Below are 54619 nucleotides of genomic sequence, written 5' to 3' on the forward strand. Positions count from 1 at the left end.
AGTCGACGTCACCATGCGGTCCGAGGAGCTGTCGTCGCTGAACGAGCCGGTGCTCGACTGGCCCGTGCCGTGCGACCTGGCCGACCTCGACGAGCGGTATCAGCGGCTCTACGTGCGGATCGCCGAGTCCGATCCCGCCCTGCTGGCGGCGACGCTCCACGACGTCGCCGCGCAGTGCCGCTCGGGTGATCCGGCGACCATCCGGGTCTACGCGGCCGGGCTGCTGGCCGCCGACCGCCCGCATCAGGCGGTGAGCGTGTTGCACCGGCTGACCGAGACGCACCCGGACGACGTGCCGGCCCGGGTCGATCTCGCCCGGGCCGACATCGCCGTCGGGTTCCTGGACGACGCGGCCGCCCAGTTGACGACGGCGGCCGGGCTGGCCGGGGAGCTGCCCGGCGCCCGGCACGAGATCCGGCGCCGGATCGACGGCCTGGCCGCCTGGCGCCGGTGGATGACGCTGCACCTGCGATTCCACGAACTGCGGGTGGCCGCGTTCCGGGAGCGGGCCGAGGCCGGCTCGGCCGGCGCCGACCCGCAGGCCGCCCGGGCGTACTCGTTGCTGCTGCTGGAAAGGAACGACGAGGCGACGGCGGTCCTCGAGACGGCCCGGCGGGCCGCGCCGCGGCACGAGCGCACCCTGGAACTGCTCACCATGGCCTATCTGCACGCCGGGCGGACCGAGGACTGGCACCGGGCGCTGCGCGAGCTCGAGCAGGTGGCGCCGCACTCGCAGGTGGTGGAACTGCTCGGCGACCAGCGCGACCGGGACGTCGAGGTCTTCGACCGGGACCAGAACGACCTGCTGCAGGTGCTCACCCAGCGGGCCCTGAGCGGCGACGCCGAGGCCATCGAGACGCTGCGCGGCCAGTGCCGCCGCAACCCGGGCGACCGGACGCGCGCCAACCTGCTCATGTTCGCCGAGATGGCGCACGGCGACCTGGACGCGGCCGTCCGCCTGGCCGATCAGCTCGCCGCGCTCGACGATCCGGGCCACTCCCTGCACTACAACATGGCCCAGGTGTACTGGCGGGCCGGGCGGCTGGCCGACGCCCGGCGCCAGCTCGACCTCGCCGACCGGACCGCGGCCGACGAGCGGGACCGCGTGGAAGCGGCGCGGCTGCGCGCCTCGCTCGAGGAGAAGGGCTGCGGGGCGTGAGCGCCACCGAGGAGCTGATCGAGCGGCTCCTGCTCGTCGACCGGATCACCGAGTTGCCGGCCGTGCTCCGGCAGGAGCTGACCGTCGGCGGCGACGAGCTGCGGGCCACTGTGGAGCGGCTGGCGGCCGAGCGGGCGGCCGCCGGCCGGACCGCGGAGGCCGAGTTCCTGCGTTTCCTCGCCCCGCTGCTCGACGAGGCGCTGCCGGAATGGGCCCGGCACCGGTCCGGCGATCCGGTCGCCGCGGCGCTCGATCTCGACGACCCGCTGGCGCTGTTGCGGCTGTACCGGGCCGAGGAGGCCCTGCGGACGCCGGAGGCGCTGAACCGGGCCCGGGAGCTCGTCGCGGCGTCCCGGCTCCCCAGCCGGCAGCGGGAACGGTCGGCGCTGCTCTACGCGGTTCTCGGGCTCCACTGCGACCGGCGGGAGGTGCGGGTCCAGAGCCGGGCCACCTGGGCGGCCACCCTGCGCCGGCGCGGCGACCTGCCGCGCGCCCTGTTCCACAGCCGGCGCGCCGAGCGGGAGGCGGACGACCAGCAGCGTGTCCTGCTGCAGGGCCTGACGGCCGGCATCCAGGGCCTGGCCGGCGACCTGACGGGCCGGATCGCGACGCTCACCGACGCGCTCGACGGCGCCGAGGGCCTGACCCGCGAGCCGCTGCACCGGGGGCTCGCCGAGGACCTGCGCGAGCTGGGCCGGACCCGGGAGGCGCTGGATCACGTGAACGCCGCGCTGGCGCTGCTCGGTGACGACCCGATGCTCGACGAGTTCCGCTTCGGCCTGGTCAACCTGCGCGGCCTGCTGCATGAGGACGTCGGCGAGTACGAGTACGGCAGCGCCGCGTACGAGGAGGCGATCGCGATCGCGGTGCGGATGGGCGATCGCGGTCACGAGTTCGACGCCCGTACCAACGCGGCGGCGTCGCTTCTCAAGGCCGGCCGCGTCCGCGCCGGCCGGCGCGCCTTCGAGCGCGTCCACCAGCTGGTGACGCGCTGGGGAGTGCCGAACCTGATCCCCGCCGCGTCGAACAACCTGGCCGAGGCCGACATGCAGGCCGGCGACCTGGACGCGGCGGCCGGACACTTCGGGGCGGTGCTGGCGATGCGGCCGGCCGACGAGGCCAGCCGGGGAGTGGCGCACAGCCTGTTCGGCCTCGGTGACGTGCTGCGCCGGCGCGGCGACCTCGCAAGCGCGGCCACCATGTACCGGATGGCCCTTGTCACGGGGATACGGGCGGGGGACGCGGAGCAGACGGCCATGTTGTTCGCCGGGCGGATCGCCGACGTCGACGACCCGGAGACGGAGGGCGTCCTGCGGGAGCTGGCGGAGAACCACCGCGGCAGCTCGCGGTGGCGGGTCCGCCACGCCACGGCCTCGGCGCTCGCCGACTACCTCGCCCGGCACGACCGGGTCGAGGCGGCCGTCGAGGCGACCCGTGAGCTCCTGGCCGAGGCGCAGCGGCTCGGGGACGCCCGGGCGGTCGCCGAGGTGAGGCAGTCGCTGGCGCGGCTCCTGGCGCGGGATCCGCGAGGGCGGGCGGAGGCGTTCCGGTTGCTCTGGTCGGTACGGGCCGACGTGCTGTCGTGGGTGGACGCCGCCGGCGACCCGGCCCGGCGGGCCGAGATCGTGAGCGAGTTCATCAGCCTGTACGAACAGCTGCTCGACCTGCTGCTCGACGGCGGTACCGGACTGCCGCTGCCGGACCGGCGCCCGGCCGCCGAACTCGCCTTCGACCTGCACGAGGAGGCGAAGTCCCGGACGTTGCTGGCCGAGCTCGCCGAGCTGCCCACGCCCGTACCCGCAAGCGTGCCCTCCGATCTCTCGGAGCGGGAGGCGGATCTCCGCGCTCGGCGGCGCACCCTGCTCACGTCCCTCCCGCTGCTGACCGGCGACGGGCGCCGGCGGCGGCTCGACGAACTGGCCGAGCTGACCGGCCGGCTGGACGGCGTCTACCGCGAGGTCGCCGCGTATGCGCCGGACTACGCCCGCCACCGGCAGGGCCGGCCGGTGACCCTGGCGGTGGTGCGGGACCTGCTCGACCGGCACGCGCCGGCCGAGGGGATGCTGCTCGTGTCGTACTTCTGCGGGCGTGAGACCACCACCTACTTCGCGGTCGAACCCGGCGGCGCGCTGCACAGCTTCCGCGTACCCCTGGGCGCCGAAGCCGTCACCGCCGTCGTCGACCGGCTGCGGGCGACGTTCAACGGGAACGCGCGCGCGTTCCCGCCCGTGGCGCCGATCCACCCGCGCCGCCCGCACCGGCGCGAGCTCGACTTCCTCGCCGCGCTCGGCGAACCGTTGCTGCGGTTCACCGGCCTGCTGGCCGGCCGGCCGCTGCTCTGCGCGGTGCCGCACGGCCCGCTGCACCTGACCCCGTTGCACGCGCTGCCCGACAGCTCCGGCGCCCCGCTGGCCGCGCGGGTGGCGGTGACGTACGCGCCCAGCCTGAGCCTGCTGGCCCACACGCTCAGCCGCCCGGTGATCCACCCGGAGAGCGTGCTGGTGGCCGCGGTGGCCGCCCGGGAGGATCCCGACCCGCTGGTGTTCGAGGAGGACGCCGGCATCCTGCGGGCCGCCGGCTGGCCGGTCACGGTGCTCGCCGGTCCGGCCGCGACGCCCAAGGCCACCCTGGCCGCGCTCGGCCGCCACGAGATCGCCCACGTCACCTGCCACGGGTACGTCGACGACGCCAGCCCGGGCGAGTCGGGCCTGGTCCTGTCCGACGGCGACCGGCCGACGAAGTACGTCGGGCGACTGTCGATCTCGCAGCGGCGGGCCACCGTGTTACGCGCCGAGGACCTGGCCGTGGCCCTGACCTCGGTCCGGCTGCTGACCCTGCGGGCCTGCTCCAGCGCCTGGCAGTCCGGCGACCACCGGGGCGACGAGTTCACCGGCCTGAACCGGGCCCTGCTGCGCGGCGGCGCGGCGGCGACCCTGGCCTCCCTGTGGAACGTCGACCAGCACAGCTCGGCCGAATTCCTCGGATGGGTGTACGCGGGCTGGCGCGCCGGGGAGCCACTGTGGCGCGCGCTGGGGGAGGCCCAGCGGCGGGCCCTGGCCGACCCCCGGACCTGGATGCGCCACCCGTACCACTGGGCGCCCCTGGCTCTCACCGGTGATTGGAGATGACAGTGGATCAATCCGCCGTCGACCGTCTCAGCGACCGCTCGGTCCTGCTGTCGTTGCAGGAGCTCGCCGAGACGGTGGGACACGACGTGGGCGAGATCGCCCCGGACGAGCAGGAGGCGGCCGACCTGCTGGCGGCGCTGCTCGCGAGCACCGGCCTGCCGCCCGCGCCGGCGACCGCGCTGCGCGAGGAGGGCGCCGCGGTGGAGGCCGGCCGCAGACTCCTGGGGCAGGCGCTGCGCGACCCCGACACCGGGGCCCCGGCGGCGGAGATCCTGGCCGACCCGCCCGGCGACGACCAGATGAGCGTGGAACTGGCGGTGGCGGCCGCGGTCGTGCTCGGGGCGCTGGTCGCCTGGCTGCAGACGAAAATCGACATCAAGGTCAGCCGCAAGGACGGCAAGACCGAGTTCGAGTTCCGCGCCACCAAGGCGGCCACTCAGCCCGCCCTGCTCCGCCAACTGGCCGAGACGGTGGCCACCATCCTGAACCCCCCACCCGGCCCCTGACGCCGACGTGCCCGGTCAACGGCTTCATCCGATTGGCCTACAGTCCGAACGGATGCAACTGAACGTCTTTGCGAGATACGTGGATCTGCACCCAGCTGGCATCCGCCTCGGCCGGCGGAGGCTCAACGAAGTCCAGCAGAATCATCGACCCGTCCAGATCCAGGACGCCGGCGCCATCGGGAGTCAATGCCAAGCGCCCGCGCAAGACCACGCCATGGCCACCCGCCGAGATCGCCGGTCCAGGATCGGCGGCAAGCTTGGCGTCCAGGCCCCAGCTGATCTTCATGTCGATCGTCCACTCGACGTCATACCGCCCCGGGACGGCATCCGGTGCACCACACCACGGCACCACCGTCCGGCCCACCGGAGTTCGGACCTGCACTATCGGGAAGGGACTCCAGTCGAACCGGAGCACCTTCTCAACCTCGACCAGCACTCTCAGATCATGCCCGCTGCCGATCGCACGCGGTGAGTCCAGAGCATCAGATGGCCTCTTAGCGGGGCAGACTGACGCGCAGAGTGGTTCCGCGACGGTGGTCGGGGTTCGGGCCGGCGGTAATGGTGCCGTGGTGGCGTTCAGTGATCAGTTGGGCGATGGTCAAGCCCAGTCCGGTGCCGGGGATGGCCAGCTCGGTGGCGATGGCCCCGCGGAAGAAGCGTTCGAACACGTGCGGGAGCTCGTGGTCCGGTATGCCGTAGCCGGTGTCGGCGACGGTGAGATCAACCGTGGCCTCGGTGCAGGTCAGCGTGACGGCGACCGTGCCGCCGTCGGGGGTGTAGGCGAGCGCGTTGTCCAGCAGAACGGTGACCAGTTGCCGCATGCGGGCCCGGTCGGCATGCTGCGGCACGCCGTCCGGCGTGTGGCAGGTGAGGGTGATGTTCTTGGCGGCGGCCTGCGCGGTGGCTCCACGGACGGTGTCGGTCACCTCGGCGCTGAGGTCGATGTCGGCCATGCGCAGCGGGCTGCGCCCGGCGTCGAGGGCGGACAGGTCGAGGAGCTGGTCGACCAGGCGGCGCAGGCGATCGCTGCTCCGCCGAGCGCCGCTGATCATGGGCTGTAGTTCCGCGGCCGGGGTGCGCGGGTCGGCACCGTGCAGCTCGTCCAGGTACAAGCCGATGATCGACAGCGGGGTGCGCAGTTCATGCCCGACGAGGTTGAGGTAGTCGTCCTTCGTACGGTTGAGCAGTTGTTGCAGCCGGTCGGCGTGGTGTGCGGCGGTGATGTCGTGGAAGACGGCGACCGCGCCGAGGGGCTGCCCATGCTCGCTGGTGATCGGGTGGCCGTTGACCCGGAACAGGCGGCGCTGCCCGTGCACGTGCAGCAGGCGCTCCGCGCCGCGCACCGACTCGCCGTGCAGGGCCCGCAGGAGCGACGACTCCGCCGCGCGGACCGGGGTGCCTTCCGGGTCGGTGATGGGCAGCCGGGCCGCCCAGTCGTCGGCGGTACCGTCCACGGTGCCGGTGCCGAGGATCGTTCGCAGCGACCGGTTCACCAGCACCATCCGCCCGTCGGCGTCGCAGGCGGCCACACCGGTGTCGAGGCTGTCGAGCAGCGTGTCCAGAAACATCCGCTGCTGGTGTTCGCGATCCCGGGCCAGGTGTTCGGCGGCGAACGCGGTGCAGGCTTGCGCGGCGTCGTCGACACCGGCCAGCTCTTCCGGCGACCAGTCGCGGCACTCGGTGTCCGCGACGGCGCACACACCGACGATGAGCCCGTCCGGGTCGCGTATCGGGAACCCGGCGTAGCAGCGCAGACCGGTGGCTCTCACCGGCGCGTCCATCGGCACCCGGATGTCGGTCCGCGTGTCGCCGATGACGACCGGGAACCCGCTGTGCAGCACCAGCCCGGCCAGCGTCGACGTCACCGGTGCGGACCGCCGGTGCGCGAACCCCGCCGGCACTCCGTGACCGCCGAGGAGGCGCACATGCTGCCCGTCGAAGACATGGATCATCGCGCACCGGACGCGAGCGGCCCGCGCGAGAACCGCGGCCATCCGGTCGGCGGCGTTCTGCGTCGACCCGGCCGGTGACAGCTCCAAGGCGGCCGTGCCCGGCCCGGAGCTCACCGCACCGACCGCCGCCCGGCTCGATCCACCACCCCGGCCCACCACGTCATCATCCCCCGGACGCCGACGCCGGCGGGCCGATTCGCCCGAGCCCACACGGCCGGTCCTTCCCGAGCGCCGATCGGGCGGCTCCGCCGACTCAGGTCGTAGCCCAGTTCCCGCCGGCGTCCTCACGGTCCCCTTCCGCGACGGCAGCCTCGCCGCTGTCATCCCGCTGGGTCTCGCCGAGCGCGCGGTCGTCGCCGTTGACATCGCGATGATCGCAGCCGCGACCGCGTGGTCATGCTCGGCCCGGAGGGCAGCGGACCGAGGTTCCGGCCGGGCGGCGGCGTAGCACGGTGACGGCGGCGACCGCCACCAACCCGGCGGCCGCGGTCGCGGCCAGCAGCGGCAGATCGGCCATGGCGGCGCTGACGGTGACACCGAGCAGAGCCCAAGCCGTGGTCAGGGCGTACGGGATCTGCCCCCGGAACGTGTAGACGCCGACGCCGGCCGCGCCGGCCGCCGCGAGAACGAACGCGCCCTGCCGGATGACTCCCGTGTCACCGGCCAGTGCCTGGTCCGGGAGCAGTGTGGCGGTGTTGATTCAGATGGCCGCGGTGGACCAGCCGGCGTACACCCCCAGCACGACACCGAGCAGCTTCCGGCTGACGCGCTCGCCGGCCGGCAGCGGGGCCAGCACTCGCCGAAGGCACCAGACCAGACCGGTCAGCATGCCCGCGAAAATCGGAACCGTGAGCCATTTCAGCTCGGACCCCGCGGCGATCAGCCAGGCGACGAAGCCGATGTGCACGAGCGAAAGGGGAACCTGGATCTGACGGTACGGCGCCACGCCGGCCCGTCGGCGCGGTGAGTGGTCATACTCGCTGTTTCGACCAGACGGCGGCGCCAGATGCGATGTCGCGTCGATTTCTCGCCAGGCGATGTCCGCCGGCCCGGCCCAGAACGTGGTGGCGCTTCGGTGCTTGACGGCGGAAGTGGCTCCGCGGTGCGCACTCGTTGCATTTGGGGTTCCTGGGGGCCGACCGCTTCACTCCGCTGCCGGCGCGACGAAGAACCGGTCGCAGCCGGAAAGTCTGAAAGCTGTCATGTCGGGGAGGGGAACGCATGGAGTCGTCGATGCCGTTGGAGACGCCGGAGCGGCGCGGTGGGCTGATCGGCTGGTTGAACGATCGCCGGGTCAGCACGAAGATCCTCGGGGGTGTGCTGGTCGTGGCCACGATCGGGACCGGCGTCTCGTCGTTCGCGGTGGCCGAGATGGCGCAGATCAACCGCAGCACCATCGACGTCTACAACGGCAGCCTTCAGCTCGAGACGATCGCCGAGGTCCGCAACGCCTTCAACCGCGTGCGCATCGACTCCCTCAATCACTTCCTCACCGACGACGCGACGGTGCGGGCCGACGCGGAGAAGTCACTCGCCGTCGACCTCAAGACGCTGGCCGACGCGGAGGACCGCTACAAGAGCTTCGAGTTGGGCCCGGTCCGGGTGGCGGCGCTGGCTGACTTCGACGCCGCCTGGTCGAAGTACGTGTCCGTGCTCAACGGCAAGCTTCTGCCGTTGAGCCGGGCCGGCCAGGACGACCAGGTCGCCTCGGTCCGTCAGGCCGAGATCGACCCGCTGGTGGCGCGGGCCCGTAAGGCCATGGACGCCTTGTCCGCGCAGACCGTCAAGGTGGCGAACGAGGACCAGGCGGCCGCCGCGGCAGCCTACTCGACCGCCAGCAAGCTGGTGATCGCCTTGATCGTGGCGGGTCTGCTGATCGGTGTGCTCGCGGCTCTGGGCATCGCCCGGCTGATCACCAAACCGCTGGCGCGTTGTGTGGCGGTGCTGAAGTCGATCCGCGACGGTGACCTGACCGCCCGTACCAACCTGGTCGCCAAGGACGAGGTCGGTCAGCTCGCCGAGGCCCTTGACGCCTCGACCGCCGCGACGGCCACCATGGTGCGCCAGGTCGCCGACAACGCGCATCACGTCGCCGCCGCCTCGGCGGAACTCTCCAGCGTCTCGGTACAGATGTCGTCGGCCGCCGAGGAGACCTCAGCGCAAGCCGGCACCGTCTCGGATGCCGCCGGCATGGTGTCGGCCAATGTGTCCACGGTGGCCGCCGGCGCCGACGAGATGGGTGTCGCGATCCGCGAGATCGCCACCAGCGCCACCGAGGCCGCCTCGGTCGCCTCGCAGGCCGCGCAGACGGCCGCGCGTACCAACGAGATCGTCGCGAAGCTCGGCGACTCCTCGGCCGAGATCGGCAACGTCATCAAGACGATCACCGCCATCGCCGAGCAGACCAACCTGCTCGCCCTGAACGCGACGATCGAGGCGGCCCGCGCCGGTGAGATGGGCAAAGGCTTCGCCGTGGTCGCCTCCGAGGTCAAGGATCTCGCACAGGAGACCGCCCGGGCCACCGACGACATCTCCCGCCGGATCGGCGCGATCCAGTCGGAGACCCAGGAGGCGGTCCTCGCCATCGGCGAGATCGCCGAGGTCACCGTTCGGATCAACGACCACGCCGCCACCATCGCCGCCGCGGTCGAGGAGCAGACCGCCACCACCAACGAGATGGCCCGCAGCGTCGCCGAAGCGTCGGCCAGCGCCGACAACATCGCCGGGAACATCGCCGGCGTGGCCGAGGCCGCGGGCGCCACCGCGACCGGCGCGACCGAGACCCAGACGACGGCCCAGGAGCTGGCCGGCATGGCCGCCGAGATGAAGCGCGCCATCGCCGTCTACAAGGTCTGACGGGCCACCGTCGACGGCATTGACCGCCACCAGCTCGAGCGCTTGTTCGAGCTGGTGGCGCCTTCATGTTGCCGTCGTACAGAGGGCCGGCACTCCGTCGGCGAGGCTCCCCGGCTCAATGGGGGTCCGGCCCCCGCATGTGAGACGTCAAGTATTCGTCGATGAGGGCCGAGACAGCGCCCGGCTCTTGATCGGCCAGCGCGTCGACCGCATAGTTCCAGTGGCCGAGCGCCAAGGTTTCGGCGAGCAGGCGGCGGGTGTTGGTCAGTCCGGTCACCTCGGCGAGAGCGACGAGCATCTGCGCCCGATAGGTGGGACTGCTCGTTACTGAGGCTATCTGATGAATCCGCTCCGATAGGCGTTCGGCCCGCCTGAGGTCGCCGGCTGCGGCGGCGACCTTCACGATCTCGATCAGCGCTGTGCCCTGGTAGGCGGGGCTGTCGATGAGATCGGTCAACACCTCGGCTCGTCGCAGTTGCCCGGCCGAAGCGGTGGCCCCGACCAGTTCGGTGAGAGCCGGCAAGCGTTCGTCCGCGGAAAGAAGAGAACGGGCATGGGCCTCGATCGCGTCGATGAGGGTAGCCGCATGGCGTTGGTCGCCGCGGCTGACTGCGTTTCGCAGGAAAGCGGTCAGCGTCTGGGTGCGTTCTGCCGGGTCGGCAATTGAATCCGCGGCGACCTCACCCTTGTGCGGCAAGAGCCGAGGCCTGTTCTGGATTTCCTAGCTCGGCGGCCAATCTCGACAGTCTGGCGAATGCTCCCGCCCGCATGGAGGGGTCGGTCATGGATGTGGCGGCCAATTCGGCGTGCCGCGCCACGGTGAGGGCACGGTCGCGGTTACCTCCGGCGTCGGCGATCAGCGATTCGCAGAGCAGGATCTGCACCTTCCTGATGCTCGGGCCGAACTTCGCGGTCGCCTCGGCTTTGGCAAGTGCGTCGTTCGCCCTTTCGGTGTCCCCGGCGTCGAGGGCGAACCCGCCAGGTTGATCAGTGCGGGGAATCGGCGATGTTCATCGGTGATGGATTCGATCACCGCATAGGCACGGTCGAGGCCACCGATCATCATCACGGCTTCGGCCAGTTCAGCGAAGGCTGCGGCCCGCTCTTCCCGGTCGGTGATCGCATCCGCGGCCACCTGCGCCGCGTCAACAAGACCGTTGATCCGGTCGTGCGGACCGGATGCCGCGACCGTGGTGAGCAACTTGGTCCAGGCATACGCTAGGGACCCCGGGCCGGTGACCTGATTGATCAGCGTTTCGGCCTGGCCGGCGAGAGCAGCCGCGCGCTCGTGTTGACGGATTTTGAAGGCGGCTGCGATCAGTTCGCTGATCCGGTGGGCTTCCCGGCTCGGATCATGCCGGGACCGAACGATTTGCTCGACCAGCAGCGCCAGTTCCCGCGCCCGATCCGAATCTCCACTCTCGGCCGCGGAATAGGCTACGGCGGTGAGCGCCGCGGCCCGCTCGCCGGCGAGGGTCATCGAGTCGGCGATCTGTACGGCGCGATGGTGGTCCCCTTGGGCCGCGGCAGATTCCGCGACGGCGAGCAAGGCGTGATTCCGGGAAAACTCGGAATTGATCGAGTGGGCCACCGCTATGGCCTTCTCGTGATCTCGGGCCGCCCAAACGGTCGCGACAGTTCGCTCAAGTGCGTAATCACGGGCGAAGGGGTCGAGAGAGTCAGCAGCGGCCTCGGCCCGTTCCGGGTATCCAGCCTCGGCGATCATTCGCAAGTGTTCCAGCATGGTGCCGGTGTCGGACAGAGTGCCGGCGTCATCCACGACGGTCTCGATGAGGGCCGCGGCGCGGTCCTCTCGGCCGAGTGCGGCCATCGCTTGCGCCACCGAGACCAGCGCCGTCGCTCGCTCCCCGGGATCGGCGCTCGCTCGCGCCACAGCTTCGGCTCGATCCAGCATGGCAGCCGTACGGTCTCGGCCGGCCACACCGGCGAGACCGGCGATTTCACACAGTGCCCACGCTTGTAGACCGTTCTCGGGGACGGACGTCGCCAAGTCCACCGCGTCGCTCACGCCTTTGGTCAGGGCCATCCGCGTCACCAGGCCCGCCATCGCGACAGCCTTGCGATCCGGTTCGGGAATCGACCGGGCGGCCTCCACGGCGTTCTCGACAGCACGTGACGCCGGGCCGACCTGGTCGGCGTCGATCAATGCGTCGGCGACGTACGCCCATGCCGTCGCCTGCCAGCCCGGCTCCGTGATGGCGTACGCGGCCGACTCGGCACGGTCGAAGTTCTTGTGGCCGGCGGCCGCTTCCGCCTGTGCGGCCAGAGCCGGCGGCAGCCATCCGGGATCGGTGATGGTCGCGGTGATCGCCTCGGCGCGTGCCAGGTCGCCAGATCTCGCGGCCTCGGCAGCGCAGGACGACAACGCCTGCTGTCGGCGGACCTCGTCGGCGATGGATCGGAGGACGGCCGACGCGAACTCATGTTCCCGTCCGCTGGTCGCGGAGACGGCCAGTCGGGCCAGCACATCGTCTCGTTCATCCGCCTCGGGGAGGGACCGGGCACATCGGTGTGCTTGATCGGTGTCTCCGTTGTCGGCGAAGGCATATGCCAGCGAGGCGAGGACCCGAGCCCGCCGAGTGGGGTCGACGGAACGAGCGAGCGCTTCGGCGCGGTGGGGTTGCCCGATTCTCGCCCACACTGCCGGCAACGACTCGGGAAGATCGAAGTTGCGCTCGGTGAGCCGCTCCAGATGCCAGGACAACCGGGCGGCGGCCACCAGGTCGGGTGTGTCGCGGGCCAGCAACTGCGAGAAGGCGGCGGCGATGTCGGCCAGCCCGATGGCGTCGCCGCCGGTCATATCCAGTAGACGCTTCTGGCGTGCGGTGTCGGTGGCAAGCGCCACCAGCCGGTCCAGATTCCCCGTCTCGGCGAGCATGTTCGCGTAGCCTCGGAGCAGGTAGGGCGGCGTGTCCTGTGGCCATCCCCGGCGACGGTAGGTCTCCGCCCAGGAGTGGATCCGGGTTCGGAAGCCGGCGAGCGTATCCGGGCCGAGCCGTCCCATGGCTTCCGCGAGCAGCGTCTCGTGGGTGAAGGCGACGATCCGGTCTCCGCTGTACGCATCTGCCCGGCCCGCGATCGTCCGGCCGAAAACTCCGGACAACAGGTGGTCGATCTCGAACGCCGGACGACCGGTCAACTGTTGAAGGTCGCGGTGGCCCAGTCCGCCGCCGCCGGCCGTGGTCAAGGCCAGCACCTCGTAGCCCAGCCGGTCGCGGAAGGCCAGCGCCTCATCAAGCTCGCGTTGTGCCTGAGCCGTAATCAGTGCCGCGTGTGGCGACGGGTCAAGGCGCCGGATGCGGCACGTACGCAGAGGATGATCGGGATCGACATCGGGTGGGATCGGCGGGTCGGGGCGAGCAGCCACCACGACCCGTAACCCGGCGGGCAGGTGCTTCGGCAGGCACGACGCGATGCTGGGCAGACCGGTACCGGGCGCCGCTCCCCGATCTTCGTCCAAGCCGTCGACCAGAAGAACCAATTGACAGCCTGCTTGAGACGCGCGTTGCGCCGCCGCTGTCAGCAGCTGACGCCGCAGGCGATCGCGGGCCGGCGGGGAAGCAAGCACGGGCAGCTGCTCGCCGGTCATCACACTCAACTGGTCGAGCAACTCGCTGGTGAAAGCCGTATTGTCGGCGTGCCCGGCGTATCGACCGGTAACGAAGAACGAGATGATCCACGTCCGGCCGGGTGGCCGCAGGGCGAACCAGGCCATCAGCGCCGACTTGCCCGCCCGCGCCTCGGCCTGCCACCACACATACCGATCATCGCCGTCGGTGCACCAGCGGGTCAGCTCCGCCAGCTCCGGCTCCCTGTCATACAGCTCCAGCGGGGCCATGTCGCGCAACTGCGCCACATAGCCGGAGCTGCGCCACCATTCCGGCGCCTCCGGAACGGCATGCGCCCGCGCGAGTGTGTACAGGCGCAACCCGCGATCTTGCTCCGATCCGGCCGCACCGAGCGCCTCGAGAAGCGCCCGGGCCTGGATCTCATCGGCCGGCCAGGCCTCACCCCGCAGGATCGCACCCACCCGGCCCGGCTGGCTCAGGTGCATGGCGGTCGCCATCGCCCGCTGACTGGGCATGCCATTGGCGCGATGCAGCCGATCGCAGTAACTCAACCAATCGAACCGCGGACCGGAACTGGGCCAACGTTCGCGATTGATCGGTTTGCCGCGTCCTTTCCGACTCTGCGCCATCACCGCCCCCGGCAACGAACAAGTGTGTGCTCAGTGTGTTCTTACGCCGACCCTCCGAGCAGCTCAGAGCCACTCCACCAGCACAGCACACAGGAGCACACACCGTCCACGCTCGGCGGCCGTCCATCCTCGATCCCACAAGGTCATAGCTACAGCAAAGGACGGGCTCCAGGATGCGAACCACTGCCGACATAGCGACCGTGGTCGCTGCGCTCCTCTCGCTCTCCACCGCGGCGATCAATCTTTTCTCGGCCCTCTCGGCCCGGCAGCGCTCAACGAGACATTCCGTGCCAGATGAAACGCCTCCCGGCCTGGTCACCGGCCGCCCAAGGCGACTCCGGGGGTCCGGCCGTAGGCCTCGAAGAACTTGTTGCGGAACTCGTCCATCCGCCATACCGGGGTGGTGTCGGTGGGGTGCAGGCCGTCGGCCCACCGCCAGGCGGCTATGCGGTCGAGGACCGTCTTGTCCTTGGCGATGATGGTCACCGGGATGTCGCGGCTGGCGTTGGGGCCGGTGATGACGGACATGGGCTGGTGGTCGCCGAACATGACCAGGACCAGGTTGTCGTCGCCGTATTTGGTCGCCCACGTGATGAGGCTGTCCACCGAGTAGGCGACCGACTTGGCGTACTCGGCCTGGGTCTTCGTCTTGTCGCTCCAGAGGGTGGTCCGCTCCTGGGCGGTGCCCTCCATCGACTTGAAGATCGAGCCGTCGCCGAGGGCGTTCTCGTCGACCATGGACGGGACGTGGGTCCACGGCTCGTGGCTGGAGGTCAGGGTGACCTCGGCCATCAGCGGGCCCTGGGCCTTGGCGTAGACCTCGCGCTGGAAGGCGGCCATCGTGTACTGGTCGGGCATGCGGGACCAGCCGAACTTCGGGCCCTTGTATCCCATGTTCCGGGAGTCCAGGACCTTGTCGTAGCCGTAGAAGCCGGCCTCGTGCCAGTCCTCGGTGTTGCCGGGCTCGACGCCGGCGGTCTCCCAGCCGGCGTCGTGGAAGGCGCGGGTCAGGGTGAGCCGGTTGCCGCTGACCATCTCGTCGTAGCGGCTCTGGCTGGTCACCCACAGGCCGGACTGGAACGATCCGTGCGCGAGCCAGCTGCCGCCGCCGTACGTGGAGGAGGTCAGCCATCCGGTACGGGCGTGGAAGCCGCGCGTCGCCAGCTGGCCCTCCGCCTTGGTCAGGGCCGGGGTCAGCACCGCGTTCATGCCGGGATCGGTGAGGGCGCTGTGGCCGTAGCTCTCGATCACCCCGATGACCACGTCCTTGCCTTTCAGGCCCGAGACGAGGTCGGTCGCGGGGACGCCCGCGTACGGGTCGTGGCCCACCGCGGCCGCGAACTGGCGCTCGTCGCGGATGGTTGCCGGCACCTGCCTGGCCAGGGTCTTGACCATGGCGGCGGCCGAGTCGGAGGCGACCGGGTTGTTCGGGTACAGGGTGAGGCCGCTCAGCGCGAGCGCCAGCCACGCCGCGCTCAGGCCGACCAGCGTACGGCGTACCGGCAATTGATGCCTTCCGGTGACCGAGGCGAGCCGGACCGCCGACAGGACCATCACCGCCGGAATCAGCACGGCCAGCAGGATGGCCCCGGCCACGGCCAGGTTGGCCGTCGTCCGGCCGTCGGTCTCGGTCAGCGCGTTGTAGCCGTCGTGCAGCAGCGGCGGGTCGAGCACCGGGTCGAACTTGCGGCCCAGCACGGTCCGGAAGCCCGCGTTGGCGATCTTGAGGATGACCAGGACGCCGATGCCCAGGCCGGTCAGCGCCGCCACCGGCCGGCGCCATCGCGGGGACACCGCCAGCACCACCGCGCCCGCGACGATCAGCTCCATCGGCAGGCGCAGGAACGCCCCGGGGATGAAGGCGCCGTCGGCCGGCCGGGCGATCGTGTCGGGCACCACGAGCGCCACCACGATCAGGACGGCCGCGAGGATGGTGACCAGGGGGCCGAGCGTACGGCGGATCTTCGTCAAGAGCACGACCAGCAGTACGGGGACGGGACGCTCAAGGTTCAGCACGGAAAGCGGCGGCTTGGTGCCGATCGTGTTCGAATACCCGGAACACCGTTCGAAGGAGTGCCGGTGAACCCCTCCACGTCGCAGTCGCTCGAACGCGGACTGCGGATCCTGACCGAGTTCGCCGAGAACGGCCCGGTGCTCGGCATCGCCGACCTGGCCCGGGAGGTCGGCCTCAACCGCAGCACCACCCACCGGTACGTGGCGACCCTGGCCGGGCTGGGCTTCCTGCAGCAGGACCCGGACACGCGCAAGTACACGCTCGGCCCGCGGGTGGCCGACCTGGGCTTCGCCGCGATCAGCTCGATGGAGATCACCGGGGTGGCCGCGAGCTACCTGCAGGACCTGTCCGACGAGACCGGGTACGCGGCCAGCATGGCGGTGCTCGACGGCGCCGACATCGTCTACGTCGAGCGGCGCCGGAGCCGGCGGCAGACGGGTGTGCACGTCGACCTGAACCTGCACGTGGGTTCGCGGCTACCGGCGTACTGCACCGCAATGGGAAAGGTCCTGCTGGCCTACCGGGAGCCGGCGGCGCTGAAGCCCCTGCTCGACCGGATGGACCTGGTACGTCGCGGCCCCAAGACCATCACGGTGCGGGAGCAACTGGCCGGCGCGCTGGCCGCCGTACGCCGGGGCGGCCTCGCGGTCAACGACGAGGAGCTCGCGCCCGGGCTGCGCTCGATCGCCGCGCCCCTGCGGGACCGCTCGGGCCAGGTGGTGGCCGCGATCAACATCGCCGTTCACCTGACCACCTGGACCGCGTCGGTGGAGTCGGTCATCGCGCGCCTGTCCGGCCCGCTCCTGCGGACGGCGGCCGACATCTCCCACCAACTCGGATACCGGGCCGATTCGAATATGTGAAACACCGTGTTGATTGCCCGGAAACACTCGGCCTAGGGTCGCCCGCATGGTGCTTTTGAGCGAGGACCGCTGGCATGACCTGCTCCACATCGACGGCGGCTGGCGGGCCGGCGGCGGCGCGTCGATGGACGTGCTGGAACCCGCCACCGGAGGCACCCTGGCCCGGATCAACTTGGCCACCCCGGACGACGTGCGCGCCGCGGCCCGGGCGGCCGCCGCGGCCCAGGTGGCGTGGGCGGCGGCCCCGCACACCGAGCGGGCCGCCGTGCTGCGCCGGGCGGCCGCCCTGTGGGCCGAGCACGCCGAGGAGATCTCCTGGTGGAACGTGCGCGAGGTCGGCGCCGTCCCCGGGATGGCCGGCTTCGCCGTGCACACGGCCGAACAGGAGTGCTGGGAGGCCGCGTCCCTGCCCGGCCGCCCGTACGGCGAGCTGATCCCCACCGGCGAGCCGCGCCTGTCGATGACCCGCCGCTACCCGGTCGGGGTGGTCAGCGTCATCTCGCCGTTCAACGTGCCGATCATCCTGGGCATCCGGTCGGTCGCGCCGGCGCTGGCGCTGGGCAACGCCGTACTCCTCAAGCCCGATCCCCGGACGGCCGTGACCGGAGGCCTGGTCCTGGCCCGGATCTTCCAGGAGGCCGGGCTGCCCGACGGCCTGCTGCAGGTCCTGCCGGGCGGCCGCGACGTCGGCGAGGCGGTGGTGACCGCGCCCGAGGTCTCGGTCATCTCCTTCACCGGCTCGACCTCGGCCGGCCGCCAGGTCGGCGCCCTGGCCGGTCAGCACCTGAAGCGGGCCCACCTGGAGCTGGGCGGCAACTCGGCGCTGATCGTCCTCGAGGACGCGGACGTCGACGCCGCGGTCAATCTGGCCGCCTGGGGAAGCTACTTCCATCAGGGCCAGATCTGCATGACGACCGGACGGCACCTGGTGCACGAACGGCTTTACGACGACTTCGTCGAGCGCCTGGCCGACAAGGCGGCCAAACTGCCGGTCGGCGACCCGGCCCGCGAGCAGGTCGCCCTGGGCCCGGTCATCGACGCCGGCCAGCGCGACAAGATCCACGCGCTGGTCACGGCCAGCACCGGCGACGGCGCCCGGGTGGCGGCCGGCGGCGAGTACGACCGGTTGTTCTACCGTCCGACGGTCATCGCGGGGGTGACCCCGTCCACGCCCGCCTTCGCCGAGGAGATCTTCGGGCCGGTCGCCCCGGTGGCCCGCTTCGGCAGCCTCGACGAGGCGGTGGCCCTGGCCACGACCTCGGAGTACGGCCTGTCGCTGGGCATCGTCACCCGCGACGCGATGCGCGGGGTGGAACTGGCCGACCGGATCCCCACCGGCATAGCCCACATCAACGATCAGACGGTGAACGACGAGGCCAACGCCCCGTTCGGCGGCACCGGGGCCTCGGGCACGGGCTCCCGCTTCGGCGGCGCGGCGGCCAACATCGAGGCCTTCACCGACACGCGCTGGGTCACGGTCCGGAGCCAGCCGGCCAGCTTCCCGTTCTGACGGCTACCGGGCGCGGAGGGCGCGGACGAAGTTGGTGGCGGCGCCGACATCGAGAAGAGCGAGAACCATGGCGATCCTCGACCCGTCGGCGAAGCCGACCTCGACCCGCCCCCACTGCAACAAGATCTTGCTTCGCCGCCGTACGGCGTGGATCGCCGCCCGGGGCACCTGGAACAGGACGGTGAAGGTCGCCGGATTGCCGTGGTCGCTGTCGAGCAGAAGCAGCCGCCGGTCGGTGACGGCCCATTCGGTGGTGCCTTTGACGGCGCGCGCCTTGAGGGCCTGCCAGGTGCGGTCGCCCCAGGAGCCGGCGAACCCGGACCCCGACGAGCCACCGAGGAACCGGTTCACGCGGTCCTGGCTGTACTGAACCCCGGTCCAGTCGACCCCGTCGACCAGCCCCGCCGGGCGACCCGGCTCGCCACCCTCGGACGCCAGCTCGCTGGTGTCGCCGCTCAGGTGCGCGTGCACGAGCCCCATGGCGAGCAGCCGTTCACCGTCCTCCAGCACCGCAGCGACATCCCGCCCGTAGATCTTTGACCGCATCGAAGAGTGGCACCCGGGCACGGTACTGGTAGGCCATCAGGCGATGAACGCGGCGTTCTGCTCGTGCCGGCACACCACCGTCACGATGCCGCTGTCGACGAGAGCGTCGTACAACGCGTCGATCTTCGCGCCGGGAACCCCGAAAACTCGTTCCACACCCTGCGCTTCCAGGACCTCCACCAGGCGATGGGCAGCAGTCGTCATCATGTTCCACCCCGTGACTTGCTTGCCCCAAGACTCGATCGGCGCGCGGGCGGCGTCATCGGTCAACCGACTGACCGAAGATCCCATCGCCGGAGAGCACGAACCAGTAGTTCACCGTCGGTCCCTGGGTGGCCAGGCCAGTGCGGCGTGGAGGTCGGCGGCGGCGGCCCGGCGGATCATTTGCCGTTGCTCAGGACGCGGCCCAGGGTGAAGGTGAGGGCGCCGGCCAGGACGACGCTCAGCAGGCCCACCCGCAGGCTGGTCTGGTCGGCGATCAGGCCGACCAGCGGCGGTGACAGCAGGAAGCCGCCGCGCAGGAGCCAGCTCACGATGGTCAGGCCGGTGCCGGCGGCCAGGCCGGGGATCTCGTCGGCGGTCTGCATGGTCGCCGGCACCAGGGTGGCCACGCCCAGGCCGGCCAGGCCGAAGCCGGCCAGCGCGGTCGGCACCGACGGCAGCAGCAGGGCCGCGCCCATGCCCAGGGCGGCCAGGGCGCCGCCGGCGCGGACCACCGTGCGCTGGCCGAAGCGGTCGACGACCCGGTCGCCGGTGAGGCGGCCCAGGGTCATCGCGACCTGCAGGGCGACGAAGGCCAGGCCGGCCGTGGCGGCGCTGGTGTGCAGGTCGCCGCTCAGGTAGAGGGCGCCCCACGACGAGCCGGCGTCCTCGACCAGGGCGCCGCAGGCGGCCAGGATGCCCAGGATCGCCAGCATGCGGACGGCCGTGCCGGTGACCGCGCGTCTCGGCGAGACGGTATCGGACGGGGTAACGGATCGCTCCGCGTCCTCACCGCCTGGGAGCATGAAGCGGAACGCGGCCAGCGCGACCGCGCTGAACAGGACCGCCGAGAAGCCGAGGTGGACGGTGAGGGACAACCCCAGGCCGGCCGCCGCCGAGCCCATGAGGCCGCCCAGGACGGCGCCGATGCTCCAGACGCCGTGGAACGAGTTGACGATCGAGCGGCCGTACAGTCGCTGCACGCGCAGGCCGTGGGCGTTCTGGGCGACGTCGACGATCGCGTCGAGGGCGCCGACGAGGAACAGGGCGCCGGCGAACGCGTACCACGTCGGGGCGAAAGGCAGGAGAAAAGTCGCGGCGGCGAGCAGGACGATGCCGGGGGCGGCGACCCGGGCCGAGCCGAGGCGGCGGATCGCCGAGGCGGCCAGCAGACCGGCCAGCAGCGCACCGAGCGGCATGGCCGCGATGGCCGTGCCGAGGACGGCGTTGGTGACGCCGAGATCCGCCTTGATCTGGGGATAGCGGGGCACGACGTTGGCGAACAGAGCACCGTTGGTGAGGAACACCGCGGCCACGGCGAGGCGGGCCCGGCGGGCCTGGAGGGAGGGCGCGGCCGGCGCGAGGAGCGTCATACGTACGAGCGTACATACGATGTGTACGTCTGTACATATGAAAATTCACCTCCCGGTACGCCTTTTCCGGCGGCATCCATGTGATCATCTTCTGCGAATTCCAGGATGGGGAGGAAACCGGGTGGGGATGACCTCGCTGGTGTCGGCGGTGCGGTCCCAGGTGTTCGGGCTGCTCGCACGCAGGTTCGCGGGCGGCAACGGCCCCTACGCGGGGCTGGCCATGCTGCCCGACAAGCTGCTGTGGCCGCTGCACCGCGACGGGCTCGACCCGGTGGCCGAGATGGCCCGCCGCCGCGACCGCGAGCCGGTCAGCCGGCTTCCGCTCCCGCTCGGCATGCGCGGCTGGCTGATCACCGGGTTCGAGCCGGTGCGCGAGGTGCTGGGCAGCCTCGACGGCTACAGCAACGACTTCGGCAAGTTCGCGGGGCGCGTGGGCATCAACGTGACCCAGGATCCCGGTGGGCTCGGCTTCGCCGACCCGCCGGTGCACACCCGGCTGCGCAAGGCGCTGACCCCGGAGTTCACCATGCGGCGCCTGACCCGCCTGCAGCCGCGGATCGAGGCGATCGTCCAGGGCCGGCTCGACGAGATGGTCGGCAAGACGGACGTGGACCTGTGGAACGACTACGCGCTGCCGGTGCCGGCGCTGACGATCTGCGAGCTGCTCGGTGTGCCGTACGAGGACCGGGAGTACTTCCAGAAGCTGAGCACGGCCCGGTTCGACCTGGCGGACGGGGCCGGCGCGTCGCTGGACGCGGTGGGGGAGTCGCTGACGTACCTCGGCGGGCTGATCGAGCGGCAGCGCCGGGAGCCCGGTGACGGCCTGCTGGGCTCGCTCATCCGTACCCATGGCAACGACATCGACGACCGGGAACTGGCCGGTCTGGCCGACGGGGTCCTGACCGGGGGCCTCGAGACGTCGGCCAGCATGATCGCGCTCGGCGCGCTGGCGCTGATGACCGACGACGGGCTGCGGGCGCGGCTCGCGGACAACCTCGACGACACCGTCGAGGAGCTGCTGCGCTACATGACGGTGGTGCAGGTGGCGTTCCCGCGCGTGGCGATCCGCGACCACAAGGTGGGCGGCTGCGACATCCGGGCCGGCGACATCGTGATCTGCTCGCTGAGCGGCGCCGACCGCGATCCGTCGGCGGCCGGCGCGGAGCCGGACCGGCTCGACCCGGCGCGGCCGATGAAGAGGTCACATCTGGCTTTCGGGTACGGGATTCACCGGTGCATCGGCGCGGAACTGGCCCGCATGGAGCTGCGCATCGCGTACCCGAGGCTGTTCGAGCGTTTCCCGGACATGCGGCTGGCCGTGCCGGCCCGGGAGCTGACATACCGCAGGGCGTCCATCGTCTTCGGATTGGACGCCCTGCCGGTGACGATCAACGAAGGCGCAGGGCCACGCTGAACTTCGGCGACTTGGCCAGCTTGCGGAACGCCGCCAGCGAGGCCGGCGAGCTGTCGATGCTGATGTCGCGGTCGCCGAACAGGTCCTTCTTCGTGTCGAAGTAGACGATCGCCTTCACCTTGGGGCGCTTGGCCAGCTCCGGCAGCACCGAGTTGAACTGCTTGGACTTGTCGACGACCTGGCCCACGCGGTGGTAGGCACCCCACTCGGCCACCATGATCGGCTTGGTGGGGTGGTTCTTGGCGGCCCAGTCGTACCAGCCCTGACCGCCCTTGGCCTTGCGGTCGAGCAGGTCGGCGAAGACGCCGGCGTGGTAGTAGTTGGCCTCCGAGGAGACGTACGAGTCCAGGCCCACCCAGTCGACGACGTCGTCACCCGGGTAGAGGTCCTTCCACCAGGACTGCGCCATCCACTTCTCGTTGCCCATGTAGGCGACGACGTTGACCATGTTGTCCAGGCCCTTGGACTTCAGGCGCTTGATCACGTGACGGTACGAGGCGGCGAAGTCCTTCGCGGTCATGCCGAGCTTGGCGTCGGTACGGACGTCGTCCTCCGGCTCGTGGTTGAGCACGAGGAAGAACTTCTCCGGCATGGTCGCCTTGATCCGGGCCGCGAACGCGTCGATGCGCGCGTCGAGCTTGCCGGCGGCGACGTTGGCCCAGGTCGAGCCGTACTCGACCCGCCAGTTCATCAGCAGCACGCGGGGCTTGGCCTTGTCGCGCACCATGGCGATCTCGGACGCGGTGGGGAACTTCTCGTCACCCTTGTGGTAGACGTGGAAGATCGAGGAGGTACGGCCCGACTTCTGCTCCCAGGTCTTGAGCTCCTGGTCGCGCGGCAGGGTGCTGAACCCGCCGGCCGCCGCGCCCCACAGCACGCCGCAGGTCGGCACGAGCTTGGCGTCGGTCACGCACTTGCTCGCCGGCGCGGCCGCCGGCGTCGTCGCGCCCTGCGCGGCCATCGGCCCGGCGAGCGCCGCACCGAGGCCCGCGACGAGCGCGGCCAGCGAGTACATGGACTTCCGCAGCATCTAATCTCCCCCTGTTGTCCGGCCGTTGTCGGCCGGGCATGAGAAGAGATTCCAGGGCGTCCGGTGCGTGACCGGTGCCCGTGACGGTGCGGCCCGGTTGCGCTCGTCCGGACCCTCGGTCGTGCCCCTGAGATCGGTTGAGCCGCGCCTTGCTTGAGAAGATTTACAGCCAGGCGCGTACGCCGGCGAACACGTCGCCGTCGTAGTCCTCGACCACCTGGGCCGCGAGGTCGGCGATGGTGACCGCGCGCAGGGCGGCCCGCCAGGCCTGGTCGGCGGCGCTCATCGCCCGGGAGATCGCGCACGGTTTCTCGCACGCCTCGGCGGGGGTGGCCAGCGGGCCGCGCTGCCGGATCTCCGTACAGAGGAAAGCCGGTTGGGGTCCGTCGACCGCCTCGACCACGTCGAGGACCGTGATCCGGGCCGCCGGGCGGGCCAGCTCGTAGCCGCCGGCGTGGCCCTGAACGGACCGGATGATCTCGGCGCGGGACAGCGCCTGGAGCTGTTTGGCCAGGTAGCTGGCGGAAACGTCGTGCAGCTCGGCCAGCCGGCCGGCGGGCACGGGGCGCTCGGCCGCGCTCAGCACGACGGTGCAGTGCAGCGCCCACTCGACACCGCCGGACATCTTCATGGTCACATCCTACTTGACTCGGACACATCTTGTCCGAGTAGAGTCAGCCCGGACAAGAGATATCCGAGTTAGGGGACGGTAATGAAGATCGTGGTCATCGGCGGCACCGGGCTCATCGGCAAGAAGCTCATCCCGCTGCTCACCGAGGCGGGGCACACCGCCGTCGCCGCGTCACCCTCCACGGGCGTGAACTCGGTGACCGGCGAGGGCCTGGCCGACGCGCTGAAGGGCGCGGACACCGTGGTCGACCTGACCAACGCGCCGTCCTGGGGCGACGACGAGGTGCTCGAGTTCTTTCGGACCTCGGCCGCCAATCTGGGCGCGGCCGAGAAGGCGGCCGGTGTGACCCACCACCTGGCCGTCTCGATCGTCAACTGCGACCAGATCCCCGACAGCGGCTACATGCGGGCCAAGGTCGCCCAGGAGCGCGAGATCCGCGGGGCCGGGGTGCCGTTCACGATCCTGCGGGCCACCCAGTTCTTCGAGTTCCTGGCCGGCATCGCCGACTTCTCGACCAAGGACGGCGTGGTGCACGCCTCCACGGCCCGCTTCCAGCCGGTGGCCGCCGACGACGTGGCGGCGACGCTGGCCGGCCTCGTGGAGCAGCCGGCCACCAACGGCGTGGTCGAGCTGGCCGGCCCCGAGGCGGGAACGCTGGCGTCGTTCGTCCGCTGCTACCTCGAGGCCAAGGGCGACGCCCGGACGGTCCTCGACGACCCGGCCGCCGGCTACTTCGGCGCCCAGGTCGAGTCGCTGGCCCCCGCCCCCGGCAACGGGGCGCGCGTCGGCGCCGTCAGCTTCGCCACGTGGCTGGGCTAAGCTCCTGAGCTCGTGACCCTGATCGACCTGCACCGCCACCTGGAAGGCTCCCTGCGAGTCGCCACCGTCCTCGAACTGGCTCACCGCGACGGGCACCCCCTGGCCGTCGCGGCCGACCCCGAGGACCTGCTCGTGGCCCGCGGCCCTCTGGGCGGCCTCGTCCCCTTCCTCGACAAGGTCGACGCCGCGCCGTCCGCTCTCCCGCGCCCCCAGGACTGGGAGCGGGCGGCCGCCGAGGTGGTGCGGGACGCCGCCGATGACGGCCTCGGCTACCTGGAGCTGCGGTTCAGTCCCTGGTTCATCCGCCAGGAGACCGGCCTGGCTCCGGAGGCCGTCATCGACGCGGTCTCCTCGGGCGTCCGAACGGCGTCGAAGGAGACCGGACTGCCGGTGGCCCTGATCGGCATCCTGCTGCGCGACCTCGGCCCGGCGCGGGGCGCCGCCCAGGTGGACACCCTGCTGTCGCGCCGGGACACCTTCTGCGCGGCCGACCTGGCCGGCAACGAGGCCGGGGTGCCCGCGGCCGAGTTCGCGCCCGCGTTCGCCAAGGCCCGCGACGCCGGCCTGCGCGTCACGGTCCACGCCGGGGAGGCCGCCGGCCCGCAGAGCGTCTGGGACGCGATCAACCACCTGGGCGCCGAGCGCATCGGGCACGGCATCCGCTCGGTCGAGGACCCGGCCCTGCTGGAGCACCTGGCCGCGCGCGGGATCACCCTCGAGGTGGCCCTGACCAGCAACCTGCACACGAGCGTCGCCCCGAGCTACCGCGAACACCCCCTGCGCCGCCTGCTCGCCGCCGGCGTACCGGTCGCTTTGGCCACCGACGACCCACGAGCCTCAGCGATCACCCTCTCCGGCGAATACGCCGTCGCGCGGACCGAGATCGGCCTGTCGGCCTCCGAGATCAAGACCCTTGAGGGGTACGCCCGTACGGCCGCCTTCGCCCATCCCTGACGCGCGTCAGCCCAGCCCGGTGGAATGCGTGATCGCCGCGACCGCCACGCCCAGGGCGAGCTCCTTCGCCACGGACAAGGTGTGGCGCGAGAGGCGGCGCAGCTTGCCCTCGGCGGAGCCGGTCCGGCCTTCCTGAAGGTCCTGGGCGGCGTCGGCGACCACCGCGGCGTCGGCGTCGTCCACGTCCCGCCGGCGCAGCAGATCGCTCAACGTGGTGAGCTCACGTACCAGCGCCGAGTGATCGACTGTCGTGCCGTTCACGTTGACGACGCCCTGGGCGTGGCGGCCGGCCGCTCCGACCGGCCCGTTGAACGTGTAGTTGTCCGACATGAAGACGAACTTAGCGCCGGAGCGCTCCGGCGCGGAAGAAGCCAACAGCGAGGACAGGCGTTCCACGGCGAGGCGGCGCATCGCTCCGGCCTTGACGCCGTGCCGGCTGATCGACATCTGCCAGATACGGCGTTGCCGGTCGGCGGGAAAGCCGTACGGCGCCGGCCGGGACAGGAAGTCGAGGGCGCCTCGGGCGCGGCTCTCCATCCAGGCGGGACTGTCGGCCGGCTGGGCGGCGAGGCGCCCGGCGAGGTGGTTGGCGATGTCCACCTCGGCCAGCGTCCGCAACACGTAGGTGCGAAGTCTCCGGCGAGCGGCGGCCGTTCCCCGCGCCTCGGTGAGTGCGATGAACGGTCTGCCGCGAACCTCCGGCGGTTTGTCGAGGACGACTTCCGGAGTGCGCTCGCCGAAACCGAACCAGTCGATCCGCGCGCTGAGGAACATGGCGTTCCCGGCCGGCGAGATGCGCTCGCCGGGCCGGGGCTTCGCCGTGCCCCGCGTCGCCTGGCCCACATGGGTTCCGACGGCGGCGCCGAGCTCATGCAGGTGATGCGTCTGGCCGGTCGGGTTCAGCGTGATCTTCAGCCCGGCCGCCCACCGCCCGTACGCCTGCATGACCCACGGTGGCTCATTCGTGGGGGAGAAGGCGAGCCACGGGTCGGCGTGGAGGCGGAAAGCGACGGTCAGGGCGAAGGTGCGATTGTCGGCATCCAGTGGATGGAGGCGCTTCACGACCTGCGCCGGGCGTCCCTTCAGCGGACTCTCCCGATTTCGGGGCGCCACCGACAGCATATTGGCGAGATCCGCGTACACGACGTCGCTGGAGAGGTAGTCACGGCCGCGCGAAGCGCGCAGGCGTACCGGGCCGCAGCGATGAAGGTAGTCGCGGCCGGCCACCCAGGCGGGTGGCCAGCGCAGCCCCCGGCGGTCGGCGCGCTCGTCGATCAGCACGGACTGCCAGAAGAGCATCACTTCGGCCACTATGCCGCACCGGCGTTCGCAGTCCAATCCCCATGAAGGTCGATCGGACGCCAGCGCTGACCGTCAGAATCTCCCGGCGGGGCCGGGAGACCGGCTGCCACGGAGCGGTTCCCCTCGTGGGCAACCGCCGTAGACATATCGCTGAACGGAACCGGTGGAGACCAGCACGGTTCCTCAGTGGAATTTAGCAGAAGTCAGGTGGCACGCGCTCCGAGACCGCGCGGATCAGTTGGCCGGGCGAGAGCTCGCCGAGCGGGATGCGGTGGGGCTGCAGCTCCCAGATCGAGCCGGACCGGCCGTCGCCCTCGACCACCAGGACCCGCAGCCGCGGATGGTCGCGGAGAAGCCGGGCCAGACCCGGCGGCACGACGGCCGGGTCCGGCTCGTTCTCGAACACGGTGATCACCATCTGGGGGCGGCTCCGGGCGACGGCTGCCTCGAGCGCGACGCCCTCCGGCACCACCCGCACGGCCGGATCACCGTATTTCTCGCGCAGCAGCGTGGCTACGACGTCGCCGAGGACGCCGCGGAGATCGAGAAGAACGGTGACGTGCCGCACGCCGGTCCTGTTCTGCCGAAGGTGTCCTCGCAGTGTCCGCGACGCCGGAAGCGGCGCGCCATGAAGCGGTGGATCCAGATCGGGACCTAGACGCTGCTGCGCTGCCGCCGGGCCCAGGCGGCCACCTCGGCCCGGCGGCGGATGCCCAGCTTCTCGAAGATGTTGTGGATGTGGTTCTTGACCGTGGAGAGCGCCATGTCCAGGTGGTCCGCGATCTCCTTGTTGGTGAGCCCGTTCTCGATCAGCCGGATCACCTGCAGTTCGCGGCTCGTCAGTTGCTCGCCGCCCCCGGCGGTGAAGGCGCCGCCGGCCAGCTCGGAGACCCGGCGCAGGAGCTCGGTCAGGATGGGTGGCGGGCAGACGGCTTCGCCGCGGCCGGCCCGCTCCAACGTTCGCACCAGGTCGTCGAGTGAGCCCTCGCGCGGCACGTACCCGACCGCGCCGGCCTCGACGCAGGCCAGAATCTCGTCTCCGCTCTCCCGCACGCCCAGGGCCACGGCGCGGGCCAGCGGCGCCGCGGCCCGCAGCGCGAGCAGGATGTCGGTGCCGCCGGGAGTGGCGGTGTCGACCAGGACCACGTCGGGGCGATGGCGCAGCACGCAGTCGACGCCGGCCGGCCCACTGTCCGCGGTGCCGGCCACGGCGAACGAGCCGATGTCGTGCAGGACGTCCGCGAGTCCTTCACGATAGAGACGTACCGCGGCGATGATCACTATTCTCATGACCGTCGCCTCTCCAACGGCGCCCGACGGGACCTTTCTCATAGTGCCGTCCCGTCCCGGACGAGGACATACGCGGTGTGACGTAGCACGACTTGTGTCAAGCACCCATCAGTCGGTGGATTCCCCTCGGCCGCCGGACGAGGATGGAGTGATGGCTGTGGCGACGGCGGCCGCGCTCGACGGCCGCGTGCTGGACCTGGTGATGGCGGCGATGTCCGACCTGGAGGAGGGCCATCAGGTCTGGCCGCGCCTGTTCGCCGAACTGACCTCTCAGCTCGGTGTCACTCTGGGCGGCGTCGTCGACGTGCACGGGCAGGGGCTGGACGTGCGGGCCGTCGCCGTGTGGCCGGACTGGGCCGCGGAGATCGAGGTGACCGAGGAGGAGAACCGGGCGTACCCGCTGATCCGGCACTACGTCCGCCGCAGCGACGCGGCCCCTCGCACCCTGGACGACGTTCTCGACGACTATCGGTGGCGTACGGCGGCACGCTTCGACCGCATGCGCCGTCAATTCGGCGGGGCCAGCCGGCATCTCATGCTTCCGCTGCATCGAACCGCCCGATCCGTCCGGCTCTTCGGCATCGCCCGCCCGGGCGGCAACTTCACCGCCACCGAGCTGCAGTACGCGGGCCGGCTCCAGCGGATCCTCACCGCGCTCGACCGGCACCAGCAGGTCATCCTCGCCTGGCGCGCGGGGTGCGCGACCGACCTGCCGCAGGCCGGCGAGCGGGTCGCCGGGCACGGTCTCACGCCGCGCGAGCTGGCCGTGCTCAGCCTGCTCGCCGAGGGTCTGACCGTGGCCGCGGCCGGGCGCCGGCTCGGTATCTCGCCGCGGACGGTCGCCAAGCACCAGGAGAACCTGCAGCGCAAGCTGGCGACGACCGACCGGCTCAACACGGTGTTGCGGGCTCAGCGTCTCGGCCTGGTCAGACCGGACCGGGAGGGTACAGATCTGGATCCGGTGGCCCATGGTGGCCACCGCCGGGCGGGGGAGACACTCCGGGGATGCGGGTAGCCCTCCTCGGCCGCGTCCGTGTCTATCGCGAGTCGATCGGCGAGGCACTTCGCCGGCGGCCGGAGGTCACCGTGCTGGGCGACGCCTGCCCGGACGCCGCCGGTGTCAGCCGGATCCGCCACCTTCGGCCGGACGTCGTGCTGGTGGACGTGACCCAGGCCGGTTCGCTGCGTGACCTGACCACCGGCTTGCCGGGCATGATCGTTGTGGCGATCGGGGTGCTCGAGTCGGACGACGACATCCTGGCCTGCCTGGAGGCCGGCATGGCGGCGTACGTGCCGCGCGACGACGATCTGACCCGGCTGCTCGACACGCTCCGGCAGGTCGTCCACGGCGGCGTGGTCTGCCCTCCGGCGGTCATCGGCGGCCTGTTCCGCCGGCTCGCCGTGCTGGCCGAGGAGCGCCGCGGCGTCACCCCGGCCGAGCCGCTGACGCCGCGCGAGCGGCAGATCGCCGGCCTGCTGGCCGAGGGACTGGGCAACCGGGAGATCAGCCGGCGGCTGTTCATCGAGGTCTCGACCGTGAAGAACCACGTGCACAACATCCTGGAGAAGCTGCATCTGGCCAGCCGCGCCGACGCCGCTTCCTGGTTCTGCCGTACCCAGGTCTGAATCCCGTCTGGATCCGTCGGTCCATGGGCGGGGCCGGGTGGTGCCGCCGATAGTTCTCGCATCCGAATGAGCCGGAAGCGGGAACCATGCAGACGATCTCACCGACGGCACCGCACGGCGCCGATGCGGTCGCGCTCGCGCCGCTGACCGAATGGCTGAACCTCAGCCTCGGTCGCTGCCTGCTGCGCCGGATCGGCCCGGGCGTCCCGGCCGGCGTGCCGGGATGGTCCGTCGCGCCCAGCGAGGCCCTGCACCTGCTGGGGTTCGGCGCCGGCGGGGCCGGCACCGAGGCGGCCGGCGTGCGTCAGCGCCTGAGCGCGGCCGACGAGGCGCTGGCCGAATCCCGCACGACGCTGCCGCGGCCGCTCGCCCGGCTCGCTGAGCAGTTCAGTCTGACCGGCCTCGAGCTGCGCCTGCTCTGCCTGGTCCTGGCGCCCGAGCTGGACGGCCGGTACGGCCTGGCCGTCGGGGTGTTGCAGGACGACCTGACCCGGCGGCGCCCCGGCCTCACCCTGCTGGCCGAGCTGATGTCGCACACGGAGGTCAGTGCCTGGGACCTGCGGCGTACGGTCCACGCCGCCGGCTCGGTGGCGTCGGCGGGACTGGTGCGGGTGGCCGAGCCGGATGCCCCGCCGGTCGACGCGGGCTACGCGCCCACCGGCTCGGTCGTCGCCCACCTGGTGGCCGCCTCGATCGAGCAGGCGGTCGCCGCGACGGGGGCCGTGCTGTGCCGGCCGAGGCCGGCGGACGAACCCCCGCTCTCGGCGGCGGAGACCGAGCTGGCGGGACGGCTCCGGCGCCCCGCGATGCTGCATCTGACCGGCGGTGACTCCGGGCAGGGCTGGTTTCGGCGGCTGGCCTCGGCGTCCGGGGTGCCCCTGGTGATCGGCGACCTCGAGCAGGTGGACGCCGGCCCGGCCCGGGTCGCGGCGGCCGCCGACTGGGCCGTGCTCAGCCGGCTGGCCGGCAGCGGGCTGCTCGTCCTCGGACTCGACGGGCTCGGCGCGGTCGAGCGGCGGCAGGTGACGGCGGGGCTGGTACGGGCGGCCCGGCACCTGCGGCTGGTGGCGACCGATGCGGCGTGGCCGGGTTCCGGCGTTCTGCTGCGGGCCCCGGCCGTCACGGTCGCCCAGCGTGCGGCCTGGTGGAGCAGCGCGGCCGCTCGCACCGGCGTCGCCCTCACCGACGAGGACATCCGGCGTCTGGCCGCCACCGCGCCGATCGAGCCGGAACACATGACCCGGAGCCTGGCCGCCGGTGGCGCCGATGTGGCGCTGGTCCAGCAGGCGGCCCGCGATGTCGCACCGGTCGCGCTGCCGCCCGGCGTGCGGCGGATCGTGCCGGCCTACGGGTGGGACGACATCGTGCTGGCCGAGTCCCGTAAGGATCTGCTGCGAGCCATTCCGCTGCACGTTCTGCACGCCGGACGGGTCCTGCAGGAGTGGGGCTTCGCCGGCCGGATGCCGTACGGACAGGGCGTCGCCGCACTGTTCAGCGGCCCGAGCGGCACCGGCAAGACGATGGCGGCCCAGATCGTCGCCGGCGACCTCGGCGTCGAGCTCCTGCAGGTGGACCTGTCGAAGACGGTCTCGAAATACATCGGCGAGACCGAGAAGAACCTCGAGCGGACGTTCGAGGCCGCCGAGCGGTCCGGCGCCGTGCTGCTCTTCGACGAGGCCGACGCGATCTTCGGCAAGCGCACCGAGATCAAGGACGCCCACGACCGGCACGCCAACGTCGAGGTGGCCTACCTGCTCCAGCGCATGGAGTCCTTCCGCGGCCTGGCCGTGCTGACCACCAACGTGAAGCAGAACATCGACGATGCTTTCGTCCGGCGGTTGCGCTTCGTCGTCACCTTCGCGCTGCCGGACGCCGCCGAGCGTGAGCGCATCTGGCGGCGGGCGTTCCCCGCCGGCGCGCCGCTGGCGGCGGACGCCACGATCGCCGGTCTGGCCGCGCGCCTGCAGATTCCCGGCGGCAGCATCCAGAACATCGCCCTGCACGCCGCCTTCCTCGCCGCCGCCGAGGGCGGCCGGATCGAGGCCGGGCACGTGCTGACCGCGGCCCGGCGCGAACTCACCAAGGTCGGCATGCTGGCCGCCGAACGCGGGCTGGCCGACGACGAGCTGGTGGCATCGTGACCGCGGAAGCCATCTTCGACGTGACCGCCGTCCTGGGGGCGCGGCTGGCGGCCGCCGTCGGCGGGCCGGTCTACGTCGGGCCGCCCAACGCCGAGGACGTCGGCGAGCGGACGCTGTGCCTGTTCCTGTTCCACATCGTCGTCAACCAGGCGATGCGCAACGACCGGCACTACGTGGCCCGCTCCGCCGATCCCGGCGAGCCGCTGGCCGAGGCGGACGCTCTTCCGCTGGACCTGCGGTTCCTGCTCAGCGTGTTCCGCTCGGCCGGCGCGGGGAACGGCGGCGTGGCCGACCCGGACGAACTGCTCACGCTGGGCCGGGCCGTCCGGGCCCTGCACGAGCGGCCCTTCGTCGAGCTGCCCGGCCAGTACGCCCGGGTGACCCCCGAGCCGTACCCGATGGAGGAGATGAGCCGCGTGTGGGGCCTGTTCCCGCAGACCTCGTACCGGACCTCCATGGTCTACCTGGTGAGCCCGGTCGCCGTGACGGCGGTCCCGGTCACCGCCGGTGCGCCGGTCGTGCACCGCACCGACCGGCCGGGCCGTCTCCTCGACGCGCCGGTGGAGTCGTGATGCGGCCGCCCATCGCCTTCGAGCCCGACCGGACCGACGCGGTCAGCGCCGTGCTGATCCCGATGGACGGCATCACGCGCCGGATCGTGCGGAGCGGGGTCGACGCCCAGCTCTGGGACCGGGAGTGGGACAGAGCCCGGCCGAACCGTCTGATCCGCAACCTCAGCGGCCACCTCGTGCTGGTCAACGTGCCGCCCGGCCCGGACCTGACGTTCCGGATCACCGCCGACCGGGCCGGTTACCGGGGGCCGGTGTTCGTCACCTACAACCCGGCGGGAGACGGCCTCCGCCGGGTGGTGCCGCTGGAGCGGCGGCCCGACGCCTCGTACGGCGACGTCGCGACCCTGGTCCGGGGGACGGTGGGCCGCCCGGACGCGCGGGCGCCGGTGCCGGGCCTCACGGTGAGCGCGCGCCTTCCGTCCCCGCGTGCCGGTCATCAGTTCCCGGCCACCACCGACGCGAACGGCGACTTCGCCCTGGCCGTCGGCATCCGGACGATCGGCATCCCCGAGCCCGGCCCGGTCACCGCGACGCTGCGCTTCGCCAAGGCCGGGCTGCCGGCGCGCGAGCTGAACGTGAACCTCGAGCACGGCCGGGTGCACGTGTTCTCGGCGGTCATCGATCTGGACGGCGCCGACCGTCCCCCGTTCGTCCACGAAACGCCCTGAGGAGAGGAGCACGCGGCCGTGAGCGATTCCGAAGTGTCCGCCGGCGGCGGCACCGGATCACCGGCGGGAGCAGCACCGCCCCCCGAGCCGGATCCGATCGACAAGGAGATCGACAAGTACGCGCGGGAGACCGCGGAGGCGCGGGCGGCCAAGGAGCTCGCCGACAGCAAGTTCGCCGACAAACAGAACCGGCTGACCGCCCTGCGAGGGGCGAAGAACGACCTGGACGCGAACCAGAAGGCGTACGAGGACGCGCACGACAAGCTCGAGCGCGAGCAGGAGGACTACGAGGAGTTCTACCAGTCCGAGAAGGCGAGCCTGGAGAAGCTGCTCGGCCCGCTGGCCGGCAGGGTGAAGACGGAGTCCGAGGCCTTCAAAGCCAAGCAGGCCGAGCTCGACACGGGCGCCGAGGAAGCGGAGACCGCCCTGCGGAAGGCCGAGAAGACCCGCGACGACGCGAAAGCCGACGTCAAGGACAAGACCGCGCGCGTCACCGAGTACAAGAAGCTGGCCGCGACGATCACCGCCCGGATGGGCGTCCTCAAGACCCGGTACGACGAGATCACCAAGGAGCGCGACGCGGGCAAGTACGCGGTCGCGTACTGGCTGTTGGCCCATCGCGGGGACTACCTCGCGGCCCTGCGGGCCGAACCGAAGATCATCGACCCCGGCGAGTTGCCGCGCGCGCTGGTCACGGCGCTCGACGCGCAGGCGACGGCGGAGAAGACCCTGGCCGACGACGAGGCGAAGGTCGTCGAACTGCGGGCCGCCCTGGCCCAGGCCGTCAAGGACCGCGACGAGCACCGGGCCAAGGGCGAGGCCGCGCTGCGCAAGAAGCTGGAGACGCTGCCACCGGCCGGTGACGCGACACGAGGAGCGGTGAGCCATGCCTGAGTACCTGGCGCCCGGCGTCTACATCGAGGAGATCGAGCGCGGCCCGAAGCCCATCGAGGGGGTGGCCACGAGCACGGCGGCCTTCCTCGGTGAGACCGAGCGTGGTCCGCTGCTGCCGCGCCTGGTGACGAGCTACGGCGAATACCTGCGGCTCTACGGCGACATCTTCGCCGCCGACCGCTACATGCCGTACGCCGTGAAGACGTTCTTCGACAACGGCGGCATCCGCTGCTACGTCACCCGGATCGTCGGCGAGGGCGCGCAGCCGCCGGCCGTCGAACTGTCCGGACTGACGATCACCGCGCTCGGCCCCGGCGCCGCGTACCGCCAGGTCTGGGCCCGGATCCTCCCGGGCAGCACGCGCGGCGCGAACGGCGAGCCGGTCGGATTCCGGCTGCGACTCGACTACTGGGCCAACCCGGCGCACGTGCCGGACGACGCGGCCGGCATCGACACCGCGCAGCCGCTGCCCACGTGGTCGGAGGACTTCGACGACCTGAGCGTCGATCCGGCCTCACCCGCCTACTTCGGGAAGCGGATCAACAACTTCAACTCGGTGCTGGTCGAGGTGACCGGCGACGAGGGCATCCCGCTGCCCGCCGAGGGCGCCGCGCGGCTCGACGGCACCGAGGACGGCGGCGCGGTCACCTCCGCCAGCTATGAGGGAAGCCCCGACCTGCGCCGGCCGACCGGTCTGGCCGCACTCGATCTCGACCAGTTCCGGTCGGTGGCGATCGTCTACGCGCCCGGATGCGACTACACGACCGCTCAGGCCGTCGTCCGGCACTGCGAACGCAACCGCTACCGCTTCGCGGTCGTCGACTCCGAGCCGAACCAGGCCAACGCGGCCGGCATCTCGCCCCGCGACATCGTCACCGACACCAAGTACGGCGCCTTCTACTACCCGTGGATCTATGTCAGCGACCCGCGCAGCGGCACCCGCAAGAAGATCCCGCCGGGCGGCGCGGTCTGCGGCATCTACGCGCTGACCGACACCAACCGCGGCGTCTTCAAGGCGCCGGCCAACGAGGTCGTCGCCGGCGCCATCGACCTCGAGTACGAGATCAACCAGGCGACTCAGGGCGTGCTCAACCCGAACGGCGTCAACGCCCTGCGGCGGTTCCCCGGCCGCGGCATCCGGGTCTGGGGAGCGCGGACCATGTCGAGCGACCCGCTGTGGAAGTACGTCAGCGTCCGGCGGCTGTTCATCTTCCTCGAGGCGTCGATCTACAACTCCACCCAGTGGGTCGTCTTCGAACCCAACGACACGAGGCTGTGGGCCCGCGTCAAGCAGACCGTCACCCTGTTCCTCCGGACGCAGTGGCGCGAGGGCGCCCTGTTCGGCGTCAAGGAGGAAGAGGCGTTCTCGGTGGCCGTCGGCCCGGAGACGATGACCGAGGACGACCGGCGCAGCGGCCGGCTGATCATCGAGATCGGCGTGGCTCCGGTGCATCCCGCGGAGTTCGTCGTGTTCCGGATCTTCCAGAAGACGCAGGAGGCGAAGTCGTGACCCGCCCGGACCCGCTCCGCAACTTCCGATTCCGCCTGGAGATCGACAACATCGACCAGGCCGGGTTCGCCGAGGCCACAGTCGGCGAATCGACCACCGAGCCGATCGAGTACCGGGAGGGCGACGAGATCCCGACCGTCCGCAAGCTCAGCAGCCTGACCAAGTACGGCAACGTCACGCTCAAGTGGGGCATCACGGAGTCGATGGCCCTGTCCGAGTGGTACCGGGAGGTCACCGAGGGCGCCACGCTCCTCGAACAGATCCGCAAGAACGTCGTCGTCCGGGTGCAGGACGAGGCCGGACAGGACAGGGCGACGTGGGAGATCACCCGGGCCTGGCCGTCCAAGTACACCCCGAGCCCCTTGAACGGCACCGGCAACGAGGTCGCCATCGACACCCTCGAGCTGTCCAACGAGGGCATCCGGCGGACCCAGTAGGAGGAGCCACAGATGTTCGCCACCGAAGTGAATTTCACGCTGCCGAAGGGCTACCTCGACCAGGACGGCGTCCTGCACACCGAGGGCGTGATGCGGCTGGCCACCGCCGCCGACGAGATCCTGCCGCTGCGCGACCCGCGGGTGCAGCAGAACCCCGCCTACCTGACGGTCATCGTGCTGGCCCGGGTCATCACCCGGCTCGGCTCGCTGCCGGACGTCAACACCAAGGTGGTCGAGGGCCTGTTCGCGGGGGACCTGAACCACCTTCAGAAGCTCTACGAACGGCTCAACGCCGAGGAGGACGCGCTGGTGGGGGAACCGGCATGAGGGCCTATCCGGTGGACCAGCTCTACCAGGAGATGGCCTTCATCGCCTACCACTTCCACTGGTCGCGCGACGAGCTGATGGCGCTGGAGCACCGCGAGCGGCGGCGCTGGTGCGAGGAGATCTCGCAGATCAACCGGGAGCTCGACGGGGCGCCCGGCAACCCGTTCGAGATCGCCTGAGGGAGGTGACCGATGACCCGTACCGATCCGTTCCGGGTCTTCCGCTTCGTCGTCGAGTTCGACGGCACGGTGGCCGGCGGGTTCCAGTCGGTGGCGGGCCTCGAACGGCGGACCGAGGTCGAGCCGTTCCGGGAGGGCGGCGTCAACGACTTCGAGCATCAGCTCGTGGTGAAGACGACCTACCCGGCGCTGGTGCTGAAGCGGGGCCTGACCGACACCCGGTTGTGGGACTGGCATCAGCAGGTGATCGCCGGGAACATCCGGCGCCGGGTCGTGTCGGTGCTCCTGATCGACACCGCCGGGCAGGAGGCGTGGCGCTGGATCTGCGTCGGCGCCTACCCGGCCAAGTGGACCGGCGCCGAGCTGGACGCCACCGCGGACGCCGTGGCGACCGAGACCGTCGAGCTCGTTCATCACGGGATCACCCGGCAATGAGACTCGGCCGCCTGCCGTCGCGCCCGGCGCCCATGGGGGGCCGCCGGGACGAGGCGTCGCCGCGCCGCTCGCCGATGGCCCATCGGCCGCTGGCGCTGGTGTTCCGGCGGCCGCCGGGGCCGGTGGGCCGGCCGTCGTTGCGCTCGGCCACTGGTACGCCGGTGAAGCTGACGTTGCGCCTGGCCCTGCGGCTGGAGTTTGCCGTCCGGCTGACCTCGGTGGTCCGGCGTGCGCGTGGCGCGCCTGTCCATCACCACACCCTCGTGCGGCCGGACGCGGCCGCCCGAACCGCGGCGCGCCTCCTGGCGGGACACGTGACCGCCTTTCCCGTGCCGGCACGGCTATCGGCATCGGCGCGGCCGCTCGCGTCAGTGCGGCCACCGGCGCCCCTCCTGTCCTCGGTCCCCTCGCCGGCGTCGATGCCCTCACCCGTGTTGATGCTCTCGTCGGCGTCGGTTCCCTTACCCGCGTCGGTGCGCTCCGCGGCGTTCGCGCGACCGTCGGCGTTGCTGCGGCTGGCATCAGCGCCCGCATCGGCATCAGCACCCCAGTCGGCGTCAGCGCCGCTATGGGCATCAGCACCCCCATCGGCGTCAGCGCCGCAGTGGGCATCAGCACCCCCATCGGCGTCAGCGCCGCTATGGGCATCAGCACCCCCATCGGCATCAGCGCCGCTGTGGGCATCAGCGCCCCTACCAGCATCAGCGCCTCTACCGGCCCCGACGCCGCCGACCGCGTCACCCGTATTCATGCGGCGGCCGGCATCAGCGCCGCCACCGGCGCCAACGGGGCCACCCACCGCGACGCCGGCCTTCGCGGCGACGGCGCCCGCGCCGGAACGGCGGGCGACGCCGTGGAGGAGTGCGGTTCCGGTGCCGCCACGGGCGAACCGCCGTGCGGAGACGGCCGGCCGCCGCCCGGATCGGATAGGACACCCCTACGTCTCCGGCGCCCGGCGAGATCACGGCCTCCGCTACGCCGTCGTACCGGCGCGTGTGCCGCGGCCCCGGCCGGCATCCCCGGCCGCGCCGGTCTTCCGTACCGGCTCCGCCGCTCTCCGGCCGGACGCCGTCCGGGCCCCGGTCCCGCTCGTCCTGGCCGGCGCCGCGACCCCGCGCCCGGCCGAGGCGGCACCCGGACCGGCGCGCCGCCCCGTCGATCGCGTGCACCGTCGAACGACCGAGCCCGCGGCGGGGCGTGACCCCGTACGGCAAGCGAACCCGCACCGGACGACGACAGCGTCACCACCGCCCTCGCCGCCCCTCGACCTCGACGGGCTCGGGCGTGACCTGTGGCGGCGCTTCGAGAGGCAGATCCGGATCGAGCGGGAACGCAGCGGGCGGGGGTGACGGCGATGGCACAGGAACTGGCGAAGGCGACCGTGACCCCGCTCGACGGCCGGGGCGCCGGAACGGCCATCGACGTGCTGTTCAACCCGGCCGAGTACAACGTCGAATACTCGGCCAGCTTCCAGGAGACGGCGCCGCCCGGTCTCTCCAGCCCGATCCTCCAGTTCGTCAACGGCAACGCCCAGGTGCTGACCATGGACCTGCTGTTCGACACCTACACCGACGGTGGCGGCCGGAACGTGGCCGAGCTGACCTCGTCGTTCACCGACCTGGTGGCGATCGACGGCTCGCTGCACGCGCCCCGCCGGGTGGAGTTCCGCTGGGCTTGGTTCCACTTCGTCGCGGTCGTCGAGAAGATCTCGCAGCGGTTCACCATGTTCCGCTCCGACGGTACGCCGGTGCGGGCCACGCTCTCGGTCACCTTCCGGCAGTACCAGACCATCGCGGAACAGCTCGAGAACCCGCGGCGCAACTCGGCCGACAAGACCAAACGGCGGGTCCTGGAATCGCACGACAGCGTCTGGCTGATGGCCGCCCGGGAGTACGGCGAGCCCCGGTACTGGCGGCTGATCGCCCAGGCCAACGACATCGAGGACCCGCGGCGCATCGAACCGGGCCGGGTGCTGGTGCTCCCGCCGATCCCGGCCGGCGAGCGAGGGGAGGCCGGCGATGGACCTCGTCGCCCTTGAGGAGCGGCACGGCGGCTTCTACGTGCCCACCTTCACCGTGAAGGTGGGCGGCGAGGACATGCTGCGTGACCTGTTCCTGGCGGTCTCGTCGGTCAGCGTGGACCTGAAGGAGCGCAAGGCCGGCCACTTCGCCTTCACCGTCGTCAACGCCTTCGACTGGAGCACCGGCCAGTTCGCCGCCACCCGCCGGCGCGAGCGCGTCGACCTGCTCGAGCTGTTCGCGTTCGGCAGCACCGTCGAGATCGCGCTCGGCTACGGCGATCCGTCGAAGCTGACGCCGATGCTGACCGGGGTGATCACCGAGATCACCACCGACTTCGGCGCCGGCGCCGCGCCGGAACTGTCGATCAGCGGGTACGACGACCTTTACCCGCTCACCGTCGGCAAACGGTCCCAGCACTGGGAGAACGAGCCGGACAGTACGGCCGTGCGCGACATCGTGGCCGCGTTGCCGGGCGTCGACGCCGATGTCCGGGTGACCAGTCCGGTCAAGGCCCGCGTCGATCAGAACAACGAGACCGATCTGGCCTTCATCGACAAGCTCGCCGAACGCAACCCCTCGGTCACCTTCTACGAGCGGGACCGGACCCTCTATTTCGGTCCCCGGCGCCACGACACCACGCAGGGCGTCGAACTGGCCTGGGGCCGGGGGCTGCTGAGCTTCCGGCCCGCGGTGAACCTGGCCCGGCAGATCTCCGAGGTCCGGGTGCACGGCTGGTCGGTCGCCGACGGCCGGGTGATCACCGGGCGGGCCCGGCGAGGGGACGAGTCGGGGCGGGACACCCGGGGCCGCAGCGGCGCCGACCGGGTGTTCACCGCCCTGGCCGCCGACAAGGTGCTCAACGTGCGGGCGGCCGTCCGTGACCAGGCCGAGGCCGATGCCCGGGCCCGGGCGATCCTCGACGAGCGGGCGCGGCAGTTCGTCGAGGGCGAGGGCGAGTCGATCGGGCTGCCCGAGCTTCGGCCGGACACCAACGTCACGATCACCGGGCTCGGTCCGGCCTTCAGCAAGCCCTACTACGTCTCGGAAGCGACCCATCGCATCGACGGTGGCGGATACCGGACGTCGTTCACGATCGAGGAGCCGACGCTCTGATGGACAGCAGCCTGTGGCAGCGGACCGGCGACGAGTCCGGTGGTGTCCTCACCGGCCTGGCGGTCGGCGAGGTGACCGACAACAAGGACCCGCAGAACCTGGCCCGCGTACGGGTGCGGCTGCCCTGGCACGAAGCCGGCGACAACAGCTTCTGGGCTCGCCTCGCCATGCCGATGGCGGGCGGCGGCCGGGGCCTCTACTTCCTGCCCGAGGTCGGCGACGAGGTGCTGGTGGCGGCCGAGAGCAGCGACCCCGGGCACCTGTACGTCCTGGGGGTCCTGTGGAACGGCCGGCAGGCGCCGCCGGCCGACAACAGCGACGGGGCCAACAACACGCGGTTGCTGAAGAGCCGGTCGGGCCACACGGTCCGCTTCAACGACGACAGCGCGGCGCCGGAGATCGAGGTGAGGCTGGCCGACGGCAAGCGGGTGATGCTCGACAAGGACGGCATCACGATCGACGACGCGAACAAGAACGTCGTCAAGCTGACCGGCTCGGGCGGGGCGATCGAGATCAGCGCCACCCAGCAGATCACGGTCAAGGCGCCGACGGTCTCGATCGAGGCGAGCGGCTCCCTGAGCGTGAAGTCCTCCGGGACCTTGACGCTCAAAGGCTCGATAGTCCAGATCAACTGAAGGGTCGGCGAACATGGGACAGCCAGCCGCGCGGGTGGCCGACACGACCAGCCACGGCACACCGCTCAGCCCCGGACCGGGCTGCCCGACCGTCCTGATCGGCGGGAAGCCGGCCTGGCGGATCGGTTCCGACACCCACACCTGCCCGCTCTCGGACGGCCCGAAGCCGCACGTCGGCGGGGTGGTGGCGAGGGGCAGCACCACCGTGCTGATCGGCGGGCTGCCCGCGGCCCGGCAGGGCGACCAGGTGATCGAGATCGGGCCGCCGAACGCGATCGCCCTGGGCGACCCGACCGTGCTGATCGGCTGACGCGATGGCACGCGACGACGCGGGACTGGGCCGGGAGTTCCTCGGCACCGGCTGGGCGACGCCGGTGACCATCGCGCCGGACACCGGCCTGATCGCGCTCGTGTCGTACGAGAAGGACATCCAGCAGTCGATCCGGATCGTCCTGAGCACCGCCAAGGGCGAGCGGGTGATGCGGCCCGGCTTCGGTTGCGGCATCCACGACATGCCGTTCGCCGTCGTCACGGCCCGGCTCATCGGCGAGATCGAGACGTCGGTGCGCGACGCCTTGCGTACCTACGAGGCCCGCATCGAGGTGCGCCGGGTCAGCGTCGACAGCACCCGGGTGAGCCTGGGGCGTCTCGACATCAGCGTCGACTACGAGATCCGGGCCACCAACCAGCCGGACAACTACGTGTACCCCTTCTACTTCCAGGAATCGGCGAGCCGGTGAACGCGAACTTCAACCTTCAGGCCGGCGCCCACCCGGGCACGGACGCCCGCCGGGCGGCGGCCCTGCGCGCGTACCTGCGCCGGCTGGCACCGGCGCTGACCCCGGACTGGGCGCCCAGCGGCGGCGGCGATGACGTCGGGTCGGCCCTGCTGGAGATCGCAGCCCGGCTGGGCGAGGAGACGACCCGGCGGCTCGACCACACGGCGCGGCGCGACGCCATGGCCTTCTTCGAGTTCCTGGGCCTGCCGCCGGCCCCGCCCCGGGCCGCCGAAGGCGTGCTCGCCCTGACTCTCGCCGAGGATGCCGCCGCGGCCGTGGTCGCGCCGGCCCGCACCCGGGCGGTGGCGGGCGAGGTCACCTTCGAGACCCGCGACGCTCTGCGCGTGGTGCCGGGCCGGATCGCCGACCTGATCGCCGTGGATCCGTCCCGGGACCGGATCGAGGTGGCGCCGGCCCAGGCCCGATCGCTGGAGCCGCCGACCGGGCCGCTCGCTCACCGGGTGGTCACCTTCGCCGGTCCGGGCAGCCGGACCCTGCAGGTCAGCCCGGTCGCCGGCCTGGCCGCGGGTGACCTGCTGCGGATCGGGACGGCGGCCCACCGGATCGCCGCGGCCGGTCCGGACGGCCTCGTCACGCTGCTCGATCCGCTGGAGGACGCGGTGGCCGCGGACGCCGTGGTCACCCGGATCGGGTCGTTCGAGGCGTTCGGCCTGCGGGACCTTCAGAACCACGCGTTCCTGGTCGGGCACAAGGACCTGTTCAAGCTGGAGCAGCGGGCCGAGATCGCGCTGTCTCTCGCCCCGGCCGGCCTGGCCCGCCAGCTCAGCCGGCTGGACATCGACTATGCGCTGTTCGGCACGCGCGGCGGTGTGCGGGGCTGGCACGATCTGGACCCGCTCGGCGTGCACGGCGACGAGATCCGCCTGGCCAAGTCCTGGGCCGGCGCGGCCGACGAGGTGGAGGTCGGCGGCCGGAAGAACCGCTGGGTCCGGGCCCGGTTGCGCTCGCCGATCGCGGGCCGGGCCGGACTCACCTCCCGGGCGTCACAGGTCCGCCTCGGTGTCGCCTCGCTGCCCGGCGACGCGCCACCCGGCCAGCCGCCGACGATCGTCCGCGCCGCGCACAACGGCACCCCGCTCTCCACCGCCGGACGGTTCTTCCCGTTCGGTCCCGAGCCGTTGCGCTTCGACACCTTCGCGCTCGCGGCCCCGGAGGCGCTCTCCAAGAAGGACGCCGACGTGACGATCGAGGTCTCCCTCTCCGACGCGTCGCTGGCCTGTTTCGACATCGCCGCCACCACCGACGCCGCGACTCTCGGCGGGTACGGGACCGGCCGCAACGGCTACCTCGAGATCCTGGCGCTCGACGAGGCCCGGGGCTTCCGCTGGCAGGAGATGGTGGCGGTGGACGACAAGGGCCGGCGGGTGCTGCTGACCGGGCCGGCGACCGGCGTCGGCCTGCCCGGTCAGGGCGTCGACCTGGTCGTGGCCGGCGAGAAGGACAGCGGCCTGTGGGCCGGCCGGATCCGGCGGGCCACGGGTTCCACGCCGGCGGAACTCGAGGCGGGTGGGTGGCGGACGCTGCCCGCGCTGAACCCGAAGGCGCCGTCGGCCCGCCCGGCCGTGCTGCCCGCGCCGGCGGGCGCCGTCGGGGTGACAGCGGTCCTGGCCGACGTGGCCGGCGGGGTGCTCCACGCGCTCAAGGTCGACGACCAGGGGCGCCCGGACCCGAGCGGCTGGCAGCCGATCCGGGGCGAGGACGGCCCGATTCTCGGCGACCAGTGGCAGATCGTGGCGGTGCAGGGCGCCCAGTGGCCCCGGCGCCCGGACGACGCCCGCTTCGAACTCGTCGTGGTCGACGGCAAGGGCGCGATCTGGCTGGGATCCGTCGCGATGCTCAGCATCTTCTGGCAACTGGTTCCGCGGTGGCACCGCTTCGACGACGTCGATCCCGCCGCCCTCGACGTCCGGCCCGCGGTCACCCGCTTCGGCGGCGACGGCGATCTCTGGGTCGGCTACGCCGACGCCGGCGAGCGGCGGCTGCGCGGCCTGGTGCATACGGACCACGAGACCCGCGCCGAATTGTCCGGTCACCGGGTGGCGCCGGGACCGTTGCACGCCAACCCCACGGTGCCCGGCGTCGGCGGGCGCCCGGTGACTGTCGGCCGTGCCGTGTCACCGCACGAGGCCTCGATCTGGCTGGGCGAGGAGGAACTGCTCGCCGTGCCGCTGACCGGCGAGACGCCGGACGCCCGCCCTCAGCTGCTGCGGCCGGCCGCCGGGAAACCGCCCGAGCTGGCCGTCACCGGGGTGGGCGAGCGTCTCTTCCGGACCGCGCTCGACCTTCCCCTGGTCGAGGTCGAGCTGCACGACGCCGTCGAGTTGGCGAGTCCCCTGGTCGCGCACCATGTGGAGGTCATCGCCGGGCCGGCCGCGCCCACGCTGGTGCCGCTGCCCGCCGCCAGCCGCCGGATCAAGCAGGGCGATCGGCGCCTCTATCAGATCGACCACCCGCTCGATGTCGGTACGACCCTGAACTTCCTGCGCCTGCCGCACCCCAACGCCCGCCCGTACACCGCTACCTTCCCGGACGCGGACAACCGGTTCGTGCTGCGGTTGGATGCGAACGACCGGACGGTCGTCCGCCCGGCCACGACGCGCCTGATCATCGGTGACGCCAGCTATCCGATCGTCGGCGCCGACGCTCGGGTGGTGACCCTCGGCGTCGCCGTGCCCGGCCTCGAGCCGTCCGTCGGTTACCGCCCGGCGGAACTGCTGGGCACCGTCGAGGTGGCCGACATCCACCTGCGGACGCTCGCCGAACTGCGTACCCCGACATCGATCGGCCCGGACACGACCTTGTTCTTCGGAGCGGCGGCCGGACCGGAATCCCAGCGGATCGAGCGGCGGCAGCCGGCCGGCGGATCGATCTGGGCCCAGCTGAGCCACCGGTGGGTCACCGCGCCACCCGACCGGGGCGTGGCCGCCCTGGCCGGCGGGCCGCCGCCCGACCCGCCGGTCTGGACCGAGAGCCGGTTCAACCGTGGCTACCAGAACCCCGAACTGTCCTGGGAGTACTTCGACGGTCAGGGCTGGCGAGCACTGGAGAAGCGCTTCATCGATCTCACCGGCAACCTGTCGACCAGCGGGACGATCACGTTCGGCGTGCCCGGAGACTTGGCCACGACCGACATCGGCGGCCAGGACGACTACTGGATCCGGGCCCGGCTCGTCGGCGGCGACTACGGACGGCCGAGATACGTCGTCAGCCGCGAGCAGGTGGGTGCGGTCGAGGAACAGACGGTGCGCGTCGACACGACCGGCCTGCACCCGCCCGAGATCCTGAGTGTCGAGGCCTCGTTCACGTTCGAGGACCGGGTCCCGCCGGAGGCGGTGCTCGTCGAGAACAACCTGGACGTGCGCGACGAGACCCAGGCCGCCGCCACCGCCGCGTTCACCCTCTTCGAGGGCGCGCTGGCCCTCGGCCCGGACGCCGCCGGCCGGGCGCTGTACGTCGGGTTGACCGCGCCCATCGGCCGTGGCGTGGTGACGTTCCTGGCCGACGCCGCCGACCGGGACGGCGCCGGAACGCTGCGCGTCGATCAGCGCGCCGCCGACGGCTGGCGGCGCGTGGCCGTTGAGGACCGGACACGGGCGCTCCGCCGCCGCGGGACGATCACCATGTCGCTCGGCGCGGACCCCGTGCTCGTCCGCCTCTTCGGCCGCGAGCGGGTGTGGCTGCGGCTGCGGCCCGAGCCGGCGGACGCCGCCTGGCAGCCCGTGCTGCACCGGCTGCTGGTCAACGCCGTCGGCGTCACGCACGCCCGCACGGTGCTGAACGAGGTGGTGGGCTCCAGCCTCGGCGAGCCCGGGCTGACGCTCCAGCTGGCCGAGTCGCCGGTGCTGCCCGCGAGCGTCGAGCTGCGGATCCGGGAGGAGCTCGGCGACGAGGAGATCGCCACGCTCGCCGGGCAGCGGCCGGGCGAGCAGGTCGTCGTCACCGGCCTCGAGCGGCTGCCCGGATCCTGGGTGCTGTGGCGCCGGGTGGACAGTCTGATCGGGCTCGACGGCGGGGCCCGGGCGTACCTGCTGGACCCGGCGAGCGGCCGGTTGCGGTTCGGTGACGGGCGGGCCGGGCGGATCCCGCCGGCCGGCCGGGACAACGTTCGCTGTTTCAGCTACCAGCAGGGCGGCGGCGAGCAGGGCAACCTGCCGGCGTGGACGCAACTGCGGCTGACGTCGCCGGTGGAGGGCGTCGAGACGGTCCTCCTGCCGGTCGGGGCCGCCGGCGGTTTTCGCGCCCCGGCGGCGGATTCGCTGTTCGCCTCCGCGCCGGACCGGCTGCGCCACGCCGGCCAGGCGCTGAGCGTGGCCGACATCGAGGCCCTGGCGGTCACCTCGTCGTCCGAGGTGGTCCGGGCCCGGTGCTTCCACCCCCGCGGCCCGGGCGCGCCGATCCGGATCGTCATCGCCGTCCGGGACGGCACACCGACCCTGGCCCAGCGCGACGCCGTCGCGGCCGCGATCCGGGCCGCCGGCTGGGGCGGGCTGGCCCCGGACGAGCGCGGCATCGAGGTGCGGGGGCCGGTGTGGATCCGCGTCACCGTCGACGCGCACCTGGTCGCCCCCGCCGACCGGCTGGCCGAGGTCGAGCAGCGCGCCAAGGAACTTCTGCGGGAGCCGATCGCGAACGCCGGATTCGGCCGATGGCCGACGGAGAGCGACCTGCTGCGCGCCCTGAGCCGGGCACCGGGCCTGGAGCGGGTCGAGAGCGTGGCGATCAGCGCCGCCGGCGGCGGCGTCCCGCGCCGGATGCCGGCGGACGGGCTGATCAGCGCCGGCGACGGCGACATCGGTGTGTCAGTCGTCCCCTCGGAGGTCACGCCATGAGCGACGTCGTCCCCGCGCTCGACACCATCGAGTTCGGCCAGCTGGTCGAACTCGCCCGCGGCGCCATCCCGCGGTACGCGCCGGATTGGACCGACCACAACCTGCACGATCCCGGGATGACGATCGTCGACCTGCTGGCCTGGATCGTCGACCAGCAGGTCTACCGCACCGGGCGGGTCGGTGGCCGGCATCGCCGCGCCTTCGCCGCGCTGCTCGGCCGGCGACCCGAAGGCCCAGCGCCGGCACGCGGGCTGATCTGGCCGGCCCGGCCGGTCCGTACGGGAACCTTCCTTCCGCCCGGCTCGGCGATGACCTGCGGCCCGCACCGGGACCTGCGCTTCGCTCTCGACCGCCCGGAGGCGCTCTACCTGCCGCCGGTGACGCTGACCCGGATCACCGGCGACGGCGCGGTCCGCCACCTCGACTTCGACGGCCCGCTCGGCCCGCCGGCCGGGGGAGCGCAGATCGCGCTCGGGTTCGACGTGGTGCCGCCGCCGGGCCCCGCGGTGTCGGCCGAGCAGCCGTGGGCGCCGGTGCGTTACGCGTACCGGACCGCCGCGCACACCTGGGCCGGCCTCCCGGTCCGGTACGACGGCACGGCCGGGATGGCCAGGACCGGGGCCGTCGTGCTCGCGGTCCCGCCGGCGGCGGCCGCGACGACCCGGCTGCGGGTCTCGTTCGACTTCCCGCTGCTGCCGCGGATCGCCGGCATCTCGGTCAACGTGCTGCCCGTGGTCCAACGTGAGCACGTCCAGGGACTCCAGTTCACCTCGGCCGGCACCGGGCAGCCCGACCAGGTGGTCGACCTCGACACCGACGGTCTGCTTCCCGAGCCGGCCCTGACGATCGAGGTCGACGGGGAGCCCTGGCAGGAGCGCGGCGACTTCTCCCGATCGGGCCCGCGGGATCCGCACTACGTGGTGGAGCCGGGCCGGATCCGGTTCGGCAACGGCGTGAACGGACGCCGGCCCCGGCCCGGGGCGCCGATCCAGCACACCGGATATGCCCGGACCGCCGGCGCCGAGGGCAATCTGCGCGCCGGCCTCACCTGGTCGGTGCCGGCGCTCGGCCCCGACGGCCGCGAATACGGCCGGAACCGGCAGGCGGTCGCGGGCGGGCGCGGCGCCGCCGGTGACCGGGAATCTGTGATCATGGCGCGGGACGCCGCCGTCGGCCGCGTCGCGGTGCTGACCGATGACGAACTGGCGGCGGCGGCGCGGAGCCTGCCCGGCATGGCCGTGGAACGGGCCGAAGTGATCGCCGGCTTCGACCACCGTCTGCCCGGCCGGCGCGTCGACGGCGTCCGGACCCTCGTGGTCGTGCCGCACGCGGCGCGCTACCTCGCCGAGGTCGCGGACCGCCTGGAGCCGCGGCGGGTCCTCGGGGAGCGGCTGGTCGTGCGGGGACCCGTCGTGGTGACCGTCGATCTGTGGCTCACCGTCACGCCCGAGCCCGGCGTCACCGCCGCCGACGCGGTCGCCGCCGCCGAGCGGGCGCTGGGCGATCGGCTGTCGCCCGCCCGTGCCCCCCTGGGGCGCGGGCTGACCGTGGCCGACGTACGGACGATCGCCGCCACGGCGCCCGGCGTGGCCGACGTTCCCGGCGTGCGGATGGCGCCCGAGCCGCGGACGGTCCGGCCCGACGCGATGGTCGTGGCGGGCCGGATCCGGGTCACGCCGGCCGGAGGTGGGCGATGACCCTTCTCGAGCAACGGAGCTACGACTTCCGAACGGCCGGCCAGTGGGCGGCCGGGGTCCGGCACGGCCTCGCCCTGACCGGGGACCGGCTCGTCGTGCCGGCTCGGCTGCGCGTCGAGCGGCAACCGGGACCGGCGATGCTCCCGGCCGTCGACCCGCGCGGCGATCCGCTGTGGCTGGAACGCCGCTCACGGGTCCTGATCCGCCGATCCCTGGAACAGGGCGTGCTGCACGGTGCCGGCCCGGCCCGGCTCATGGTGGCCGGCCGGTCGGTCATCTGGGTGCTCGCCTCCTCCGGCGTTCTCGACCGCTACGACGCGTACACCCGGCAACCGCTCAGCCCGGTGCCGCCGCGAGCCGGTTGGCGGATCTCGGACGCGGCCGGCGACGGCGCCGACGGGCTGTGGCTCGCCGAGACGGACGGATCCGGCCGGTGGCGGCTGCGGCACGCCGATTGCTGCGGCTTCACCTGCCGTACGCCGATCGCCGTGACCGGCCTCGAAGCCCGTCGGCTGGCGGTCACCGCCGGCGGGACACGGCTCGTCGTGATCGACCCCGCCACCGCCGGCACCGCGGTCGTCATCGACGCGGAGACCGGGCAGGCGGCCGGGACGATCGGACTCGACGCGGCCCACCGGAACCGGCCCGTCCTGCTCACGGCGGCGCCGGGCAACGGCGTCGTCCTGCTCAGCTTCTCCGAGCAGGACGAGACCGCCCTGTACGAGCGGATCGACGTGGTCGACGGCGACGTCGAGGACCACCAGCGGCTCCGGGTGCCCCGCTCGCTCGGCCGGCCCACGGCCCTGGCCGGCGCGCTCGTCGGCGGCAGTCGCGGCAACGGGCGGATCGTGGCCGGGGACAGCGCGGACGACGACCGCCGGTCGACCTTCATCACCCCCGCCCTCATCTCGCCCGAAGGCCCGCACTCGGGCTGGAACCGCGCGGAACTCGACCTGAGCCTGCCGTCCGGCACCGCGGCCGAGGTGACCTGGGCCTCGACCGGCAACGCGATGCTCATCGAACGGGCCGGCCGGCTGATCGACGGCCCGGCCACCGCCGGCCTCGCCGACGAGTTGGACCAGTTGCTGCCGTGGCGCACCGAGCAGGCGGTCCGCTACCGCGGTACCGGGGACGGCGCCGTCGAGCACCTGGCCGCCCTGCTCGACGGCGTGGCCGAGACCACGCTGTGGCTGCGGATCCGGTTGGACACTCCGGCGGGCCGCACCCCGCCGCAGATGTCCCGGCTGCGCGTCCGCTACCCCGCGGTGTCCTACCTCGACCATCTGCCCGCCTTCTACCGGGAGGATCCGCGGTCCGCGCCGGAACTGCGGCGGATCCTGGCGCCGTACGAAATGCTGTTCGACGGACTCGACGAGACGCTGGCCGGGCTCGCGCAGCGTCTCGACCCGGGCACCGCCCCCGACGAGTGGACCGGATACCTGCTCAGCTGGCTCGGATTCCCGCCACTGAACGACCTCCCGGCGGACCGCCGGCGCGACCTGCTGGCCCACGCCGGGGACATCCTCGGCCGCCGCGGTACCCAGCGGGGGCTCGAGCTGATGCTCGACGTGGTGACCGAGGGCCGGGCCACGGTGACCGACACGGCCGGTGGGCCGTCGGCCTGGTTCCTCGGCGCCTCGGCCCGCCTCGGCCGCGACACGAGGGCCCTGGCCCAGCGGCCGGCTTCGGCCCGGGCCGGCGCCATGGTCCTGGGCCGGACGCCGCTGGGCCGGGGATGCCCGGACCCCGCGCTCATGCTGGCCCAGCGGGCCGGCGTCGTCACCATCCGCCTGGACCTCGACGCCGCGCGCCAGTCGCTCCTGGCCCCGATCATCGACCGGCTGCTGCCCTTCTTCGTGCCCGCGCACTGCCGGGTGCGACTCGTCTACTCCGGCGCCGCCTGGACCGACCGCCGGCCGGACGTGGACTTCCGGCTCGACGAATCCGAACTCCACAGCGACGGCCACTGGCGGTTGGGCGCCACCACCCGGCTCGGCCGCTGGCCGCTACCCGAACCGGCCCGGCGCCCCGCCGTGCTCGACCAAGGCCCCCTGCTGGGCAGCGGACCGCGATTGCAATGACGAAAGGACGATCGATGGACACGAAACCATGGTCGGTCCGGCCCAGCTTCGCCCCCCGGCAGATGCTGACGGCGAAGCAGCTCAACGCCGGCCTCGAGGACGAGATGCGCCGGCAGCAGCTGCTGAACCGGGCGATACACGGCTACGGCGTGGTCGCCGGGTACGGGCCGTCCGTCAACGACAGGGCTCAGCTCGACCTCACCGACGGCCTGGCCCTCGACCGGCACGGGCGGATGCTCTACTGGGAAGGCGGATGCGTCCGGATCGACGACCTCGTCGGCCCGCCGCCGGACCGCGAGGGCGACTACACGCTCGTCGCGCATTTCGCCTGCCGGCCACCGCTGCACGACGGTTGCCGCATCTTCCCCGGCGACCGGGCACAGTGGTCGCTCGAGGGCGTGGTCTTCTCCCTGCGATACGGGTGTCACGACGTCGACCGGGGCTGCCCGGAACACCCGATCGGTTCCTGCGTCGGCCATGACGAGTACATGTGCCGGCGTACCGGATCAATTCCCGGAGACGACGAGCACACCGTGCCGATCAGCGAGGACGTGGAGTGGCTGTCCGCCCGGCCGGGGGAGCTCTGCCCCACCGACGAGGGCCATTGGACGTACGACCCGGACCCGCTCGTCGCCGTTCCCCTGGCCCGCGTGCGCGTCTGCGACCTGGCCAACCGGGAAGCCGGCGACCACGACCACACGGTGGCGCCGAAACAGGAATGCGAGCCGGAGTACGGGTTCTGCCGAACCGAGCCGAGCGCCTGCCCGGTACGCCCGCTGGTCTACCGCAACCCGTTGCTGTACGAGCTGGCGAAGTGCTGCGACGTGGCGGCGCCCCGGATCGCCTCCCTCTCCTGGCAGCCCTGGATCGACAAAGGGTGGGCCGAGGCCGTGCCGTGGAGCGAGTTCGAACCGCACATCCGGCGCGGCTTCGAGATCCGATTCACCCGGCCGGTGCTGGTGGCGACCCTGCACGAGGCCAGCGTCTACCTCGAAGCCGTCCGCCGCAACCGCGACGCCGACTACTCGATAGCCCGCCGCGTCCCGACCGCACTGCGGCGCGGCCGGGACAAGTGGACCGGGATCCAGCCGATCGACAGCGACGGCAAGCTGGCGTGGGGAGTACGGCTGGTCCCGACACCGAACTGGCAGGAAGCCGAGCTGCAGGGCGACGACTCGAACCTGTTCGGCGGCGCCCACTTCGAACTGACGATCCGCGGTCAGCTGGTGCGCGACCAGTGCGACCACACCCTCGACGCCCAGCCCGTGGGCGGACCGGGCCGATGCCAGGCCCGGCCGGGCGGGGACTTCGTCTCCGTCTTCCAGGTCGGGCCGCGCCCGGACGACTACTCATTCCACGCTGAGGAAAGCCGATGAAAACCTACGAGCGCACCCAACTGCCCGAGCGGACCAAACCCGCGCGGGGCGAAAGCGTCAAATTCCACGACGGCATGATCGTCACCGCGGACGACCTGGACGTGGCCGAGCACTATCCGGTGTCGATGCTCACCGCGGTCCTGAGGGCGTACCTGGGCTGTGGGGTGGTCTGCGGGCTCACGCTGACCACGAAGGAGAACGCGCCGTGGGTCGTCTGCGTCGCGCGGGGCATGGCGATCGACTGCCAGGGTCACCCGGTCGAGCTGTGCGCGCCGGTCGAGCTGGACCTGAGCCCGGAGGCCTGCTCGTGCGACGAACCCCCGGACCAGGTCTACGTCCTGGTCCGGCGCCTCACATCGGAGGAGGCGCCGAGCGACCCGTGCGGCTGCGACGTCGACGCCCCGGCCTTCGACTGCCGCCGGATACGCGACCACGTGCTGGTCAAGGCGTTCAGCGCCATCGACCTGGAACAGCTGACCGACTGCGTCTGCCGCCGCCGTACCAGCGAGAAACCGCCGTCGATGTGCGACGCCCTGACCACGTGCCCCGACTGCGCCTGCGGCGACAGCTGGATCCTGCTCGGCCGCGTCAACCTCGACAAGAACAAGGGCGTGACCGGCGTCGACCTTTCCGCCCGGCGCTGGGTCAAGCCCACCGAGGCCGTGTGCACGACCGTGACCGACCGACTCGAGAGGCTGGAGGCGAAGATCGCGGAGCTCTCCCCGCCGGTCACCGAACAGACCCCGAAGGCGGCCGGCCCTAGTCCGGCGACTGCCTAGCCTCAGTGATGGCCACGACTCGCCCAGCGCCGGGCCGGCAACCACGCCAGTCCCGCGCGCCTTCACCGGAAACCATCCGCGGCCGGCCGGCACAAGTATCAGGAACGCCGGACGATCTGCGGAGACGCCTCGGCAACCGCGGCTTCTCGATGGCCTTGCGCCCGAGGACCACGAGCACCGAGGGCCTCGCAGATCTCGACCAGGATGCCTCGGCTCCCGTCGATGCCCCGCCGGCCGACGAGGACCTGGCGCTCGTCGGCGAGACCGGACCAGCGGGCATGGAAGCGCCTGGTAGTGAAGGTCCGGCGTCACCGGCTGCGGTCTCGGCCGCGGAGCCGTCGCTAGCGCTGTCGGCGTCTGCGCCGTCGTCGCTTGCGCCATCTGAGTCGAACGCGCTCGAGGCGCCATCGGACGGCGGCGCCGTCAGCGTGATCGATCGTCAGCCGGAGTCGCCCGGAAGCGTGGCTTCGATGGCGCCCGCCGGCCCGCCGTCATCATTCGGCCCCGCACCGGTGGTCAGCATCGCGCCACCTCCGCCGATTCCCGTGCCCCAGTTCGACTTCGCCCTTCCACCGGCTCTGCTGGCGCCGGGCAGGCTCTCCGTACCATCGCGTTCCAGCCCGCGCGGCTACGACGCCACGAAGTCCCGCGCGCAGACACGACTCCTGGCGTCGTCCCTCGCTACCTCGGGCGCCGCTCTCGCGGTCACGATGCGAGGTTCCGCTCAAGCGCGCAAAGGCGAGTTGGCGGCCATGGCGGCGACGGTGCGCGCCGCGGTGGTGGCCGAAATCCGTGGTGTCGCGTCCCTCATCGCCGGTGAGGTGCAGCAGGCGCGAGATGCCGCGACGAAATCGGAAAGCCGTCACGGCGCAGTCGTGACCGGAGCGATCGACGCCGGACCGGCGCGCCTGGCCGCCACCACCCGAGACGGAATCGACGCCGTCGACAAGGCTGCCCAGACCCGGACCAAGGAGGCCGAGGACGTCGTCGCCGGCGCGCAGACCCGAGCACGCGAGCTCGGCAAGAGCGAGGGGCGGCGCGGTAAGGACGCGATCGACGCGCAGGCGGCCGAGGCCTCGCGCCGCGGGCAGGTGAAGGCGGCCACCTATCCGGCCGACGAGCGCGGTGACGTTCAGCGTGAAGCGGTGCTCCGAGTCGCCGCCGAGACGGCGGCCAAGCTCGCGGAACCGGGCCCGAAGCTGCACTCCCAACTCGTGGAGAGCGGCGAGGACCTCGCCGACGGATTCGACGGCGCCGCGGACTCGGTCATCCGGACCTTCGCGTCGCAGGCCGCATCGATACGCGAGGCGCTGACGACTCAGGGCGACGCCTTGACGCCTCATCTGGACCTGATCGCGACGCGGGCCTTGACGGGCATGGCGGATGCCGGGGGACAGGCCGAGGCCGGCTTGGCCGCCGTCGAACAGGCCGTGGCCACCGAGCTCGCGGGCCTCGAGGCGAACCTCACCGGGCAACTCGACATGGCGATCGCCTCGACGCTCGAAGCCATCGACGTGCAGACCGAGGCGGTGATCGCCGCGCTCGGGTCGCTGATCAGCCGCTGCACGGACGCCGTCCTTCAGCTGGACCGACCCGACCTCGACCGGGTGCGGGCCACGGTGCACGCCACCGAATCCATGGCCGGGGCAGTGGCCCAGGACCTTGACGAAGGCCTGGGCGACGTAGCCCTGCTCGTGGAGGAGACGTTCGTCGAGGAACAGGATTCGGTCGCGGCGCACTGTGCCGACATCGCAGCCGGCGCTACCGGCGGGCTGGCGACCGCCACCGGGAAGATCGACGAGGGTTTCGCGGTCGTGGCCTCGAAAGCGACGGATTCCGTCGACCTGCTCGTCAAGGAGTGGGCGGTCACCTTGGCCGAAAGCCGGACCACGGCCGACGGCGCATTCGGCAAGGCGGTCGAGGGGCTGCGGACTCAGGTCGGCGGCACGCTCGAGAATGGCCGGTTGACCCTCGTCGGCAAGGTCGATGAAGCCGTCAGGAAGAACCGCGAGGGCCTCGACGGCCTCGAGACGGCCATGGAAAAGGCGGCCGAGGAGGCTCGCAAAAAGTACGGCGCCCCGTGGTACAAGAAGCTCGGCAGCTGGCTGTGGAACGCCTTCCTGGGCCTTCTCAAGGCGCTTCTGACGGCGCTGGCCGTGATCCTGGTGGCGGTGATCGCCATCATCCTGATCGTGGCCGGCATCATCGAGGGCACGGTCGCCCTGGTGATCATCGGGCTGGTGCTCCTGGCGGCGGTGGTGGTCTTCGCCGTGTACGGGATCGTCGCCGGCATCGTCGCGCGGGTCCGCTCGGCCGATACGTGGTACGGCGGCATCTGGGGCTTCGTGGTGGGCGTCCTGGACATCGTCGGCCTGCCGAACGTGATCGAGGGCATCATCGGCCGCGACATCGTCAATGGGCGCCGTCTGACGGTCGAGGACGCCGGCCACCGCTTCGGCGGCGGGCTGTTCAACCTGCTGACCTTCATTCTGCCGATGAAGTTCGCGAAGGCGCGCGGTACGCCGAAGCTCCCGCCGGAACATGTGATTCCGCCCCGCGCGCCGGAGATCCCCGTCATCGGCGAGGTGCCCGCGGGACCGGCCGATCTGCCCACGCCGCCGGCGAAGCCCCTGCCGGAGCTGCCGGTGGAGCCGGTGGAAGTGCCGGAACCGCCCCCAGAACCGGTGAAGGTGGCGGAGGAGCCCGTCAAACCTCCAGAGGAGCCGGCCAAG

48 protein-coding genes are annotated in these 54619 nt (G+C 72.0%); 32 read left to right on the forward strand and 16 right to left on the reverse strand.

Going from position 1 to position 54619, the window contains the following annotated elements; translation table 11 throughout:
* Nucleotides 1–13 precede the first annotated feature (13 nt).
* From AB0C26_RS19350 to AB0C26_RS19360, 3 genes are read left to right on the forward strand one after another with little or no spacing between them, the layout of a single operon-like run.
* A complete protein-coding gene (locus AB0C26_RS19350) occupies nucleotides 14–1159 on the forward strand; it encodes a tetratricopeptide repeat protein (RefSeq protein ID WP_360248691.1) in 1146 nt (381 codons plus the stop codon).
* Complete coding sequence (locus AB0C26_RS19355) at nucleotides 1156–4287, forward strand: CHAT domain-containing tetratricopeptide repeat protein (RefSeq protein ID WP_360248694.1); 3132 nt, start codon at nucleotides 1156–1158, stop codon at nucleotides 4285–4287. The genes AB0C26_RS19350 and AB0C26_RS19355 overlap by 4 nt, the downstream gene beginning before the upstream one ends.
* Before the next feature lie 2 nt (nucleotides 4288–4289).
* Nucleotides 4290–4793, forward strand: coding sequence for a hypothetical protein (locus tag AB0C26_RS19360; RefSeq protein ID WP_360248697.1), 504 nt, complete (start codon nucleotides 4290–4292; stop codon nucleotides 4791–4793).
* Between the two features lie 37 nt (nucleotides 4794–4830).
* On the opposite strand, the gene AB0C26_RS19365 is transcribed toward AB0C26_RS19360, so the two are convergent.
* The 4 genes from AB0C26_RS19365 to AB0C26_RS19380 form a co-directional block, all read right to left on the reverse strand.
* Nucleotides 4831–5229: a hypothetical protein gene (locus AB0C26_RS19365; protein ID WP_360248700.1), complete on the reverse strand. Its 399-nt coding sequence runs from the start codon at nucleotides 5227–5229 to the stop codon at nucleotides 4831–4833.
* A gap of 58 nt (nucleotides 5230–5287) precedes the next feature.
* Nucleotides 5288–6859, reverse strand: coding sequence for an ATP-binding protein (locus AB0C26_RS19370; protein ID WP_360248703.1), 1572 nt, complete (start codon nucleotides 6857–6859; stop codon nucleotides 5288–5290).
* 280 nt (nucleotides 6860–7139) lie between these two features.
* A complete protein-coding gene (locus AB0C26_RS19375) occupies nucleotides 7140–7262 on the reverse strand; it encodes a hypothetical protein (protein WP_360248706.1) in 123 nt (40 codons plus the stop codon).
* A gap of 183 nt (nucleotides 7263–7445) precedes the next feature.
* A complete protein-coding gene (locus AB0C26_RS19380; RefSeq protein WP_360248709.1) occupies nucleotides 7446–7691 on the reverse strand; it encodes a hypothetical protein in 246 nt (81 codons plus the stop codon).
* A gap of 287 nt (nucleotides 7692–7978) precedes the next feature.
* Here AB0C26_RS19380 and AB0C26_RS19385 point away from each other — a divergent pair, with 287 nt between their 5' ends.
* Nucleotides 7979–9601: a methyl-accepting chemotaxis protein gene (locus AB0C26_RS19385; RefSeq protein ID WP_360248712.1), complete on the forward strand. Its 1623-nt coding sequence runs from the start codon at nucleotides 7979–7981 to the stop codon at nucleotides 9599–9601.
* A gap of 115 nt (nucleotides 9602–9716) precedes the next feature.
* Here the strand turns inward: AB0C26_RS19385 and AB0C26_RS19390 are convergent, their stop codons facing one another.
* From AB0C26_RS19390 to AB0C26_RS19405, 4 genes are all read right to left on the reverse strand, one after another.
* Nucleotides 9717–10298 carry a hypothetical protein gene (locus AB0C26_RS19390; protein ID WP_360248715.1) on the reverse strand — a complete coding sequence of 194 codons (582 nt, stop codon included), beginning with the start codon at nucleotides 10296–10298 and terminating at the stop codon, nucleotides 9717–9719.
* Complete coding sequence (locus AB0C26_RS19395) at nucleotides 10282–10485, reverse strand: hypothetical protein (RefSeq protein ID WP_360248718.1); 204 nt, start codon at nucleotides 10483–10485, stop codon at nucleotides 10282–10284. Before AB0C26_RS19395 ends, AB0C26_RS19390 begins: the two co-directional genes overlap by 17 nt.
* Nucleotides 10458–13835: a hypothetical protein gene (locus AB0C26_RS19400; protein ID WP_360248721.1), complete on the reverse strand. Its 3378-nt coding sequence runs from the start codon at nucleotides 13833–13835 to the stop codon at nucleotides 10458–10460. The genes AB0C26_RS19395 and AB0C26_RS19400 overlap by 28 nt, the downstream gene beginning before the upstream one ends.
* Before the next feature lie 300 nt (nucleotides 13836–14135).
* On the reverse strand, nucleotides 14136–15836 hold the full coding sequence (locus AB0C26_RS19405; RefSeq protein WP_360248724.1) for a sulfatase-like hydrolase/transferase: 1701 nt from the start codon (nucleotides 15834–15836) through the stop codon (nucleotides 14136–14138).
* A gap of 63 nt (nucleotides 15837–15899) precedes the next feature.
* Here AB0C26_RS19405 and AB0C26_RS19410 point away from each other — a divergent pair, with 63 nt between their 5' ends.
* Both AB0C26_RS19410 and AB0C26_RS19415 read left to right on the forward strand, forming a co-directional pair.
* Entirely contained in the window at nucleotides 15900–16697 is a 798-nt protein-coding gene (locus tag AB0C26_RS19410; RefSeq protein ID WP_360248727.1) for an IclR family transcriptional regulator, read from the forward strand.
* A gap of 46 nt (nucleotides 16698–16743) precedes the next feature.
* Nucleotides 16744–18207 (forward strand): aldehyde dehydrogenase family protein, encoded by a 1464-nt coding sequence (locus tag AB0C26_RS19415; protein WP_360248730.1) that lies wholly within the window; start codon nucleotides 16744–16746, stop codon nucleotides 18205–18207.
* A gap of 3 nt (nucleotides 18208–18210) precedes the next feature.
* On the opposite strand, the gene AB0C26_RS19420 is transcribed toward AB0C26_RS19415, so the two are convergent.
* From AB0C26_RS19420 to AB0C26_RS19430, 3 genes are all read right to left on the reverse strand, one after another.
* The gene (locus tag AB0C26_RS19420) at nucleotides 18211–18753 is read right to left on the reverse strand and encodes a hypothetical protein (RefSeq protein ID WP_360248733.1); all 543 of its coding nucleotides are present in this window, start codon (nucleotides 18751–18753) and stop codon (nucleotides 18211–18213) included.
* Nucleotides 18754–18789: 36 nt separating this feature from the next.
* Nucleotides 18790–19023 (reverse strand): thiamine pyrophosphate-binding protein, encoded by a 234-nt coding sequence (locus AB0C26_RS19425; RefSeq protein WP_360248736.1) that lies wholly within the window; start codon nucleotides 19021–19023, stop codon nucleotides 18790–18792.
* A gap of 110 nt (nucleotides 19024–19133) precedes the next feature.
* A complete protein-coding gene (locus AB0C26_RS19430; RefSeq protein WP_360248739.1) occupies nucleotides 19134–20327 on the reverse strand; it encodes an MFS transporter in 1194 nt (397 codons plus the stop codon).
* 127 nt (nucleotides 20328–20454) lie between these two features.
* Between AB0C26_RS19430 and AB0C26_RS19435 the strand changes: the two genes are divergently transcribed.
* On the forward strand, nucleotides 20455–21741 hold the full coding sequence (locus AB0C26_RS19435) for a cytochrome P450 (RefSeq protein ID WP_360248742.1): 1287 nt from the start codon (nucleotides 20455–20457) through the stop codon (nucleotides 21739–21741).
* Here AB0C26_RS19435 and AB0C26_RS19440 read toward each other — a convergent pair.
* Both AB0C26_RS19440 and AB0C26_RS19445 read right to left on the reverse strand, forming a co-directional pair.
* A complete protein-coding gene (locus tag AB0C26_RS19440; RefSeq protein ID WP_360248745.1) occupies nucleotides 21716–22771 on the reverse strand; it encodes a glycosyl hydrolase in 1056 nt (351 codons plus the stop codon). The two genes, AB0C26_RS19435 and AB0C26_RS19440, sit on opposite strands and share 26 nt — an antisense overlap.
* A 163-nt stretch (nucleotides 22772–22934) precedes the next feature.
* On the reverse strand, nucleotides 22935–23402 hold the full coding sequence (locus tag AB0C26_RS19445; protein ID WP_360248748.1) for an Rrf2 family transcriptional regulator: 468 nt from the start codon (nucleotides 23400–23402) through the stop codon (nucleotides 22935–22937).
* 81 nt (nucleotides 23403–23483) lie between these two features.
* Between AB0C26_RS19445 and AB0C26_RS19450 the strand changes: the two genes are divergently transcribed.
* Both AB0C26_RS19450 and add read left to right on the forward strand, forming a co-directional pair.
* Nucleotides 23484–24221, forward strand: a complete 738-nt coding sequence (locus tag AB0C26_RS19450) for an SDR family oxidoreductase (protein WP_360248751.1) — start codon at nucleotides 23484–23486, stop codon at nucleotides 24219–24221.
* Nucleotides 24222–24233: 12 nt separating this feature from the next.
* Nucleotides 24234–25175, forward strand: a complete 942-nt coding sequence (gene add / locus AB0C26_RS19455) for an adenosine deaminase (protein WP_360248754.1) — start codon at nucleotides 24234–24236, stop codon at nucleotides 25173–25175.
* Nucleotides 25176–25181: 6 nt separating this feature from the next.
* Here add and AB0C26_RS19460 read toward each other — a convergent pair whose 3' ends face one another.
* From AB0C26_RS19460 to AB0C26_RS19470, 3 genes are all read right to left on the reverse strand, one after another.
* Entirely contained in the window at nucleotides 25182–26477 is a 1296-nt protein-coding gene (locus tag AB0C26_RS19460; RefSeq protein WP_360248757.1) for a hypothetical protein, read from the reverse strand.
* A 193-nt stretch (nucleotides 26478–26670) separates the two neighbouring features.
* Nucleotides 26671–27045, reverse strand: a complete 375-nt coding sequence (locus AB0C26_RS19465) for a hypothetical protein (RefSeq protein ID WP_360248760.1) — start codon at nucleotides 27043–27045, stop codon at nucleotides 26671–26673.
* Between the two features lie 86 nt (nucleotides 27046–27131).
* Nucleotides 27132–27767 carry a response regulator transcription factor gene (locus AB0C26_RS19470; protein WP_360248763.1) on the reverse strand — a complete coding sequence of 212 codons (636 nt, stop codon included), beginning with the start codon at nucleotides 27765–27767 and terminating at the stop codon, nucleotides 27132–27134.
* Between the two features lie 151 nt (nucleotides 27768–27918).
* On the opposite strand from AB0C26_RS19470, the gene AB0C26_RS19475 reads away from it, so the two are divergent.
* From AB0C26_RS19475 to AB0C26_RS19585, 23 genes are all read left to right on the forward strand, one after another.
* A complete protein-coding gene (locus AB0C26_RS19475; protein ID WP_360248766.1) occupies nucleotides 27919–28782 on the forward strand; it encodes a LuxR C-terminal-related transcriptional regulator in 864 nt (287 codons plus the stop codon).
* Nucleotides 28773–29393 (forward strand): response regulator transcription factor, encoded by a 621-nt coding sequence (locus tag AB0C26_RS19480; RefSeq protein WP_360248769.1) that lies wholly within the window; start codon nucleotides 28773–28775, stop codon nucleotides 29391–29393. Before AB0C26_RS19475 ends, AB0C26_RS19480 begins: the two co-directional genes overlap by 10 nt.
* An 86-nt stretch (nucleotides 29394–29479) precedes the next feature.
* The gene (locus AB0C26_RS19485; protein WP_360248772.1) at nucleotides 29480–31534 is read left to right on the forward strand and encodes an ATP-binding protein; all 2055 of its coding nucleotides are present in this window, start codon (nucleotides 29480–29482) and stop codon (nucleotides 31532–31534) included.
* Nucleotides 31531–32106: a Pvc16 family protein gene (locus tag AB0C26_RS19490; RefSeq protein WP_360248775.1), complete on the forward strand. Its 576-nt coding sequence runs from the start codon at nucleotides 31531–31533 to the stop codon at nucleotides 32104–32106. The genes AB0C26_RS19485 and AB0C26_RS19490 overlap by 4 nt, the downstream gene beginning before the upstream one ends.
* On the forward strand, nucleotides 32106–32774 hold the full coding sequence (locus AB0C26_RS19495) for a hypothetical protein (protein WP_360248778.1): 669 nt from the start codon (nucleotides 32106–32108) through the stop codon (nucleotides 32772–32774). The genes AB0C26_RS19490 and AB0C26_RS19495 overlap by 1 nt, the downstream gene beginning before the upstream one ends.
* Nucleotides 32775–32792: 18 nt before the next feature.
* Entirely contained in the window at nucleotides 32793–33668 is an 876-nt protein-coding gene (locus tag AB0C26_RS19500) for a hypothetical protein (protein ID WP_360248781.1), read from the forward strand.
* Nucleotides 33661–35178, forward strand: coding sequence for a phage tail sheath family protein (locus tag AB0C26_RS19505; RefSeq protein ID WP_360248784.1), 1518 nt, complete (start codon nucleotides 33661–33663; stop codon nucleotides 35176–35178). The genes AB0C26_RS19500 and AB0C26_RS19505 overlap by 8 nt, the downstream gene beginning before the upstream one ends.
* Complete coding sequence (locus tag AB0C26_RS19510) at nucleotides 35175–35615, forward strand: phage tail protein (RefSeq protein ID WP_360248787.1); 441 nt, start codon at nucleotides 35175–35177, stop codon at nucleotides 35613–35615. Before AB0C26_RS19505 ends, AB0C26_RS19510 begins: the two co-directional genes overlap by 4 nt.
* A 12-nt stretch (nucleotides 35616–35627) precedes the next feature.
* The gene (locus AB0C26_RS19515) at nucleotides 35628–35942 is read left to right on the forward strand and encodes a hypothetical protein (protein WP_360248790.1); all 315 of its coding nucleotides are present in this window, start codon (nucleotides 35628–35630) and stop codon (nucleotides 35940–35942) included.
* Nucleotides 35939–36121, forward strand: a complete 183-nt coding sequence (locus AB0C26_RS19520; RefSeq protein ID WP_360248793.1) for a DUF6760 family protein — start codon at nucleotides 35939–35941, stop codon at nucleotides 36119–36121. Before AB0C26_RS19515 ends, AB0C26_RS19520 begins: the two co-directional genes overlap by 4 nt.
* A 12-nt stretch (nucleotides 36122–36133) precedes the next feature.
* Nucleotides 36134–36556 carry a phage tail protein gene (locus tag AB0C26_RS19525; protein WP_360248796.1) on the forward strand — a complete coding sequence of 141 codons (423 nt, stop codon included), beginning with the start codon at nucleotides 36134–36136 and terminating at the stop codon, nucleotides 36554–36556.
* A gap of 872 nt (nucleotides 36557–37428) precedes the next feature.
* Entirely contained in the window at nucleotides 37429–37905 is a 477-nt protein-coding gene (locus AB0C26_RS19530; RefSeq protein WP_360248799.1) for a hypothetical protein, read from the forward strand.
* A gap of 5 nt (nucleotides 37906–37910) precedes the next feature.
* Nucleotides 37911–38594 (forward strand): hypothetical protein, encoded by a 684-nt coding sequence (locus tag AB0C26_RS19535; protein ID WP_360248802.1) that lies wholly within the window; start codon nucleotides 37911–37913, stop codon nucleotides 38592–38594.
* Entirely contained in the window at nucleotides 38575–39690 is a 1116-nt protein-coding gene (locus AB0C26_RS19540) for a contractile injection system protein, VgrG/Pvc8 family (protein WP_360248805.1), read from the forward strand. The genes AB0C26_RS19535 and AB0C26_RS19540 overlap by 20 nt, the downstream gene beginning before the upstream one ends.
* Nucleotides 39690–40325, forward strand: coding sequence for a phage baseplate assembly protein V (locus AB0C26_RS19545; RefSeq protein ID WP_360248808.1), 636 nt, complete (start codon nucleotides 39690–39692; stop codon nucleotides 40323–40325). The genes AB0C26_RS19540 and AB0C26_RS19545 overlap by 1 nt, the downstream gene beginning before the upstream one ends.
* 13 nt (nucleotides 40326–40338) lie before the next feature.
* On the forward strand, nucleotides 40339–40635 hold the full coding sequence (locus tag AB0C26_RS19550; protein ID WP_360248811.1) for a PAAR domain-containing protein: 297 nt from the start codon (nucleotides 40339–40341) through the stop codon (nucleotides 40633–40635).
* Nucleotides 40636–40639: 4 nt separating this feature from the next.
* On the forward strand, nucleotides 40640–41065 hold the full coding sequence (locus AB0C26_RS19555) for a GPW/gp25 family protein (RefSeq protein WP_360248814.1): 426 nt from the start codon (nucleotides 40640–40642) through the stop codon (nucleotides 41063–41065).
* Nucleotides 41062–45954, forward strand: coding sequence for a baseplate J/gp47 family protein (locus tag AB0C26_RS19560; RefSeq protein WP_360248817.1), 4893 nt, complete (start codon nucleotides 41062–41064; stop codon nucleotides 45952–45954). The genes AB0C26_RS19555 and AB0C26_RS19560 overlap by 4 nt, the downstream gene beginning before the upstream one ends.
* On the forward strand, nucleotides 45951–47651 hold the full coding sequence (locus AB0C26_RS19565) for a hypothetical protein (RefSeq protein ID WP_360248820.1): 1701 nt from the start codon (nucleotides 45951–45953) through the stop codon (nucleotides 47649–47651). Before AB0C26_RS19560 ends, AB0C26_RS19565 begins: the two co-directional genes overlap by 4 nt.
* Nucleotides 47648–49732: a hypothetical protein gene (locus tag AB0C26_RS19570; RefSeq protein ID WP_360248823.1), complete on the forward strand. Its 2085-nt coding sequence runs from the start codon at nucleotides 47648–47650 to the stop codon at nucleotides 49730–49732. The genes AB0C26_RS19565 and AB0C26_RS19570 overlap by 4 nt, the downstream gene beginning before the upstream one ends.
* 14 nt (nucleotides 49733–49746) lie before the next feature.
* On the forward strand, nucleotides 49747–51108 hold the full coding sequence (locus AB0C26_RS19575) for a hypothetical protein (RefSeq protein WP_360248826.1): 1362 nt from the start codon (nucleotides 49747–49749) through the stop codon (nucleotides 51106–51108).
* On the forward strand, nucleotides 51105–51887 hold the full coding sequence (locus AB0C26_RS19580; RefSeq protein ID WP_360248829.1) for a hypothetical protein: 783 nt from the start codon (nucleotides 51105–51107) through the stop codon (nucleotides 51885–51887). Before AB0C26_RS19575 ends, AB0C26_RS19580 begins: the two co-directional genes overlap by 4 nt.
* Nucleotides 51888–52639: 752 nt before the next feature.
* Nucleotides 52640–54619 (forward strand): DUF308 domain-containing protein (locus AB0C26_RS19585; RefSeq protein WP_360248832.1); only part of this gene is annotated, 1980 nt, incomplete at its 3' end.

It is taken from the genome of Actinoplanes sp. NPDC048796 (assembly GCF_040650035.1).
Lineage (GTDB): Bacteria > Actinomycetota > Actinomycetes > Mycobacteriales > Micromonosporaceae > Actinoplanes.

Excerpts from the sequence above, each read along its gene's own strand:
- AB0C26_RS19350 (WP_360248691.1), top strand. The coding sequence starts at position 14 with ATGCGGTCCGAGGAGCTGTCGTCGCTGAACGAGCCGGTGCTCGACTGG.
- AB0C26_RS19375 (WP_360248706.1), bottom strand. The coding sequence starts at position 7,262 with ATGGCCGATCTGCCGCTGCTGGCCGCGACCGCGGCCGCCGGGTTGGTG.
- AB0C26_RS19385 (WP_360248712.1), top strand. The coding sequence starts at position 7,979 with ATGCCGTTGGAGACGCCGGAGCGGCGCGGTGGGCTGATCGGCTGGTTG.
- AB0C26_RS19415 (WP_360248730.1), top strand. The coding sequence starts at position 16,744 with ATGGTGCTTTTGAGCGAGGACCGCTGGCATGACCTGCTCCACATCGAC.
- AB0C26_RS19420 (WP_360248733.1), bottom strand. The coding sequence starts at position 18,753 with ATGCGGTCAAAGATCTACGGGCGGGATGTCGCTGCGGTGCTGGAGGAC.
- AB0C26_RS19430 (WP_360248739.1), bottom strand. The coding sequence starts at position 20,327 with ATGACGCTCCTCGCGCCGGCCGCGCCCTCCCTCCAGGCCCGCCGGGCC.
- AB0C26_RS19435 (WP_360248742.1), top strand. The coding sequence starts at position 20,455 with ATGACCTCGCTGGTGTCGGCGGTGCGGTCCCAGGTGTTCGGGCTGCTC.
- AB0C26_RS19440 (WP_360248745.1), bottom strand. The coding sequence starts at position 22,771 with ATGCTGCGGAAGTCCATGTACTCGCTGGCCGCGCTCGTCGCGGGCCTC.
- AB0C26_RS19445 (WP_360248748.1), bottom strand. The coding sequence starts at position 23,402 with ATGAAGATGTCCGGCGGTGTCGAGTGGGCGCTGCACTGCACCGTCGTG.
- AB0C26_RS19450 (WP_360248751.1), top strand. The coding sequence starts at position 23,484 with ATGAAGATCGTGGTCATCGGCGGCACCGGGCTCATCGGCAAGAAGCTC.
- AB0C26_RS19470 (WP_360248763.1), bottom strand. The coding sequence starts at position 27,767 with ATGAGAATAGTGATCATCGCCGCGGTACGTCTCTATCGTGAAGGACTC.
- AB0C26_RS19475 (WP_360248766.1), top strand. The coding sequence starts at position 27,919 with ATGGCTGTGGCGACGGCGGCCGCGCTCGACGGCCGCGTGCTGGACCTG.
- AB0C26_RS19480 (WP_360248769.1), top strand. The coding sequence starts at position 28,773 with ATGCGGGTAGCCCTCCTCGGCCGCGTCCGTGTCTATCGCGAGTCGATC.
- AB0C26_RS19485 (WP_360248772.1), top strand. The coding sequence starts at position 29,480 with ATGCAGACGATCTCACCGACGGCACCGCACGGCGCCGATGCGGTCGCG.
- AB0C26_RS19495 (WP_360248778.1), top strand. The coding sequence starts at position 32,106 with ATGCGGCCGCCCATCGCCTTCGAGCCCGACCGGACCGACGCGGTCAGC.
- AB0C26_RS19505 (WP_360248784.1), top strand. The coding sequence starts at position 33,661 with ATGCCTGAGTACCTGGCGCCCGGCGTCTACATCGAGGAGATCGAGCGC.
- AB0C26_RS19515 (WP_360248790.1), top strand. The coding sequence starts at position 35,628 with ATGTTCGCCACCGAAGTGAATTTCACGCTGCCGAAGGGCTACCTCGAC.
- AB0C26_RS19520 (WP_360248793.1), top strand. The coding sequence starts at position 35,939 with ATGAGGGCCTATCCGGTGGACCAGCTCTACCAGGAGATGGCCTTCATC.
- AB0C26_RS19525 (WP_360248796.1), top strand. The coding sequence starts at position 36,134 with ATGACCCGTACCGATCCGTTCCGGGTCTTCCGCTTCGTCGTCGAGTTC.
- AB0C26_RS19535 (WP_360248802.1), top strand. The coding sequence starts at position 37,911 with ATGGCACAGGAACTGGCGAAGGCGACCGTGACCCCGCTCGACGGCCGG.
- AB0C26_RS19540 (WP_360248805.1), top strand. The coding sequence starts at position 38,575 with ATGGACCTCGTCGCCCTTGAGGAGCGGCACGGCGGCTTCTACGTGCCC.
- AB0C26_RS19545 (WP_360248808.1), top strand. The coding sequence starts at position 39,690 with ATGGACAGCAGCCTGTGGCAGCGGACCGGCGACGAGTCCGGTGGTGTC.
- AB0C26_RS19550 (WP_360248811.1), top strand. The coding sequence starts at position 40,339 with ATGGGACAGCCAGCCGCGCGGGTGGCCGACACGACCAGCCACGGCACA.
- AB0C26_RS19555 (WP_360248814.1), top strand. The coding sequence starts at position 40,640 with ATGGCACGCGACGACGCGGGACTGGGCCGGGAGTTCCTCGGCACCGGC.
- AB0C26_RS19565 (WP_360248820.1), top strand. The coding sequence starts at position 45,951 with ATGAGCGACGTCGTCCCCGCGCTCGACACCATCGAGTTCGGCCAGCTG.
- AB0C26_RS19570 (WP_360248823.1), top strand. The coding sequence starts at position 47,648 with ATGACCCTTCTCGAGCAACGGAGCTACGACTTCCGAACGGCCGGCCAG.
- AB0C26_RS19575 (WP_360248826.1), top strand. The coding sequence starts at position 49,747 with ATGGACACGAAACCATGGTCGGTCCGGCCCAGCTTCGCCCCCCGGCAG.
- AB0C26_RS19580 (WP_360248829.1), top strand. The coding sequence starts at position 51,105 with ATGAAAACCTACGAGCGCACCCAACTGCCCGAGCGGACCAAACCCGCG.